The sequence below is a fragment of the Paenibacillus sp. MER 99-2 genome (assembly GCF_023714095.1).
Lineage (GTDB): Bacteria > Bacillota > Bacilli > Paenibacillales > Paenibacillaceae > Paenibacillus.
In genome coordinates this window covers 1-57,671 of the sequence record NZ_JAMAUZ010000013.1, presented here as the reverse complement: position 1 = coordinate 57,671, position 57,671 = coordinate 1, and the positions used below count along the sequence as shown (strand labels likewise).

55 protein-coding genes and 1 riboswitch (1 of these 56 running past the window's edge) are annotated in these 57,671 nt (G+C 46.1%); of the genes, 52 read left to right on the top strand and 3 right to left on the bottom strand.

Annotation, left to right across the window (positions count from 1 at the left end):
• A protein-coding gene (gene rsmI, locus M3636_RS27720; RefSeq protein WP_128099753.1) for a 16S rRNA (cytidine(1402)-2'-O)-methyltransferase crosses the window boundary here: on the top strand, nucleotides 1–306 show its 3' end. It extends 576 nt beyond the left edge of the window; only the last 306 of its 882 coding nucleotides appear in the window; its start codon lies beyond the left edge, outside the window; its stop codon occupies nucleotides 304–306.
• Between the two features lie 353 nt (nucleotides 307–659).
• On the opposite strand, the gene M3636_RS27715 is transcribed toward rsmI, so the two are convergent.
• Nucleotides 660–914, bottom strand: a complete 255-nt coding sequence (locus tag M3636_RS27715) for an AbrB/MazE/SpoVT family DNA-binding domain-containing protein (protein ID WP_024633700.1) — start codon at nucleotides 912–914, stop codon at nucleotides 660–662.
• Between the two features lie 321 nt (nucleotides 915–1,235).
• On the opposite strand from M3636_RS27715, the gene M3636_RS27710 reads away from it, so the two are divergent.
• The 13 genes from M3636_RS27710 (at nucleotide 1,236) to M3636_RS27650 (ending at nucleotide 14,618) form a co-directional block, all read left to right on the top strand.
• On the top strand, nucleotides 1,236–2,513 hold the full coding sequence (locus M3636_RS27710; protein ID WP_128099754.1) for an HD domain-containing protein: 1,278 nt from the start codon (nucleotides 1,236–1,238) through the stop codon (nucleotides 2,511–2,513).
• Nucleotides 2,514–2,880: 367 nt separating this feature from the next.
• Nucleotides 2,881–3,651, top strand: a complete 771-nt coding sequence (locus tag M3636_RS27705) for a TatD family hydrolase (RefSeq protein WP_186323602.1) — start codon at nucleotides 2,881–2,883, stop codon at nucleotides 3,649–3,651.
• Nucleotides 3,652–3,891: 240 nt separating this feature from the next.
• A riboswitch (cyclic di-AMP (ydaO/yuaA leader) is annotated at nucleotides 3,892–4,146 on the top strand.
• A gap of 272 nt (nucleotides 4,147–4,418) precedes the next feature.
• A complete protein-coding gene (locus tag M3636_RS27700; protein ID WP_145410351.1) occupies nucleotides 4,419–5,618 on the top strand; it encodes a resuscitation-promoting factor in 1,200 nt (399 codons plus the stop codon).
• Nucleotides 5,619–5,775: 157 nt separating this feature from the next.
• Entirely contained in the window at nucleotides 5,776–6,321 is a 546-nt protein-coding gene (rnmV, locus tag M3636_RS27695; RefSeq protein WP_128099756.1) for a ribonuclease M5, read from the top strand.
• A gap of 5 nt (nucleotides 6,322–6,326) precedes the next feature.
• Nucleotides 6,327–7,229, top strand: a complete 903-nt coding sequence (gene rsmA, locus M3636_RS27690) for a 16S rRNA (adenine(1518)-N(6)/adenine(1519)-N(6))-dimethyltransferase RsmA (RefSeq protein WP_128099757.1) — start codon at nucleotides 6,327–6,329, stop codon at nucleotides 7,227–7,229.
• Between the two features lie 146 nt (nucleotides 7,230–7,375).
• Entirely contained in the window at nucleotides 7,376–8,272 is an 897-nt protein-coding gene (gene yabG, locus M3636_RS27685; RefSeq protein ID WP_128099758.1) for a sporulation peptidase YabG, read from the top strand.
• A gap of 153 nt (nucleotides 8,273–8,425) precedes the next feature.
• A complete protein-coding gene (veg, locus tag M3636_RS27680; RefSeq protein WP_056697400.1) occupies nucleotides 8,426–8,701 on the top strand; it encodes a biofilm formation stimulator Veg in 276 nt (91 codons plus the stop codon).
• A gap of 238 nt (nucleotides 8,702–8,939) precedes the next feature.
• On the top strand, nucleotides 8,940–9,116 hold the full coding sequence (locus tag M3636_RS27675) for a small, acid-soluble spore protein, alpha/beta type (protein ID WP_056697402.1): 177 nt from the start codon (nucleotides 8,940–8,942) through the stop codon (nucleotides 9,114–9,116).
• Nucleotides 9,117–9,265: 149 nt separating this feature from the next.
• Entirely contained in the window at nucleotides 9,266–10,120 is an 855-nt protein-coding gene (gene ispE / locus M3636_RS27670; protein WP_128104245.1) for a 4-(cytidine 5'-diphospho)-2-C-methyl-D-erythritol kinase, read from the top strand.
• A gap of 361 nt (nucleotides 10,121–10,481) precedes the next feature.
• Nucleotides 10,482–11,309: a pur operon repressor gene (gene purR / locus M3636_RS27665; protein WP_128099759.1), complete on the top strand. Its 828-nt coding sequence runs from the start codon at nucleotides 10,482–10,484 to the stop codon at nucleotides 11,307–11,309.
• A 188-nt stretch (nucleotides 11,310–11,497) separates the two neighbouring features.
• Nucleotides 11,498–11,782, top strand: coding sequence for a septation regulator SpoVG (gene spoVG, locus M3636_RS27660; protein ID WP_017691372.1), 285 nt, complete (start codon nucleotides 11,498–11,500; stop codon nucleotides 11,780–11,782).
• A gap of 391 nt (nucleotides 11,783–12,173) precedes the next feature.
• Nucleotides 12,174–13,565, top strand: a complete 1,392-nt coding sequence (glmU, locus tag M3636_RS27655) for a bifunctional UDP-N-acetylglucosamine diphosphorylase/glucosamine-1-phosphate N-acetyltransferase GlmU (RefSeq protein WP_483311550.1) — start codon at nucleotides 12,174–12,176, stop codon at nucleotides 13,563–13,565.
• 99 nt (nucleotides 13,566–13,664) lie between these two features.
• On the top strand, nucleotides 13,665–14,618 hold the full coding sequence (locus M3636_RS27650; RefSeq protein WP_017691370.1) for a ribose-phosphate diphosphokinase: 954 nt from the start codon (nucleotides 13,665–13,667) through the stop codon (nucleotides 14,616–14,618).
• Nucleotides 14,619–14,754: 136 nt separating this feature from the next.
• Here M3636_RS27650 and M3636_RS27645 read toward each other — a convergent pair whose 3' ends face one another.
• Nucleotides 14,755–14,955 (bottom strand): hypothetical protein, encoded by a 201-nt coding sequence (locus tag M3636_RS27645; protein WP_056697408.1) that lies wholly within the window; start codon nucleotides 14,953–14,955, stop codon nucleotides 14,755–14,757.
• A 179-nt stretch (nucleotides 14,956–15,134) separates the two neighbouring features.
• On the opposite strand from M3636_RS27645, the gene pth reads away from it, so the two are divergent.
• The 37 genes from pth (at nucleotide 15,135) to M3636_RS27460 (ending at nucleotide 55,896) form a co-directional block, all read left to right on the top strand.
• A complete protein-coding gene (gene pth, locus M3636_RS27640; protein WP_128099761.1) occupies nucleotides 15,135–15,695 on the top strand; it encodes an aminoacyl-tRNA hydrolase in 561 nt (186 codons plus the stop codon).
• A gap of 101 nt (nucleotides 15,696–15,796) precedes the next feature.
• Nucleotides 15,797–16,027, top strand: coding sequence for an anti-sigma-F factor Fin (fin, locus tag M3636_RS27635; RefSeq protein ID WP_128099762.1), 231 nt, complete (start codon nucleotides 15,797–15,799; stop codon nucleotides 16,025–16,027).
• Nucleotides 16,028–16,305: 278 nt separating this feature from the next.
• On the top strand, nucleotides 16,306–19,833 hold the full coding sequence (gene mfd / locus M3636_RS27630) for a transcription-repair coupling factor (RefSeq protein ID WP_251384641.1): 3,528 nt from the start codon (nucleotides 16,306–16,308) through the stop codon (nucleotides 19,831–19,833).
• Nucleotides 19,817–20,971: a peptidylprolyl isomerase gene (locus tag M3636_RS27625; protein ID WP_128099764.1), complete on the top strand. Its 1,155-nt coding sequence runs from the start codon at nucleotides 19,817–19,819 to the stop codon at nucleotides 20,969–20,971. Before mfd ends, M3636_RS27625 begins: the two co-directional genes overlap by 17 nt.
• Nucleotides 20,972–21,252: 281 nt before the next feature.
• Nucleotides 21,253–21,795, top strand: coding sequence for a stage V sporulation protein T (gene spoVT / locus M3636_RS27620; RefSeq protein WP_128099765.1), 543 nt, complete (start codon nucleotides 21,253–21,255; stop codon nucleotides 21,793–21,795).
• A gap of 220 nt (nucleotides 21,796–22,015) precedes the next feature.
• On the top strand, nucleotides 22,016–23,791 hold the full coding sequence (locus M3636_RS27615) for a putative polysaccharide biosynthesis protein (protein WP_251384640.1): 1,776 nt from the start codon (nucleotides 22,016–22,018) through the stop codon (nucleotides 23,789–23,791).
• Between the two features lie 342 nt (nucleotides 23,792–24,133).
• Nucleotides 24,134–25,627, top strand: a complete 1,494-nt coding sequence (yabN, locus tag M3636_RS27610) for a bifunctional methyltransferase/pyrophosphohydrolase YabN (RefSeq protein ID WP_251384639.1) — start codon at nucleotides 24,134–24,136, stop codon at nucleotides 25,625–25,627.
• A 304-nt stretch (nucleotides 25,628–25,931) separates the two neighbouring features.
• Entirely contained in the window at nucleotides 25,932–26,204 is a 273-nt protein-coding gene (locus M3636_RS27605; protein WP_056697421.1) for an HU family DNA-binding protein, read from the top strand.
• Nucleotides 26,204–26,482 (top strand): RNA-binding S4 domain-containing protein, encoded by a 279-nt coding sequence (locus M3636_RS27600; RefSeq protein WP_056697423.1) that lies wholly within the window; start codon nucleotides 26,204–26,206, stop codon nucleotides 26,480–26,482. The genes M3636_RS27605 and M3636_RS27600 overlap by 1 nt, the downstream gene beginning before the upstream one ends.
• Before the next feature lie 176 nt (nucleotides 26,483–26,658).
• The gene (yabP, locus tag M3636_RS27595; protein WP_056697424.1) at nucleotides 26,659–26,943 is read left to right on the top strand and encodes a sporulation protein YabP; all 285 of its coding nucleotides are present in this window, start codon (nucleotides 26,659–26,661) and stop codon (nucleotides 26,941–26,943) included.
• Complete coding sequence (gene yabQ / locus M3636_RS29985; protein ID WP_128099767.1) at nucleotides 26,940–27,509, top strand: spore cortex biosynthesis protein YabQ; 570 nt, start codon at nucleotides 26,940–26,942, stop codon at nucleotides 27,507–27,509. The genes yabP and yabQ overlap by 4 nt, the downstream gene beginning before the upstream one ends.
• A 12-nt stretch (nucleotides 27,510–27,521) precedes the next feature.
• Nucleotides 27,522–27,857: an FtsB family cell division protein gene (locus tag M3636_RS27585; protein ID WP_128099768.1), complete on the top strand. Its 336-nt coding sequence runs from the start codon at nucleotides 27,522–27,524 to the stop codon at nucleotides 27,855–27,857.
• Nucleotides 27,858–28,056: 199 nt separating this feature from the next.
• Nucleotides 28,057–28,581: a S1 domain-containing RNA-binding protein gene (locus M3636_RS27580; RefSeq protein ID WP_056697430.1), complete on the top strand. Its 525-nt coding sequence runs from the start codon at nucleotides 28,057–28,059 to the stop codon at nucleotides 28,579–28,581.
• Between the two features lie 546 nt (nucleotides 28,582–29,127).
• Nucleotides 29,128–31,635, top strand: coding sequence for a stage II sporulation protein E (spoIIE, locus tag M3636_RS27575; RefSeq protein WP_251384638.1), 2,508 nt, complete (start codon nucleotides 29,128–29,130; stop codon nucleotides 31,633–31,635).
• An 82-nt stretch (nucleotides 31,636–31,717) separates the two neighbouring features.
• Nucleotides 31,718–32,470 (top strand): VWA domain-containing protein, encoded by a 753-nt coding sequence (locus M3636_RS27570; protein ID WP_128099769.1) that lies wholly within the window; start codon nucleotides 31,718–31,720, stop codon nucleotides 32,468–32,470.
• Entirely contained in the window at nucleotides 32,454–33,401 is a 948-nt protein-coding gene (locus M3636_RS27565) for a serine/threonine protein kinase (RefSeq protein WP_145410365.1), read from the top strand. The genes M3636_RS27570 and M3636_RS27565 overlap by 17 nt, the downstream gene beginning before the upstream one ends.
• 43 nt (nucleotides 33,402–33,444) lie before the next feature.
• Entirely contained in the window at nucleotides 33,445–34,884 is a 1,440-nt protein-coding gene (gene tilS / locus M3636_RS27560; RefSeq protein ID WP_251384637.1) for a tRNA lysidine(34) synthetase TilS, read from the top strand.
• A gap of 53 nt (nucleotides 34,885–34,937) precedes the next feature.
• Entirely contained in the window at nucleotides 34,938–35,477 is a 540-nt protein-coding gene (gene hpt / locus M3636_RS27555) for a hypoxanthine phosphoribosyltransferase (RefSeq protein ID WP_056697438.1), read from the top strand.
• A 100-nt stretch (nucleotides 35,478–35,577) separates the two neighbouring features.
• A complete protein-coding gene (gene ftsH, locus M3636_RS27550) occupies nucleotides 35,578–37,623 on the top strand; it encodes an ATP-dependent zinc metalloprotease FtsH (protein ID WP_145410369.1) in 2,046 nt (681 codons plus the stop codon).
• Between the two features lie 333 nt (nucleotides 37,624–37,956).
• On the top strand, nucleotides 37,957–38,895 hold the full coding sequence (gene nadA, locus M3636_RS27545; RefSeq protein WP_056697442.1) for a quinolinate synthase NadA: 939 nt from the start codon (nucleotides 37,957–37,959) through the stop codon (nucleotides 38,893–38,895).
• A gap of 35 nt (nucleotides 38,896–38,930) precedes the next feature.
• On the top strand, nucleotides 38,931–40,547 hold the full coding sequence (gene nadB, locus M3636_RS27540) for an L-aspartate oxidase (RefSeq protein ID WP_251384636.1): 1,617 nt from the start codon (nucleotides 38,931–38,933) through the stop codon (nucleotides 40,545–40,547).
• Nucleotides 40,544–41,410, top strand: a complete 867-nt coding sequence (nadC, locus tag M3636_RS27535) for a carboxylating nicotinate-nucleotide diphosphorylase (RefSeq protein WP_251384635.1) — start codon at nucleotides 40,544–40,546, stop codon at nucleotides 41,408–41,410. Before nadB ends, nadC begins: the two co-directional genes overlap by 4 nt.
• 6 nt (nucleotides 41,411–41,416) lie before the next feature.
• On the top strand, nucleotides 41,417–42,187 hold the full coding sequence (locus tag M3636_RS27530) for a type III pantothenate kinase (RefSeq protein WP_056697447.1): 771 nt from the start codon (nucleotides 41,417–41,419) through the stop codon (nucleotides 42,185–42,187).
• A gap of 121 nt (nucleotides 42,188–42,308) precedes the next feature.
• Complete coding sequence (hslO, locus tag M3636_RS27525; protein ID WP_285859245.1) at nucleotides 42,309–43,196, top strand: Hsp33 family molecular chaperone HslO; 888 nt, start codon at nucleotides 42,309–42,311, stop codon at nucleotides 43,194–43,196.
• A 23-nt stretch (nucleotides 43,197–43,219) separates the two neighbouring features.
• Nucleotides 43,220–44,170, top strand: coding sequence for a peptidyl-prolyl cis-trans isomerase (locus M3636_RS27520; RefSeq protein ID WP_251384634.1), 951 nt, complete (start codon nucleotides 43,220–43,222; stop codon nucleotides 44,168–44,170).
• 339 nt (nucleotides 44,171–44,509) lie between these two features.
• Nucleotides 44,510–45,448 (top strand): cysteine synthase A, encoded by a 939-nt coding sequence (gene cysK / locus M3636_RS27515; RefSeq protein WP_128099777.1) that lies wholly within the window; start codon nucleotides 44,510–44,512, stop codon nucleotides 45,446–45,448.
• Between the two features lie 142 nt (nucleotides 45,449–45,590).
• Nucleotides 45,591–47,183: an anthranilate synthase component I family protein gene (locus M3636_RS27510; RefSeq protein WP_251384646.1), complete on the top strand. Its 1,593-nt coding sequence runs from the start codon at nucleotides 45,591–45,593 to the stop codon at nucleotides 47,181–47,183.
• Between the two features lie 67 nt (nucleotides 47,184–47,250).
• Nucleotides 47,251–47,826, top strand: coding sequence for an aminodeoxychorismate/anthranilate synthase component II (gene pabA, locus M3636_RS27505; protein ID WP_056697455.1), 576 nt, complete (start codon nucleotides 47,251–47,253; stop codon nucleotides 47,824–47,826).
• 1 nt (nucleotide 47,827) lies between these two features.
• Complete coding sequence (locus tag M3636_RS27500) at nucleotides 47,828–48,712, top strand: aminotransferase class IV (protein ID WP_251384633.1); 885 nt, start codon at nucleotides 47,828–47,830, stop codon at nucleotides 48,710–48,712.
• Nucleotides 48,709–49,572, top strand: coding sequence for a dihydropteroate synthase (folP, locus tag M3636_RS27495; protein WP_251384632.1), 864 nt, complete (start codon nucleotides 48,709–48,711; stop codon nucleotides 49,570–49,572). The genes M3636_RS27500 and folP overlap by 4 nt, the downstream gene beginning before the upstream one ends.
• A gap of 61 nt (nucleotides 49,573–49,633) precedes the next feature.
• On the top strand, nucleotides 49,634–49,996 hold the full coding sequence (folB, locus tag M3636_RS27490) for a dihydroneopterin aldolase (RefSeq protein ID WP_128099780.1): 363 nt from the start codon (nucleotides 49,634–49,636) through the stop codon (nucleotides 49,994–49,996).
• A gap of 9 nt (nucleotides 49,997–50,005) precedes the next feature.
• Nucleotides 50,006–50,554, top strand: a complete 549-nt coding sequence (folK, locus tag M3636_RS27485; RefSeq protein WP_145410380.1) for a 2-amino-4-hydroxy-6-hydroxymethyldihydropteridine diphosphokinase — start codon at nucleotides 50,006–50,008, stop codon at nucleotides 50,552–50,554.
• A complete protein-coding gene (locus M3636_RS27480; RefSeq protein ID WP_056697464.1) occupies nucleotides 50,506–50,709 on the top strand; it encodes a helix-turn-helix domain-containing protein in 204 nt (67 codons plus the stop codon). Before folK ends, M3636_RS27480 begins: the two co-directional genes overlap by 49 nt.
• Nucleotides 50,710–50,909: 200 nt before the next feature.
• Entirely contained in the window at nucleotides 50,910–51,929 is a 1,020-nt protein-coding gene (gene dusB, locus M3636_RS27475; RefSeq protein WP_056697465.1) for a tRNA dihydrouridine synthase DusB, read from the top strand.
• A gap of 247 nt (nucleotides 51,930–52,176) precedes the next feature.
• Nucleotides 52,177–52,653, top strand: a complete 477-nt coding sequence (greA, locus tag M3636_RS27470) for a transcription elongation factor GreA (protein WP_056697486.1) — start codon at nucleotides 52,177–52,179, stop codon at nucleotides 52,651–52,653.
• Between the two features lie 120 nt (nucleotides 52,654–52,773).
• Nucleotides 52,774–54,285 carry a lysine--tRNA ligase gene (gene lysS / locus M3636_RS27465; RefSeq protein ID WP_251384631.1) on the top strand — a complete coding sequence of 504 codons (1,512 nt, stop codon included), beginning with the start codon at nucleotides 52,774–52,776 and terminating at the stop codon, nucleotides 54,283–54,285.
• A 231-nt stretch (nucleotides 54,286–54,516) separates the two neighbouring features.
• On the top strand, nucleotides 54,517–55,896 hold the full coding sequence (locus tag M3636_RS27460) for a TrkH family potassium uptake protein (RefSeq protein WP_128099784.1): 1,380 nt from the start codon (nucleotides 54,517–54,519) through the stop codon (nucleotides 55,894–55,896).
• A gap of 207 nt (nucleotides 55,897–56,103) precedes the next feature.
• Here the strand turns inward: M3636_RS27460 and M3636_RS27455 are convergent, their stop codons facing one another.
• On the bottom strand, nucleotides 56,104–56,706 hold the full coding sequence (locus tag M3636_RS27455; protein ID WP_145410384.1) for a TetR/AcrR family transcriptional regulator: 603 nt from the start codon (nucleotides 56,704–56,706) through the stop codon (nucleotides 56,104–56,106).
• 89 nt (nucleotides 56,707–56,795) lie between these two features.
• Here M3636_RS27455 and M3636_RS27450 point away from each other — a divergent pair, with 89 nt between their 5' ends.
• Entirely contained in the window at nucleotides 56,796–57,338 is a 543-nt protein-coding gene (locus M3636_RS27450) for a hypothetical protein (protein WP_251384629.1), read from the top strand.
• Nucleotides 57,339–57,671: the final 333 nt, after the last annotated feature.

Here is a 57,671-nt window from a genome sequence, read left to right as displayed (position 1 = left end):
GGTGATCGTCCTGTAGTTTTGGCTCGAGAATTGACTAAGCGCCATGAGGAGTTTGCAAGAGGTAGCATCCGAGAATGTATCGAATGGCTCGAAGAGCATCCACCACTTGGAGAGTACTGTCTTCTGGTTGATGGGATCAAGGAGCATGAACGGAAAGCAGAACGTGAAGCATGGTGGCAACAGCTTTCATTGGAAGAGCATGTAGCCCATTATGAGTCCGAGGGTCTAGGTCGTAAGGATGCGATGAAGAAAACGGGTACAGATCGAGGGTTAACGAAAAGAGACGTGTATAACGCTTTATTATAAATCCAGCCAAATATATGTATCGAGTGACATAAAAAAAACCTTAAAGCAACCTTAATTGGAAACTTAAAGAAATATTAAAACGGAGATGCGGTGGAAAAAAATTTTATAAATGAATCAATGGTATGAGTTATGAAATTGATTCAGGTATATGGCATCAATAGTTAATCTATGTGTTGTCATATTGAATCCACCGCTTACTTCGAATGTGCCTCAAGAGGCAAGACAAGTAGGCTTCTTTGGGTAAATAGACAAAAAAAGACCTTCCAGCGGTGGGGTTCACACCGGGAAGGCAATCAAGGAATATAAAAAGGTTAGAAATAACAATTGAATAAGTCCATTATACCTGATATTTCTTATTTTGTCACAGGTGCAGGGATCTCGGAAATACATTCGTTACAAACAATTTTACCTTTGAAGTAAGTTACGTTCTCAGCATTACCACAGAAGATACAAGCTGGCTCGTATTTTTTCAACATGATGCGCTCACCATCAACATAGATCTCAAGAGCATCCTTTTCACCAATACCCAGCGTACGGCGCAATTCGATTGGAATAACTACCCGTCCCAGTTCGTCGACTTTTCTTACAATACCTGTTGATTTCATCATTATAATCAGTGCTCCTCTCAGCTACTTATCATTGTCATTATTCGACATTATTTTATGTTTTATGATACCCATCATACCAACGATTCCCAAAACAGTCAACCTTAAAATTAGCTTAAAATTAAGGCTGTTTTTGATAAAATTAAGATGGGTAAGGGATTAGAAGCTATTTTTCACATTTAAACACGAAAGTGAGCTTTGTCGATTTGGAAAACATTATAACCCCTGTGTTCGACAACATTCGACAAAGTATGTCGAATCAATGTTGGATTTCGGGGCGGAAACGACAAAACAAAATAAAATAAACTAAAAGGAGTGACAATTATGGAACAGCGTTTAACGGAGGAAAAGGTATTCAAAGATCCCGTACATAATTATATCCATGTGCAAGACCCGATTATCTGGCAGTTGATTAATACCCCCGAGTTTCAACGCCTACGTCGGATTCGCCAACTAGGTACATCGTATCTGACTTTTCATGGAGCAGAACACAGCCGCTTTTCTCATTCGCTAGGTGTGTACGAGATTACACGTAAAATTATTTCACAATTTGAAAGAAGTCATTATTCGGATTGGCCGAAAGAGGAGAAGATTGTGGCTCTCTGTGCTGCCTTACTACATGATTTGGGACATGGCCCATTCTCTCACTCCATTGAAGAAGCATTTGATATGAATCATGAAGATTGGACTTGCCGCATCATTATGGGCGATACCGAGGTAGGGGCCATCTTAAGACGGTATGCGCCAGATTTTCCAGAGAAGGTTGCATCGGTGATACAAAAAACGTACGAAAAACCTATTGTGGTCAATTTGATTACAAGTCCACTTGATGCTGATCGCATGGATTACTTACTTCGCGATGCGTATTTCACAGGTGTTAACTATGGTACGATTGACCTTGATCGGATTTTGCGTATGCTCCGTCCCTACCACGGACGAATCGTGGTCAAGGAGTCGGGTATGCATGCTGTGGAGGATTACTTGATGTCTAGGTACCAGATGTATTGGCAGATCTACTTCCATCCAGTTACCCGCAGTTCTGAGATTATATTGCGTCAAATTTTTAAACGAGCTAAAACGCTGGTGAAGCAGGGATTTAATTTCCGTTTCATGATTGATCCTTTGCCCCAGTTGTTTGAAGGTGAACTTGCTGTTCATGAATATCTGCAACTGGACGAAGCATTGATCCAAACGGCATTCATGCAATGGCGCAAAGAAGACGATGCTGTTCTAAGTGAGCTCTGCGAACGATTTATGGATCGCAGATTATATAAGTATGTAGAGGTAGAACAGATCGATGTAGAGACGATTGAAGAGATGCGAGAAGCTTTCGCCAAGGCAGGATTAAATCCTGAGTATGATCTAGAAATTGATTTTCCGACCGATCTTCCGTATGATGTGTTTCGTCCGAATGAATCGACGGATAAGCAAATCTTGTTGCTTGATCGGCAGGACCAGCTGCACGAGCTATCAGAGGTTTCCGATATTGTCCGTTCAATCAGTGGCATTCATCGTGGAAAGCATCATCTATACTACCCACAGAACAAGGTTGATGCCATTCTTCATGAGTTGCCATCTCATTTGCGCCCCTACTTCTCATGATTTGGGTGGTGCGGCTTTATGCCAAAGTAGCTATGCTAAAAAGCATTTCTAACCTGAGATGTTCTCATGATACAGTAATCTGCTTTAATGGAGAGGATATGTAGATCGACATAATTTTGTAATCTTAGGTTTTTTTATAAAATTATATTTCCCTAAACAGATCTACATATAGAGTATGTTGTCGCTAATTCAATCCACATATTGTAGGTAGTTAGGGTCAAATCGTTTAAAAAAACCTTTATAAGCCCATTTTATCTAACTGAAAAATTCACTTTTTAAAAAAAATTTAATCAGATATGATTGCACGTGCATAAGCGTGAATAGACTATTCAATTTATTCTGATTCGACAGAAAGGGAGAACGAAACATGATGTTATTCGACACCCATACCCATCTAGATGCGCCCCAATTCGACGAGGATCGTGAAGCTATGATCAAGCGGGCTGTTGATGCAGGGATTAGCCGCATGATTAATGTCGGTTTTAACCGAGAAACAATTCCATCCACTATGAAATTAGCCGAGACATATGACTTTATTTACGCAGCTGTTGGGTGGCATCCGGTGGATGCAATCACGATGCAAGAAGGTGACTTGGAATGGATTGCATCTTTATGCAAGCATGAAAAAGTCGTGGCGATTGGCGAGATTGGTTTAGATTATCATTGGGATACGTCACCAAAGGATGTACAGCAGCGTGTGCTTCGACAGCAGATTGGACTAGCTCGTGAGTTGAACATGCCCATCGTCATTCATAATCGGGATGCACATGAGGACATTGTAAAAATTTTGCGAGAAGAAAAGGCTGGAGACGTTGGCGGAGTAATGCACTCCTTCTCAGGTAGCTGGGAAACCGCGAAACTATGTCTTGATCTAGGATTTCACCTCTCATTCGGAGGGCCAATTACGTTCAAAAATGCGAAGCAACCCAAAGAGGTACTGGAGAAGGTTCCGATGGATCGATTTTTCCTTGAAACAGATGCTCCTTATCTGACTCCACATCCATTTCGTGGTAAACGAAATGAGACAGCGCATGTACGTCTGGTTGCAGAAGCAGCTGCGGAAATTAAAGGCATTTCGCTAGAGGAAATTGCCGCAATAACCACCAAAAATGCCATGGAACGATTTGGTATTCGTTAAAAAATGGAGCAAATGGGATGAAAAAGTGAGCTAGACGGAGGTAATTTGCTTTTTGATCCAAATAAATCAAGAATATTACAATATTTTAACCAAATATTTAGAAAAACGTACTTGAACAACGCTTTACAACATGCATCGAAACAGGATATCATCTTTTCAGTGAATTGTTGTGCGGAAAATTGGACAGATGTTCGGGGGATGAACAAAGGGACACTTTCCGATGAACAACATTACTTTCATGAATCAATCTCGCTGAGTCTCCGTTATCGGAGAGCGGGGGAACCAATAGGGCTTAAACATCGGTGAATATAGCCGGTGCGCATCGTTCGCTGACCTAAAAGCAGCGGAATGATCTGCGAAGCCACTATTTGATTTCTTCTTTGGGTCTCGGGGTGAATTCAAGGGCGTCCGCCATGAGCGGGTGACCGGAGATAGGGCGGCTCTCTTTCGCCCGAACCCGACAGCTAACCTCGCAAGCGGAAAAAGAGAGGCAACCTCGTGCATGAATTTCCGATATTCAAAATCATTCGGAAGCCACGAAAGAGTCCTCTTACACTCTTTCTTTGGCTTTTTTTGTTTTTGAATAAAAGAAATACTGTCATCATACGGTAAGTATTCAGGAGGATGACATCATGTTGCGAAGATTGATTCATGGTGCAGAACCGGCTAGGTTGGTCTAACCCGTGTTCTGTAGAAAATCAGGTATAGTCGCGTCAAAGACATCATGCATTACTCTAGACGGCGAGGCTATGAAGGAGGACGGAGAAGTGGGCACATTCCAAACAGAAGAGACCCATGAGTCACGATCATCCAGTAAGTCTTTCGCGTTACGGTGGAAGCATGAGAACATGCGTCAAATGGCATTGATCGCGATATTCTCAATTGCGCTTACAATCATGATCTTGTTAGTCGTTTATGGTCAGGCCGGGAAACAAATTTCGCTGGTTATCGATGGCAAAGCTCAGGCGGTAGAGACTCGTACAGGAATGCTTCAAGAATTGTTAGAGGAGCAGTCAATCACAGTCAGCCCTCACGATCAGGTATCCATGCCCTTGAATGGGGCGATTGCAGATGGAGACCGCATCGTTATTGAGCGGGCCGTTCCAGTAAATATTACGGCAGACGGAGACACCAAGACTCTGTATACAACCGATGCATCGGTAGAAGAGGTAATTCAAAAGTCGGGTATTGAAATTGCAAGCGATGATAAAGTTTACCCTGCACTTGGAACTTCAATCAAAGAGGATATGAAAATCCGTGTAGTGCGTGTAACAAAGCGTACAGTTGATGTGGAGCAGCCCATCGCATTCAAAGTCATCAAAACGGCTGACCCTAGCTTGTACAAAGGTGACAACCGCGTCATCGTGAGTGGTAAAGAAGGTACACTCGTACAACATATTGAGAAAGTGTTCCAAGATGGAGAATTAGTCTCCAAGAAAATGGTAGGCAAGTCGGTATCGACCAATCGCGTAGATAAGGTCATCGCTGTCGGAACCAAAGCTAAACCTGCACCTGTCGTGAAGGAGCCTGAGATCCAGACGGTATCGGCTAGCACTTCGAAGACAAAAACAGCAACAAAAACGGCATCATCGAACTCGGATAAATCTTCTGCCTCGGGCAGCAAAGTTATTACCGTTTCAGGTACTTCTTTTAAGTATTCTAAAGTCCTCAAAAATGTGTCTATGACGGCATATTCTTCTGAAGAGCCTGGCATTGGCACCAAAACAGCCTCCGGTACTCGGGTAACAGAAGGTCGCACTATTGCGGTGGATCCGAAAGTCATTCCCATCGGATGGTGGGTATACATTGAAGGTCTTGGCTTCCGTCGTGCCGAAGATACGGGCGGAGCTATTAAAGGTAATAAGATTGACGTATATTATGACAGTGTGAAGCATGCCATTAACTTCGGACGTAAAAAAGGTAAAACGGTCTATGTGATCGGTCCGGTGAAGCCGGAAGCAAACTAAAATCGTTTTACTTTGAAATGGGAATGCTATAAAATATAAGGCATGAATGATTCATGCGGAATATGCGGCGGGAGGGTCTGAATTCAGTCTCGCCCGCCGTTTGCCAGAGAAGAGGGATATTCCTCTTCTTTTTGCGTTAGAAAGGAAGAATTGGAACATGATAAAAGAAGTGATCGTGGTTGAAGGACGTGACGATACGGTGGCGATAAGGCGCGCCGTTCAGGCGGATACCATTGAAACAGGCGGCTCAGCCATTAATCAGCGGATTCTAAAGCGCATTGCACTTGCTCAGGAGCGAAGAGGTGTCATTGTCCTGACCGATCCAGATCATGCTGGCGAGCGGATACGGAAAATTATTGCCAATAAGGTACCAGGTTGTAAGCACGCCTTCATTCCTGAGGCTGACGCAACGCGCAAAGGAGATATCGGGGTCGAGAACGCTTCGCCAGAAGCTATTCGCCATGCCTTAGCACGTGTGCATACGTCCTATGAAGGAGCACCGAGTCTGATTGATTGGGAGGATCTGATCGCTGCTGGACTCATTGTGCATCCCCAGGCTGCCGCACGTCGCATGGAGATGGGGAATATACTCGGCATCGGATATTGTAACGGGAAGCAGTTTCACAAGCGGCTAAGTGTGTTTCAGATCACCCGAGAAGAATTCTCTGCCGCATTATCGCAAATCGAATGTGAAGGATTGTGAAGTAAATGAAGGGTATGGAAGAGACGTTGGAGATTGCAACACCCAAGCGAACCAAAGAGATTATCCAGAAGCATGGATTTTCATTTAAGAAGAGTCTAGGACAGAACTTCTTAATTGATCAAAATATATTGAACAAGATTGTTAACGCTGCAGATTTGGACGAGTCCAAAGGTGCACTTGAGATAGGGCCAGGAATCGGAGCACTAACGGAGCGGCTTGCTAGGGTTGCAGGTCCTGTAACGGCAGTAGAGATTGATCAGCGGCTCTTGCCGATCTTAGGTGAAGTGATGGAGCCTTATCCCAATGTACGGGTTCATCATGGCGATGTATTGAAGCTGGATCTGGAGGAGTTATTCCGAACGGATTTTGGTCAAGTGGACAAAGTCAGCGTTGTTGCGAACTTGCCTTACTATGTGACAACGCCGATCATGATGAAGCTACTGGAAGAAAAGCTGCCCGTGGACAGCATCGTGGTCATGATTCAGAAGGAAGTAGCTGAACGTATGGCTTCTGCACCTGGTTCCAAGGACTATGGCAGTCTGAGTATTGCCGTACAATACTACAGTGTGCCTGAACTTGTCTGTGTTGTTCCACCAACAGTATTCATCCCACAGCCTAATGTGGAATCCGCGGTTATTAAACTTAAGGTTCGGGAACAGCCTCCAGTGCAGGTGCCAGATGAAGCACACTTCTTCGAGGTGGTACAGGCTTCTTTTGCACAGCGGAGAAAAACCATTTCCAACAACCTAAAATCTCGCTTTTTTACGAAGGATAACCGGGAGCAGGCTGACCAATTATTGGAGCAGGCAGGTATCCAGCCATCTAGACGTGGCGAGACCCTCAGCTTGGAGGAGTATGCAACGTTAAGCACGGTGATGTGGGAAGCTGGAGTTCGTGCAGCGCTATAGGCATTTCAGTACAGGCGACTCCTTATAAACAGGTCTTCTTATGGAATTTGATCTGTAGAATTGTAGGTTTGCTATGTAATGTATTTAAATTCGGATGAACCAATCCGGGTTCTAGCCCATACGATGGGGTAGAGGTGATTATGTTGATGAATATCGGAGACTTGGTCGTTCGAAAGTCATACGGTGGAGATGTGACTTTTCGGGTGGAAGGCCTTCAGGTGGACAGTGCCGTCATTAAAGGTACCGAGTTCCGACTGCTTGCCGATTCCCCAGTGGATGATTTAATACAGGTTCCATATGAACCGCAGAGCGCTAAGACCCGACAGGCGCATGTCAAGGCTCATCAGACGCTTTCTCGTCTGCAGCAAAACCGGATGGAACAGGCAGAGCGTAATCGAGAAGGATTGGTTCAGGAATGGACTCAGCAGCAAGAGCCTGCTTATTTCGAGATGCCTGGCAAAGTACTTCATCTGGACGGAGATCCAAACTATTTGAAAAAAAGCATGAATCTCTACGAGCAGCTTCGCGTTCCTGCAGAGGGACAGTATGTACACGAGTCTGCTATGGCCGATACGTTGTATCATCTTTTACCTAAGGTTCGGCCGGACATTGTGGTTATTACAGGACATGATGGCGTGCTGAAGACTCGCCAGCCTTACGATCTGTATAGTCTGGGAAGCTACAAGAACTCTCAGAACTTTGTGGCAGCAATCCAGGTTGCTCGGCAGTACGAACGTCACCTGGATGCGCTCACGATCGTTGCAGGGGCGTGTCAGTCTCATTTTGAGGCTCTGCTGCGGGCAGGGGCGAACTTCGCCAGTTCACCAGGCAGAATTCTGATTCATGCGCTTGATCCGGTATATGTGGCGGCCAAAGCCTCCTTTACTTCAGTCAGAGATACGGTGAATATGAATGACATTCTGCATAATACCATTAGCGGAAGCCAAGGCGTGGGTGGTGTAGAAACGCGTGGCAGTTACCGTGTCGGGTTACCTGGATTGAACGATTTGTCCACGTTAAAAGTGAACCCATCTGCGGTTTAAGGTTGTGCGAAGAAAGTCCCAGTTTGGGGCTTTTTTTATTTGCAAAAAAATTCATTGACAGGAACTTTTCCATGCTGATATAATAATTGGTTTTGATTTGACATAGACTGTAAATTAAGGTATAATGGACAAGAAAAGAGGTGGTCGTCGACAATGGCTAAAAATACGCTGTTGGATATCAAACGCAATCTCGACGCTCATATAGGTCAGAAAATTATGTTGCGGGCTAATGGTGGCCGCCGTAAGACTATCGAGCGTACGGGTGTATTGGAAGAAACGTACCCTTCTGTTTTTATTGTTAAGCTTGATGAGGAACAAGAAACCTTCAAGCGAGTATCTTATAGTTATGCAGATATACTTACGGAGTCGGTGGAAGTCATGGTATTTGATCCAGGCAGCCAGACGCATAGTTCTTATATGGAGCCGTAAGCATCGTTTTACAGGCGATTCGCCCCACAAGGCGGATCGCTTTTTTATTTTCATAAATGAGGAATTCCATCTCCCCATCTTATTAGGAATGAGGTTTAAGCAGTTACGACATACTACATAGACAGGTTCAAGTGATCCTTAGGATTGTTTCTCCACAATCTTGAGCCTGCTCGTCCGTCATTTCTGCCAATTAACGAACTGGACTAATTGATGAGCTTAATCTAAGGGGGATGGTTGTATGAGCCGCAGAAGAAGAAGTGTAATGTCAGAGGAGCTTAAATACGAACTGGCGAAAGACCTCGGTTTCTACGATACTGTCCAGCAAGAAGGCTGGGGCGGTATCAAGGCCAAAGATGCGGGCAACATGGTGAAGCGAGCGATCCAACTCGCCGAGCAGGCAGCACGCAAATCCTAAATTGAATTCATCTGGTTTGGAGAGCGGGGCAATCCATCAGGATCACCTCGCTTTTTCCCCATAGATGCGGAATAGAAATGACTTGACAGCCCTATTTTGATATAATATGTTAAGTTGTCTTAGGGAAAAGGTGAGGACGGGTGAACGTCTTGAAAATTTACGAAAAAGCGCCTGCTAAAATTAATTTAATGCTTGATGTTTTACATAAAAGAAATGATGGATTCCATGAAGTTGAAATGATTATGACCATGGTCGATTTGGCTGATCGGTTAGAATTCTCCGAGCTTCCTCGGGATACGATCTTTATCTCCAGTCAGGCTGGATATATTCCGCTGGATGAGAAGAACTTGGCTTTTCAGGCAGCTAGGCTGATCAAAGAGCGTTATGATGTTCGATCAGGAGTGCATATTCATCTGGATAAGAAGATTCCAGTCGCTGCCGGTCTTGCAGGCGGCAGTAGTGATGCAGCAGCAACGCTGCGCGGCTTGAATCGTCTCTGGCGTCTAAATATTCCCGATCATGAGCTACAGGAGCTTGGAGCCGAGCTTGGATCAGATGTACCATTTTGCATTACTGGAGGTACCGCTTTAGCAACAGGTCGAGGGGAGAAGCTGACGCCGATCCCCAATCCGCCGCAATGTTGGGTCATACTGGCCAAGCCGCCTATTAATGTATCTACGGCAGATGTGTACGGTCGTTTCCGCAGTGACAAGATTGTTCGCCATCCAAGTGCTGTCAAAATGGAACAAGCGATTCGCAATCAGTCGTTTGCTGAAGTATGTGGACAGATGGGGAATGTGCTTGAAGATGTAACCCTGAAGTTATATCCGGAGGTACAGCATCTGAAGGATGCAATGATCAAATTGGGAGCAGATGGCGTATTAATGTCAGGAAGTGGCCCAACTGTGTTTGGATTAGTGTCGAAGGAGTCCAAGGTAGCACGGATCTATAATGGGCTTCGTGGCTTCTGTAAAGAAGTATACGCTGTGCGAATGCTGACATAGCATTCGCTTTTAGTGGTTGTTCAAAAAGTCCGCTTTTGATTACGAAGGATGCTTGACAGCATCTCAGCATTGAAGATGGGATTCAGCCGAAATAAGCGGGATGCTTACGAAGCTTGTTTCCTTCGGAAACATGTAGTTGCTCACGTAGTTCTGCCTACGCTCCGCTACTCCATTTCTACCTTCATCCCATCTTCTTGGTACTGAAAACCGCCCTTTTTGAACACGAACTTTTAGTGGTTGTTCAAAACAAATTTGCTGTGGAACACCTACTTTTATGATGTACAAACACGTATAAAGGTGATATATTTTTATATAATTATTCGGATTTGGATGTTTTCCGTGATCGTGAGGATGGATCTCTGTGAAGAAATTAAAACGAAGCGCAAGGCTGGTTGAAATGACGCAGTACTTATTGTCTAGACCGCATACGGTGATTCCGCTCACCACATTTGCCGAACGTTATGGAGCTGCGAAGTCGTCAATCAGTGAAGATTTGGCGATTATCAAGGAAGTGTTCGAAGAAGGTGGGTCAGGAGAGCTGCAAACGTTGGCCGGAGCAGCCGGGGGAGTGAAGTGGATTCCTAAGGTGTCCAGAGAACTGGCACTTGCTTTTGCTGAGCGACTCAGTACCCAATTGGAGCAGCCGGATCGGATCTTGCCTGGTGGATACCTCTACATGTCTGATTTGCTTGGTCAACCTGCATTAATGAATGAAGCAGGCAAAATTTTTGCCACTGCATTTGGTAATATGGGCATTGATGTAGTGATGACGGTAGAGACTAAAGGCATACCACTCGCATATGCGACGGGTGCCCAGCTCAACCTGCCTGTTGTGCTCGTACGCAGGGACCATCAGGCTACGGAAGGATCGGCCGTAAGTATCAATTATGTATCGGGTTCACATAAAAGCTTGCATACGATGTCCCTATCGCGCCGGGCGATGCGTGAGCATTCGCGGGTACTTATCGTGGATGATTTCATGAAAGCCGGGGGCACGGTTCAGGGAATGATTGATCTACTCGCTGAGTTTAATGCGACTGTAGCCGGTGTTGGGGTCTTGGTGGAATCTGGTTCTATCGATTCAGAAGAACGCCTGTTGACCGATTATGTATCCTTGGCGAAGTTAACAGCAGTAGATGCGAAGAGCAGACACATTTCCGTCAAGCCTGGCAACTATTTTGATGTGTAGAAAGATGGCGAATAGCATGTCGGGAAAGCTTCTTTTCCATCGACCTGGCACTAACGTTGTCGAATTGTGTATTAAATAAAAAAATTCCTGAAATTAGGACATTTTTATGGTTATAAAAAGAAGGAGTTCGTATAGGCTGTGTGGAATTATACACCAAGTTCTGATGGAAAAAGGTGGTGAACACACACATGCAAATTACGGATGTCAGACTCCGCCGCGTTAACTCGGAGGGGAGAATGAAGGCTATCGCATCCATTACCATCGATAACGAATTCGTCGTTCATGACATTCGTGTCATTGATGGTAACAACGGAATGTTTGTTGCTATGCCGAGCAAGCGGACTCCTGACGGAGAGTTCCGTGATATCGCCCACCCGATCTCTTCCGGTACTCGTGAGAAGATTCAGGCGGCTGTATTGACTGAATATGATCGCGCTGCTACTGAGGAAGAAGTCATTGAAGAAGGTGCCTGAGAACATTATTGGGGTTCGAAGGAAAAGAGAGCCATGTCTTATGGCTCTCTTTTCTTTTTGACCGGAATAAGATATATTCAGTATTGAGTTTATTCGCAGAGTAGTGTTTCATAACAATTCGTTATGAATGTTGGAAGAACAAAAAAGCGCAGCGTGCGCTTGGTGACAGGGCGGCATCTTAGGAATCATGGGATTCGGTTAAGCTCGCAGGTACACGGCGTATACATATAGGTCACGATTGTTGGTGTCCGCGTTGTTACGCGTGAATACAGGACAGCAAGCGATGAACAAGACCGGCGTAGAACCGGCTGAACGATACTCATTGAAAAGGGAGTTATAACCCTAGATTGATGAGATTTTCAGAAACAGGAGGTCGTGAATTTTGAAACGAATGGCTATTGTTCTTGCCGCAGGGCAAGGAAAACGGATGAAATCCAAATTGTACAAAGTACTGCATCCCGTATGTGGTAAACCGATGGTGGGTCATGTGCTTGATGCGGCTCTACGCGCAGGCGTAGAACGCAGTGTAGTCGTGGTAGGCCATGGTGCCGAAGCGGTGCAGTCATTTTTGGGTTCAAGAGCAGAATACGCTCTTCAGGCAGAACAACTGGGAACAGGTCATGCCGTTCAACAGGTGAAGGCTCTGCTTGGTAATGAAGCCGGATCGACGATTGTAGTCTGCGGTGACACTCCGCTTGTAACGAGTGAAACGCTGGAAGGTCTAATGAAGCTTCATGAGAGTCGCGGTGCAGCAGCTACCGTGCTTACAGCTGAATTGGACAATCCCAAAGGATACGGACGCGTTATTCGCGGAGAAGATGGTTCTGTGCAACGAATTGTGGAGCAGAAGGATTGTAATGAACAGGAAGATGCTGTGAAGGAGATTAACACAGGCACTTACTGCTTCGATAATGCAAAACTGTTCGCAGCTTTGGAGAAAGTAACGAATCAGAATGCCCAAGGAGAGTACTATCTTACTGATGTTGTTGGCATTTTTAAGAGCGGTGGAGAAGTGGTCGAAGCCTACATGTCAGATGATATTGCAGAATCGATCGGGGTAAATGACAGACTTGCTCTTTCACAAGCCGAAGCATTCATGCGTGAACGTCTAGCCGTTAAACATATGTTGAACGGTGTTACAATCATCGATCCGTCATCGACATATATCGGAGCGGATGTTACGATTGGATCAGACACAGTGCTGTACCCAGGAACCATTCTTAAGGGCACGACTTCCATTGGTGAAGCTTGTCATATTGGTCCGCATGCAGATATCGAAGACAGCAGTATTCAGGATGGAGTTACAATTAAACATTCTGTGCTGTTGAAAGCTGAGGTTGGTGCCGAAGCTTCTGTAGGTCCATTTGCTAACTTGCGTCCAGGAACTAAATTGGGCCGCAGTGTAAAAATTGGTGACTTTGTTGAAGTGAAAAATGCTACAATTGATGAAGGCTCCAAAGTGTCTCACCTTAGTTATATTGGGGATGCTCAAGTAGGGAAAAACGTAAATGTTGGTTGTGGTGCAATAACGGTCAATTATGATGGTTATAATAAGGCTGTGACAACCATTGAAGATGATGCCTTTGTAGGCAGCAACGTCAATTTGATTGCACCCATTACGGTAGGAAAAGGCGCTTATGTCGTTGCAGGCTCTACCGTTACCCATTCCGTTCCCGAAAATGATCTCGCCATTGCTCGTCCACGCCAGGAGAACAAACCGGGTTATGCGGAGAAGATCCGTGGACGTGCCAAAGCCAAGAAACAAAACGCCAAACCCGAATAAGGGTTTTGATAACAACATTGCCTCCCGATTTTTGGGAGGTGCCGACATGTCGCAGACGCTTATAGATTCCAATGAACCAGCACGGAGGGTTTTTATTTTATGACTTATTTTGATTCGAAATTAAAAATATTTACTTGCAATTCTAACCCAAAGCTTGCCCATCAAATTGCTGATTATATCGGAATTCCTATGGGTGAATCTCACACAACCAGCTTCAGTGATGGTGAGATCCAAGTGAAGCTCTCCGAGAGCGTACGGGGTTGTCACGTTTATATCGTGCAGTCAACCTGTTTGCCAGTTAACGACAACTTGATGGAAATGCTCGTCATGATTGATGCACTTAAACGTGCTTCTGCCAAAACAATTAACGTTGTAATTCCTTATTATGGCTACGCTAGACAAGATCGCAAAGCACGTTCCCGTGATCCTATTACAGCGAAGCTGGTAGCTAATCTGATTGAAAAAGCAGGCGCAACGCGTGTAATCGCGATGGATCTTCACGCTATGCAAATTCAAGGATTCTTCGATATTCCAGTTGATCATCTGCTTGGTGTACCGATTCTGGCACAATACTTCCGGTCGAAACAGATCGAAAACCCAGTTGTCGTATCACCTGACCATGGTGGCGTAGTCCGTGCACGGAAACTCGCTGACTTCCTGAACGCACCGCTGGCTATTATTGACAAACGTCGTCCTGAGCCGAATGTCAGTGAGGTCATGAACATCATTGGTAACATTGAAGGTAAGACGGCAATCCTGATCGATGATATCATCGATACAGCAGGAACGATTGTATTGGGGGCAAATGCTTTGATGGAAGGCGGCGTAAAGGAAGTATACGCATGCTGTACTCACCCAGTATTGTCTGGCCCTGCTATGGAACGTCTGGAGAATGCACCATTGAAGGAAGTTATCGTAACGGATACGATTCCGATTACGCATGCTAACCCGACAAGCAAACTCAAAGTGTTGTCTGTAGCGCCTTTACTCGGAGAAGCAATTATCCGGGTTCATGAGGAATTATCAATCAGCAAGCTGTTTGAAATTGAATAAGGATGTCTGCATAAAGTAGTAGAGGGGTTACGTTTTCCGGTTCAACCGGAAAATGTAACCCCTGTCGGCGTGCCGTATGATAAAAGTGAAAACCGCCCTGTTATCTTCTATATATGTTTGAACTAAACTTATATATCTAATAACCGGGGCGGGAAATGAAACGGAATCGGCGCCGATGGAAAAGCGTGTCGGCAATTTCGACAAATTGATTATCGAAGCGTGTAATTAATCCAATCTCAATATGAGTGTCGCGGTCGTATACCTGTACAGGTACGTGATATTCAAGATGATAGATAAAATCGCTATGTTGAGTCAGTTGTCCAGTGTCTTCGCGCAAAACCCGCTCACCTTCCTGGGTTAATAAAATATATGATGTATACACGTATATAAGATCAATTAAACATGCGGCATTTGAAATTATATATCGCAAAACGGAACTTCACTTTCTAGATATTATATGAAATATCACAAATGAAGTCTATGCTACAGCTCAAGTGATGCCAAGGAGGAAACGAGATGAAGTGGATTGTTGGCCTCGGAAACCCGGGCTCTAACTACGCCAAAACCCGTCATAATATTGGCTTTATGGCGCTCGATCGACTGGCAGATCGTCATAATATCTCCATTACCCAGAGTAAATGCAAAGCGTTGATTGGAGAGGGCAACATTGGCGGTGTCAAGACGGTATTGATTAAACCAATGACATTCATGAATTTGTCCGGTGAGTCGGTACGAGCCTATATGGATTTTTATAAAGTAAGTCTGGAAGACCTGATCGTGGTGTACGATGACATGGACACGGAAATTGGTAAAGTGAGATTGCGGTATCAAGGTAGTGCTGGTGGACATAACGGAATTAAGTCTATTATTCAGCACACAGGTACTCAGCAGTTTAACCGGGTACGCATGGGAATATCCCGTCCAGAACCTGGACACGCCATTGTAGACTATGTTCTTTCGACATTCATGAAGAAGGAAAAGGAAGCACTCGAACAGACGATTGAACAGACCTGTGATGCACTTGAACATAGCCTGAGTCATACGTTTGAGCAAACGATGGCTAAATTCAACGGATAGTTGTTGATTCTAGCATTATTGGCAAAAATGATCATAAACCGGGTTCGATTCGGCCTTAATGGGCATACTGGACGTATAAACTAGGTTCAGGAGGCATAAACATGTCAGTGAATTATGTATGTAGGCATTGCCGTACCTTTATAGGACAAATCGATTCTACCCGTATAACGGAAGCGCAATTAGGCTTTCATTTCTTGACCCCCGACGAGCGTAGGGATATAATAGCGTATAATTCGGGTGGAGATATCACCGTTCGGATTACATGTGACTATTGCAAAGAAGCACTGGAACTTAATCCTGAGCTGAGTCTGCTCGCTAGTCCTCTTCAATAGAGTGACGTGGTAGCGACAATACGTAATGACAGATGATGGAGGTAGCGGAATACCGCTCCACCTTTATAGCCTTGGCAGCCTGCTGAGGCTTCTTTTCAGTTGAACTGGAATCGTATTTCGGTTGATCAACGTCACGGTATATCAAGCCGATGTGGCAAAACAGCAAATAATCCTTTATGATGAAACAGGGTAAAAAGGGATTTGTATCCAATTTTAAGAATGTTGTATTGCGCTTAGTGCGCTAGATAACCAAGTAAGTTATAAGAGAGGTGCCCCTTTTGTTACAAGCACTTATACAAGCTTTTTCCAAAGATCCTGACTTCGGATCCATTACCGCCGGTATTACATCAGGGATGAAAGAGCAGTTGGTGTCCGGGCTTTCCGGATCAGCACGTCAAATCATGCTGGCTGCCTTACATCAAGAGATGAACCGGCCTTTGCTCGTCGTTACGCACAATATGTTTGCTGCACAAAAAATTGCAGAAGATTTACAGGAAGCGCTTTCACCCGATCGAGTGTTACTCTATCCTGCCAATGAACTTGTCGCCGCTGAAGCTGCTGTTTCCAGTCCGGAAACACTAGGTCAGCGTATTGATGTGTTGGTTCGCTGCGCCCAAGGTTTTCGGGGCGTTGTTGTTATTCCTTTTTCCGGAGTACAGCGATATCTTCCACTTCCAGAAGTCATGGCAAACGCCCAAATCACAGTTAAACAAGGAAGCACGCTAGAGCTGGATACTTTCCTGCTGGAGATGGTGAAGCTGGGATATGAGCGCGTAGAACGTGTAGAATCCCGTGGTGAAATGAGTGTACGTGGTGGAATCATTGACTTCTATCCAGTTACATCACCGATTGCTTACCGGGTGGAGTTATTTGACGATGAGATTGATTCGATTCGAACCTTTGACCCTACGGATCAGCGCTCTATTGAGCGGATAGAAGAAGTCGTTGTATTGCCGTGCAAAGAGTTGATCGCAGATCGTGAACGCATGGAGAAGGCTGCGGATGCGGCCGTTATTTTGCTGGAACAACAGCTTGAGAAGATGACAGATCGGCAGGCGAAGCTGCGTCTTCGTGAGGAGATTCATCGCGAAATTGAGATGCTCCGTCAGCATGTTTACTTCTCCGAGATGTATAAATATATCTCACCACTCTATCCGGAACACCAGACCATTTACGACTACATGCCTGAGGATACGTTACTTGTACTTGATGAGCCTGCAAGACTTGCCGAGACGTCTAAACAGTTGGATCGGGATGAATCCGAATGGAACCTGCATTTGATGCAAAATGGAAAGACACTGCCTGACCTGCATCTATCGGCTGATGGGGATGAGCTGCTGTATGAGCGTCCATTCCAGACGATATTTATGTCCATCTTCTTACGTCAGGTTCCACACACGCAGCCTCAGAACATTCTGAACTTTATCAGCCGGGGGATGCAGGATTTCCATGGTCAGATGAATGTACTTAAGGCAGAGATGGAGCGCTGGCAGAAAGCTGGAGTTCATGTATTGATGCTGGCGAGTGGCGAGGAAAGGCTCGACCGTATGCGCCGTGTATTGTTGGATTATGACATACCAGAACCTGAGATGCTCATTGGTAATTTGCAGACAGGATTCGAGATGCCATCCATTCAACTGGCGGTTGTTACGGAAGGGGAGATGTTCTCCCAGAAGCAGCGGAAAGCACGGAAACCGATTCGAAATGTGGACAATGCGGAGCGAATTAAATCATATAGTGAGCTAAAAGTGGGCGATTATGTCGTTCACCAAAATCACGGTATTGGTAAATACATGGGGATTGGTACCCTTGAGGTAGCCGGGATCCATAAGGACTACATGCATATTTTGTATGCAGGTGGAGACAAACTGTCTGTACCGATCGAGCAGATTGATCTGATTCAGAAATATGTGGGCTCAGAAGAGAAGGAGCCTAAGATTTACAAGCTCGGTGGTAACGAATGGACACGGGTAAAAAACAAAGTTCGTTCATCGGTTCAGGATATTGCTGACGATCTAATCAAACTTTATGCGGAGCGGCAAACGTCCAAGGGATACGGCTTCGAGAAGGACTCTGCAGAACAGCAGGAGTTCGAGGACATGTTCCCGTATGATGAGACGCGTGACCAGATGCGTGCAATTGAGGAAATTAAGAAAGACATGGAACAAAACCGCCCAATGGATCGTTTATTGTGTGGGGATGTCGGATACGGTAAAACCGAGGTTGCGATCCGTGCAGCCTTTAAAGCAGCGATTGAAGGGAAACAGGTGGCTGTGCTCGTGCCTACCACAATCTTGGCACAACAGCACTATGAGACATTCCGTGAACGCTTCTCAGGTTACCCGTTCAATATTAACGTGCTTAGCCGCTTCCGTTCGCGCAAAGAACAAAATGAGACAGCCAAGGGCATCAAGCAGGGTACGGTTGACATTGTTATCGGCACACATCGCTTGTTATCACAGGACCTTGTGTTCAAGGATCTGGGATTGCTCATCGTGGATGAGGAGCAGCGCTTTGGTGTAACGCATAAGGAAAAATTAAAAAAACTTAAAACAAACGTGGATGTGTTGACCCTTACGGCAACGCCGATTCCACGTACATTACACATGTCTATGCTTGGAGTCCGTGATCTGTCTGTCATCGAGACACCCCCAGAGAACCGGTTCCCTGTGCAGACCTATGTGGTTGAACACAGTCAAGCGCTGGTTAGAGAAGCGATCGAGCGCGAGCTGGCTCGTGGCGGTCAGGTTTATTACCTGTACAACCGTGTTCAAGGCATCCAAGAAATGGCCGCTGAAATTTCTGAGTTGGTTCCAGAAGCCAAGGTTGGTGTGGGACATGGTCAGATGTCTGAAACGGAGCTGGAGAAGACGATTCTCGACTTCTTGGATGGCGAGTATGATGTGCTGGTCAGCACCAGTATCATTGAGACAGGTGTCGATATTCCAAACGTTAATACGTTAATCGTTCATGACGCGGACAAAATGGGGCTCTCCCAGTTGTATCAGTTGCGTGGACGTGTGGGTCGGTCTAACCGGATTGCGTATGCGTACTTTACGTACCAACGGGATAAGGTACTGACTGAAGTGGCAGAGAAACGGATGCAATCCATTAAGGAATTCACCGAGCTGGGCTCTGGATTCAAAATTGCAATGCGTGACTTGTCGATTCGAGGTGCAGGTAACCTGCTTGGAGCAGAGCAGCATGGCTTCATTGCTTCCGTGGGATTCGATCTGTATTCTCAGATGCTTGCTGAGGAAATTAATAAACGGAAAGTGACAATGCTGGGTGAAGAGCCTGTACCTTCCGACCAATGGAATACAACGCTTGATCTTAGTATTGATGCATATTTGCCGTCGGATTATATCTATGACAGCATCCAGAAGATTGAGATTTACAAAAAGGTGGCCGTCATCTCTTCCTTCGACGATGCAATGGAGCTGGAAGATGAGTTAGTGGATCGTTTCGGTGATCTGCCAGAAGCCGTTATTAACCTAATGGCTGTAGCAAGGCTCAAAGTCTACGGCAAAATCTATGGAATAGAATCGATCACACAGCGTGGAGATGACCTTACTGTGAAGTTTTATGAAGGTCGTGAGCATGCATTCGAGCTCTCCAATATTGCACACATTGGAAATCAGTTCGAAAGACGTGTACAATTTGAACAAGGACCCCATATGCTTATTCATGTCAAAGGCAAGGGGCTTGGGGACAAGCAACTCATGGAGCTGGTGGAGAAATTCCTAGAATCCATGAAAAGTGCTTTTAAATCAAAGGGGGAACTAAAAGATGTTACAAAAGTATAAAACAGTGAGGAAAGTACTGTCCGTGGGTATGATTGCAGTGCTGTCCGTATCACTGCTAGCAGCATGCGGTAAGAAGGAAGAAGCACAAACACCGGAACCAACAGACACAAGTGCAGTTGTAGCAACGTATGATGGCGGCACAATCACAGCCAATGAATTCGACATGGAACAGCGTGTAATGAAATTCTTGTACCCAGAGTATGCACAAATGATGGACATGGATGACTTCAAGGATTACTTGGTTCGCCAAGAAATTGCATACAAATATCTGAGTGAAAATGCGAGCGACGAAGCGAAAGCAGAAGGTGCCAAAGTGGCTACTGAGCAATTCGACAAAATGAAAGCTCAAGTTCCAGAAGAACAATGGCCGGAAATGCTGAAGGCGCAGAACCTGACGGATGATAACATCAAGGATTATATGACTCGGATCATGACCGTGATTAAGGATAAAGAGACTGGCGTCACAGAAGACGACATGAAAGCCGAGTTCGATAAAAATAAAGAGCAGTACACGACAGCTTCCGTTCGTCACGTACTGATCAACTTCACAGATCCAAAAACACAAAAAGAGCGCAAAAAAGAAGATGCGCTTAAAATTGCCAAAGAAGTGAAAGCTAAACTGGATGGGGGAGCAGATTTCGCAGAAATCGCGAAGGAGTACTCCGAAGATCCAGGCTCTGCAGACAAAGGCGGTTTGTATGAAAATGCTGCAGTGTCTCAATGGGTAGAAGCATTTAAACAAGCGGCAATCACATTGCCTTTGAATAAAATTAGTGATCCTGTGGAAACCGAGTATGGTTACCATGTCATGAAAGTAGAAGCACGTACAGATGCTTATGACAAAATGACAGCAGAGCAAAAAGATAGCATTAAGAGCTCTATTGCGGCTGCCAAAATTGATACATTCATGACAGGTGGCGAATTGGATAAACTCGTAAAAGAAGTGAACCTGCCAAAAACAGACAAAGCTGAAGAAGGCAGCACTGAAGGTACGGATGGAACAGGTACAGACACACAAACAGGAACCGAAGGTGAATCCAAAACGGATGACACTAAAGGTACAGATACCAAAACAGATGCAGGTACAACAGATAAAGATGCAACAACAAATGAAGGAACAGATTCAAGCAGCAAGTAAGGGATTAAACGTTGCATAAGCTGCCATCTGGACAAGCATGATAAGGAGTAAGGGGGACTTATAGCCTCCCTTGCTCCTTTTTGTATTTAATCTCAGAGCGCCTAGGTAGATGGTCACCTTCTTGCAAAAGAACACAACTATATTCTGCAAACCATGTATAAGGAAATGGGAACAGATGAATACTATGGTCAAGATATCACACTAAACGTTCTGGGACTTTCCTCTACCCATTAAGGAACAGTAGTTGAAAAATCTTCTCGAGAAAGTGGGGCAACATGTAAATGAAAGCTACTGGTATTGTCCGTCGTATAGATGACCTCGGTCGTGTGGTCATTCCAAAAGAAATTCGTCGTACGTTACGTATTCGTGAAGGAGATCCGCTTGAGATTTTTGTGGATCGAGATGGAGAAGTTATTCTCAAAAAATATTCACCTATTGGTGAGCTTGGTGATTTTGCTAAGGAATATGCTGAGTCGTTGTATGAAAGCACAAATCATGTCACGTTAATCTCTGACCGGGATACCATCATCACGGTGGCAGGTGGCTCTAAGAAGGAATATTTGGACAAGCAGGTAGGTCAGTTGGTTGAGAACTGCATGGAGAACCGTAAAACCATTATCGAGACCAATAATGGATCTTATGAAATTAGCAAAGATCATGACGAGACGTTATCTTCCTTTGTTATTGCGCCAATCATATCCGGTGGAGATCCAATCGGAACCGTCGTTCTGTTCAATAAGGATGAGTCGGTGAAGATGTCACAGATGGAAGTCAAAATGGCAGAGACTGCTGCTGGTTTCCTCGGTAAACAGATGGAACAATAAGTTCAGACAACTCCTGGTGCCTATAGGCAGACAGGAGTTTTTAATTTTTGAGAATTTATTCCTCAAGCTCACACACAAATACAAGTGCGTGTTCAAAAAGGTCGGACTTTTTGAACAACCTCTACAAACAGTAAAACGGAATTCGTTTACGCAGCCCCAGCCAGTTATAATAACAAGAGATTGTTATTGATCCAGATGTATGGATACGCAGGAGGGACTTATGAAAAAGCCATCAACAGGATCAAGGCTGCTGCAAGGCGCATTTGTGTTAGGGCTTGCCGCTATTATCTCCAAAATTATTGGTGCCTTTCAGAAAATTCCACTACAGAACCTAGGCGGAGACGGCGTCTTCGGTATATATAACACGGTGTATCCGTTCTATATGATGGTGATTACCATTGGGGCTGCTGGGCTACCTGTGGCCATATCTAAATTCGTGGCTGAACAGCATGTACTCGGTAGACCGGAAGAGGGAAGGCGAATCATACGAATATCGTCTATGCTGCTAGGTGGGATCGGTTTGGTATTAGCAGTCTTGATGTATTCAGGGGCTCCACTGATCGGAAAATGGATCGGTAATGGTCATGTTATTCCATCGATTCGTGCAGCAGCACTAGCTCTACTCGTCGTGCCGTTGATGACGGGGCTGCGTGGGTATTTTCAGGGGATGCAGCAGATGGTACCTACAGCCGTATCACAGGTCGTAGAACAGATCATTCGTGTCACAGTGATGATTGTGCTGCTATTGTGGCTCATGGCACGCGAGGCTTCGCTAGATACGATTGCTGCTGGGGCAATGCTGGGTTCATTTGCGGGTGGTGTAGCTGGGCTACTAGCCATGCTTGTGTATGGATATCGCCACCGGAAGCGGGGTCAAGAAAAGAGTCAGCAAGATGATAGCGGTAGTGAGGTTGATATGAAATCTGCGCTAGCTACCATGGATCATTCGGAGCGCACTGCTTCAACAGTGACAATAGAAAGTAACGTATTGAGCCCAGAAGTTGTTGGTGTGAATGCAGAAGCGCGAGTGGTTGGAGCTGCTGAGCCTCAGCGTTCCAATCGAGAGTGGATTCGAACCTTGCTTGTGTATGCAATCCCGGTCTGCCTTGGATCACTGGCTGTGCCTTTGATGAATCTGGTGGACACGTTCACCGTACCGCGGTTGTTACAAAAAGAGGGATTAAACGAGCTACAGTCTATGGTCTCGTTCGGCATATATAACCGTGGATTGCCGCTCGTGCAGATGGTGACGATGTTAGCGATGTCACTGTCCGTGCTCTTTATTCCGGCGATGGCTGAAGCAAAGCTTCGTGGCGGGCCAGAAGCCGTGAAACAGCAAGCGAGCCTGGCGCTGCGCTGGTTCTGGTTGATCGGCTTGGCAGCATCCGCAGGACTCGTGGTGCTGGCGGAGCCGATTAACCGCATGCTGTACGGGGATGCCGCAGGCACCGAAGCACTGCGGTATATGGCGCTGACGGCAGCGGGCAGCACCGTCAGCATCATTGCAGCAGCGCTGCTGCAAGGCCTTGGCAGCGTGCGCGCACCCGCGTTCAGCATGCTGGCCGCCGCAGGCGTCAAGGTGCTGCTGAACGTCTGGCTTGTGCCGACGCTAGGCATCGTCGGCGCGGCCATGGCTGGGGCGGCCGCCTATATGCTGGCGGCTGCCCTGAATGTGGCGCTACTGGCGCGATACAGCGCCCTGCGCCTAGCCCCTAGCGCCGTCCTGGCGAAGCCGGCGCTGGTGATCGCCGCCATGAGCTTGGCGGCGGCAGGTATGGCCTGGGCCACCGAAGCGCTGCTCGGTGGCATGGGGATCGCGGCTGACCGCAGGATCGCCGCGGGAGGCGTCAGCCTGCTTGGCGTAGCCGCAGGCGCAGCCGTGTTTGTGCTGGCGGCCGCGCGCACAGGCTTGCTCACCGCAGCAGAGCTGGTGGCTATGCCCAAGCTGGGGCCACGCCTAGCCAAAGTTTTACGCAGCCTGCGGGTGCTGCGCTAAACGGCCGCACGGCAGGCCAGCATGATGTGCCAATCTCATTACACCGTCTCTACAGCAGCTACAACGAGCCATTCAACCTTCACCGGTTCGAATGCGGCTTATTTAAAAATGAATGCGGTGTATCCATACTCAACAGATTGAGATTTTAAAGAAATACATCAGTAGAATCGCAAATTATAGGATATCGCCTGATTCTGGTATAATACGTTTAATTATAGAGCGCTGCCCTGCGTAAAGTTTTTTATGCATGTCCCATTTCGTACTCCGCAGCTCAGTTATGAAATGGGTTGCTTATCAAGCAATTCGCAAAAGGCAGGTTGGTTCGGATGGAGGACTGGAACGATGAGTGCAGCTTTAACCGTAGTGGGTCTCGGATCAGGAGATGCAGATCAACTAACTGTAGGTATTATCAAGAAAATGAAACAAGCGGCCATATTGTATGTCCGCACATTGGATCATCCCGTATTGAATGATCTGAAACAGGAAGGATTGGAGATGACATCGTTTGATGCCATCTACGAGGCGAAGGACTCCTTCCCTGAGGTGTACGACGAGATTGCAAATCGCCTAATTGAAGCGGCTCGTCAAGGCGAGCCTGGAACAGAGATCGTCTATGCTGTACCAGGTCATCCTATGGTGGCAGAGGCGAGTGTGCGCCTGTTGAAAGAACGCTGTCCTCAGATGGATATTTCGCTTCGAGTGATGGGCGGGGAGAGTTTCCTCGACGAGGCATTTATAAGGCTGGGCTTTGACCCGATTGAGGGGTTTCAGCTTCTCGACGCTAGTAGCTTAAACACGGAGCTAGTGCAGCCGCAACTGCATACGCTCATTGGACAAGTCTATGATGTATTCACTGCGTCAGATGTGAAGCTGTGCTTGATGGACGTGTATCCGGACGATTATCCTGTATTTGTTGGACATGCCCTGGGGGTTCAGGGTCAAGAGGTCATTCACAAGATACCGCTCCACGATCTGGATCGCATCGAGGGTTACGGTAACCTTTCACTCATCTATGTGCCGAAAAATACAGATGATGCATTACGTCGGCGCTCATTTGCCCGTTTGCATGAGATTGTCAACATTCTGCGTAGCCCAGGCGGTTGCCCTTGGGATCAGGAGCAGACGCACCAGTCTATTCGCAAAAACCTGATTGAAGAAACCTACGAGGTCATTGAAACCATCGACGAAGATGATCCCGACCATATGAAGGAAGAGCTGGGTGATCTGCTACTTCAGATTCTGCTTCACTCCCAGATGGAGGAAGAGGTAGGTACATTTAATGTGTACGACGTTATTGAAGGATTGAATGATAAGCTCATTTTCCGTCATCCGCATGTGTTTGGTGAGAATCAGGCAGAAGATGCGAATGAAGCTCTGCAAAACTGGGAACAGATGAAGGCAGAGGAGAAAAAGCGCAAGGGGCTGGATCAACAGCATGTTTCCATTTTGGATGGAATACCGCGTGACTTGCCTGCTCTGATGAAGGGGTATAAGTTACAGAAAAAAGCAGCGAAGGTCGGCTTTGATTGGGACGACGTTGATGGTGTATTCGCCAAGATTGAAGAAGAGCTGGCTGAGCTGAAAGAAGCTGTACAGCAGAATCAAACGGCAGAGGAACAGAAGCTGGAGCTAGGCGATTTGTTATTTGCTGCTGCCAACGTGGCGCGATTCATTCATACCGATCCAGAAGAGGCACTTGCAGCGACAAACCGCAAATTCACTCAACGCTTCCAATACATCGAGGCACAATTGCGTGAACAGGGTCGTACCCTTGCAGATAGCAATGTAGACGAGATGGAGCAATACTGGCAGGCTGCTAAGAAAGCAGGGCTATAGCAAACTTTTGTTTTGGATCATATTGGGAAAACGTATTCCAAGATTGCAGCTAGTGTGTTATGATACGAACAAGTGTTTTCTTTGAATAGGTAGACATACATGATTAAACCTTGGCTGTTTTGGGTACTGGACTTAGACTGCTATTGGACAAGTAACTGCACGAAAGAAAAAAAGTCGTGGACCAAGGCAGGAATTCAGTTACCAAGCCAGAATACATGTGTAGTAACCATACGCGGGTCAACAGCAACGATACGTTGCCAAGGCATCGCAGATACTTTTTTTTCAATTTGGGAGGCTTTTAAAAATGAACAAAACAGATCTGATTAACAACATTTCCACCAAAAGCGGTTTGACTAAAAAGGACGTTGAATCCGTATTGAACGGCTTTTTGGGAGAAATTACAGATGCACTTGCTAGCGGAGACAAAGTACAATTGATCGGCTTTGGCACTTTTGAGACCCGCAAACGTTCCGGTCGTACTGGCCGTAACCCACAAACAGGGAATGAGATCGTGATTCCTGAGTCCATCGTTCCTGCATTCAAAGCAGGTAACAAACTTAAAGAAGCCGTAAAATAATGCGTCTTGATAAATTCCTGAAGGTCTCCCGGCTGATTAAACGCCGCACTGTAGCCAAAGATGTCTCTGAACAGGGACGTGTTCTGGTGAACGGACGTGAAGCGAAACCTAGCGCCGCTGTCAAAGTAGGCGATGAGCTTACCGTTCAGTTTGGTCAGAAGTTAGTTACGGTGAAGGTGGAACGTCTAGCGGAGAGCACCAAGAAGGATGAGGCAAGCAGCCTCTATACCTTGGTTAAGGAAGAGCCGATTGCCAAGGACAACGGGCTGGACTGGTAACAGTACTGCCTGGCATACCCTTTTACAAATGAATAACCTTTGAATAGAAACGTCTTTCCCGTATCGGGGAAGGCGTTTTTGTATTGTTTCATAGGTAATGCTGTTATTCACAATCGTTTGGTTCTATTCCATACCTTTGCTCCATAAGCTAGGTGTATGAAGGAGGGGTACATGCTATGGTTGAGCACGGGAAGGCGAAACAGCATCATTTGAGCATGCAAAATCGGAAACTGTTAGATCTGACAGGCGTCTCCAATGTGGAGAGCTTCGACAGTGAAGAATTTTTGCTTCAGACTGAACTTGGGCATCTGACCATCCGGGGGCACAATTTACATATCAAAAACCTGAGCCTGGAGGAAGGTCTACTGTCCATTGAGGGCACGGTGAGCTCGCTGCAATATCTTGATCCCGGTTCTCAGAGTAAGAACAGTAAAGGCTTGTTTGGCAAGATGTTCCGATGAGTCCAGACACGCAATGGATCACACTGATGTGGATGCTGCTTTCGGGAGCCGTAATGGGAGTGGCCTATGACAGTTACCGGGTGCTGTCCGGTCAACTTCGGTTTCCAAGATGGAGCATCCACACGCTCGATCTTTTATATTGGGTTGCCTCCGCGCTGTTCGTTTTTCGGATGCTATACGCCGGGAACCACGGACAACTGCGGTTTTATGTCTTTTTGGGGCTGATTTTAGGGGTTTGCTTCTATTTTTGGCTTTTAAGTGTTACAACCCAGCGTTTTGTGGTAATGTTAATTAAACTCGCAAGAACGCTGATTCATTGGTGTGGACATATCCTTAACATCCTGATCGTTATGCCAGCTAAAGGAGTGTACAAGTTAGTACGTGTGCTGTTAGGTTTTTTGCTCGCGATACTGCTATTCCTCGGCAAGTTGGTATTGCAATGTTTGGTACCATTCGGTAAGTTGTTCCGCTGGATGTTTAGGCCGCTCCTGAAGTATTGGGTAACGCCACGCTTTTTGATCCGTGCGGGTGCAAGTATTGCAGCGATATGGAGACGCTTGTTTTAAGGAGGTCCGATAATGGGTAAAACGCCTGTGGGTAGATCCACGGTTCCAACAGGTCAAGTTAAATCTGCCGGTGCACGAAGACGTCTAATGCTATGGATGACATTTGTGATTGTTTTTGTCATTTGGGCAGGGTACACCTTCCTTGTTCAGGGTGCGCAGATTTCGGACAAGAGCTCACATCTAGCTACACAGCAGGCTTCTAAGGAAGACACGTTGAAAAGGCTGGATCAGTTGAAGTATGAGGTCAGTCGGTTGAAAGACCCTGAATACATAGGACAACTGGCGCGCAAAAAAGGTTACTATTTACCTGAAGAGACACCAATCAAGGTGGAAGAGTCAGGTAACTGATGGAATTAGGCTCATTACGGAGCAAGGATCATAACTCATATATCTGAAGACGTTAAACCGGAAAAAATAGGCTCCCTTATAGGGTAGTGCTCAGTTGACCTTGGTTTGCGGCATAAGGTATAATTAAACCAGCACAGCATTGATTTTGGCATTCAAAAAAATCGGGTTGTATATTTTTAAGGGAGGATCATTTTATTCTATGGCAATTGAAGTGGGCACCAAGTTAGAGGGCAAGGTGACAGGAATCACGCATTTTGGAGCATTTGTGGATCTGTCAGGAGGTGTCACGGGTCTCGTTCACATCTCGGAAATCGCCGACAATTACGTCAAAGATGTCAACGACCACCTGAAGCTGAATGACCAAGTTACAGTAAAGGTTATCAACGTTGACAAGGACGGCAAGATCGGACTTTCCATTAAGCAAGCTGTTGACAAACCGGTTGAGCAACAAACACAATCCAGACCTCCGAGAGCTCCTAGACCGGAACGCAGTGGAGGAGATCGCGAACGATTCAGCGGCGGCGGTCCAAGTGGTGGCCAAGGTCGTGGCGGCGGTGGCGGATTCAACCGTGATCGCGGAGGCCGTTCTTTCAAGCCCGCAGCAGGCAAACCTTCATTTGAGGATAAAATGTCACGCTTCCTGAAAGATAGTGAAGAGCGGATTTCTTCGCTCAAGAAAAACACAGAAGGCAAACGCGGAGGCCGTGGAGCTAAGCGCGTATAGTCTGTCTCAACCTGATATCTCATATAAGAAAAGCCGTTGTCCCTTGGGGCAGCGGCTTTTTTGCGTTCTCTGTTATTCGGAAAGGTAAAGGCTATGTGCACGATACAGCAACATTCTTACACATTTTGAGGTTTCCCGTCGTCCTTGTACGACAGACGGGATTGGTCGTCTTTTTTGTAAACTTATGCTTGGTCTCACCGATTTTCTGCACTCGGTTGAACAAGATATAAGAACATTTGTCGTCTACCATTTTTTACCGACATGTTTCCATGGCATTCCGCAGGTATCCCGGTTAATACGAGCTTATGCTGGACACATGGCCACTCATAATCAGACATATTGGCTTTCGCTTCAGAACGCCCGAAAGGGAGAAATGACAGTAAGGCCGGGGGATTGAATCCTCCGCGCCAGTCGTGTTTCTTTTGTCGTAAACTTTTTGAGCCCCGCTCACCTATTATGACAAACTACGTCTCTCAATCTATTTATAATCAGAACCATCGAGAACGAAACACGAAAATAACAATTATGCGAATGGGGTGCCTTGGGATGATGGAAAAGTGGAATGTCATTCAATTTCCGGGAATGAAAGCTGGTAAAGGGAGTGCGGAAGCTCGGGAGGAGCTGTCGGTGCGGCTCAAACAGTGGATAAGTTCCCGCAAGGCCGTCCAGGTGGTGGCTACACGCAAATGGGTAATCCTGCTCACATTTATGGGTTTCCTGCTCGGCAAGGCAATGATCCTGAATGAATTGTCACCGTTCGCTATTGCTTACTTTGCAGTTATTGCGTTCATGCGTAGAGATTACATTATTCCTGTTGGTGCTGCATTGTTAGCCGGAAGTCTCTTTGCCCCATTCCCAGTCCCACTCATCGTTGCTACAGAGATTGCGATCTTCTACCTCTTTTTTAAAGGTTTAGAGTCTTATGACCGTGCTGAATTATCTTATGCGCCAGCGATGGTGTTTACGACTACTTTTATGGTCAAGTTGTTCGCCGTTGTCATTGGGCCATCGTTCAGCTGGTACGCCATGCTGATGCTTACGATGGACTCCGTACTCAGCTTCGTGCTGACATTGGTGTTTATCCAGGCAATACCGATTTTTACTTATCGCAAAAAAAAGTTCAACCTAAAGAACGAGGAGATCCTCTGCCTCATCATCCTACTAGCTTCTGTAATGACAGGAGCCGTTGGATGGACGATTCAGTCTTTATCTGTCGAGCATATGCTCTCCCGATATCTGATTCTAATCTTTGCGCTAGTGGGCGGAGCCCCCCTTGGTGCATCAGTGGGCGTTATTACAGGGCTTATCCTGAGCCTGGCTGATATGACAGCCATATATCAGATGAGCTTGCTCGCATTTGCAGGGATGCTGGCAGGAATGCTACGAGAGGGGAAACGAGCAGGGGTAGCGTTAGGGATGCTGCTTGGATCATCGATTCTGGCAATATACTTGGGCGGACCAGGTGATGTCATGAATTCATTATGGGAGACTTGTGCGGCTATAGTGTTATTTATGTTAACGCCTAAAAGCATGATGACGGCTATATCCAAATATGTGCCGGGTACCCAAGATCATACCAAGTCGCAGCACGAATATGCGAAGAGAATCCGTGATGTAACCGCGGAGCGAGTAACTCGTTTTTCGCAAGTGTTTCGGCAATTGTCACGTAGCTTTGATCAGATGTCTGGCACAGGAGAAGTGGCACAGAATGAAGGCGGAATGGAGCATTTCATGAATGCTGTAGCCGAGGGATCGTGTGCTAACTGCTTCAAACGCGCTCAGTGCTGGGATGCAAAATTTATTCAGACATACAAATATATGACCGATGTCATGAGCTCCATTGAAGCCAATCCTGAAATGTCTGGCAAGCAGATTCCAGCTGAGTGGAACCGGGTTTGTGCCAAGCCTGAGGAGGTTCTTGAGGTAATGAGAGCCCAATATGGGCTGTATCAGCATAACATGCAGTGGAAGCGTCAGATCGTCGACAGTCGGCAGCTCGTTGCAGAGCAACTATCCGGGGTTTCCCAAGTCATGGAGGATTTAGCGAAGGAAATTCAACGGGAAAGTGAGGAGATGGTTCAGCAGGAGGAGCAGATCCGAGATGCACTTGAATCACTGGGGCTATCTATCCATTCTATTGAAATTATTAATCTGGAAGCAGGTAATGTAGAAATTGAAATTGTACATGCTTATACGCGTGGGTTCGATGAGTGCCGCAAAATGATTGCGCCATTAATATCAGATGTATTAGACGAGCACATCGCGGTGCTGCATGAAACGATGATGGATGCCCGGCAAGGCTTAGCGACGGTAACCTTCGGGTCGGCTAAGACATTTGAGATCAGCACAGGGGTAGCTGCGGCTGCCAAAGGAGGAGATCTGTTATCAGGGGATAGCTTCAGCACGGTTGAACTGGGCAATGGTACGTTTGCAGTGGCGCTAAGCGATGGCATGGGCAATGGGGAACGTGCACGCATGGAGAGCAGTGCGGCGCTAAATATTCTGGAACAATTACTTCAATCGGGAATGGATGAGAAACTGGCAATTAAGTCAGTAAATTCTGTACTCATGCTTCGGTCACCTGAAGAGATGTATGCCACAGTAGACATGGCTTTGATTGATGAATATACGGCAGAGACCACATTTATGAAAATTGGTTCGACACCAAGCTTTATTAAACGAGGGCAGGAGGTTATTCAGGTATCAGCTAGTAATTTGCCTATTGGCATTATCAAGGATATAGAGGTCGATCTGGTAACCGTACAGCTTCAGCCTGGAGATATTTTGATCATGATGACCGATGGCATCTATGATGCACCTGGCTATGCTGTTAATAAAGAACTATGGATGAAGCGACTTATTCAAGAGATTGACAGTGAGGATCCGCAAGATGTGGCAGACTGCTTGCTTGAAAGTGTTATTCGATATCAGCAACATGAGATTTATGATGACATGACTGTGGTCGTAGGCAAAGTAGAGCATTATCGCCCGGAGTGGGCTACGCTTCGCGTGCCTGGCATTAATCGAATGGAACGACCAAGAACGGTGAGTTAATTCTCTCGACTCTGTTTGAACTCTCTCCAATCTGGCAATGCTATTCATAGAGTTGGAGAGTTATGAAGCGGAGGGATATCGAATGAAGCAAATTTTGTTGATAACCGACGGTTGTTCAAATGTAGGTACAAGCCCTGTACTCGCTGCTTCTGAGGCGAACGAGGAAGGGATTACGGTCAATGTTGTTGGCGTTATAGATTATGGCACAATAGGTGAACTAGGAAGCCGGGAAATAGAAGAGATTGCGAAGGCTGGGGGTGGGATCAGTCAGATTGTGGGGACGAGGCAGCTTGCTCACACCATGCAGATGATGACGAGAAAAACCGTGGTTCAGACAATTCAGCAGGCGGTTAATAGAGAGTTAACACAAATTTTGGGAGATCAAAATCCCAAAACAGTGACTGATCTTGACCCAGAACGGCGTTCTCAGGTTGTGGAAGTGATGGATAATATGGCGGAGACAGCCCCACTGCAGGTCATTCTGTTAATCGATGTAAGTGCGAGCATGAAGCCTAAGCTCGCAGCTGTAGAAGAGGGAATTCGAGATTTGATGTTAAGTCTCCAAGCACGTGCTGGATCAAGCCGACTTTCGGTATTTCATTTTCCTGGACGTCACAGTGGTGAAGAGGCGGTTATGGATATCAACTGGACAAGCGATCCGGGGAGTATCCGGTCGTTGTTCGGACGTTTGCAGATGAGGGGGGCGACGCCTACAGGTCCTGCGATTCAGAAGGTGATTGATTTTTACCGATATGGTACACTGGAGGAACAGCAGGAAATAGAAGGGAAATATCGCATTGAAAGAGAAGGGATGCTCGGTGACAACGTTGTCTGACGCCTCTTTCCCGCCAGGAACAGTAATTACCGGGAAATGGAATCGCAGCCGTTATACGATTCGAAAGTTGCTGGGCAAAGGAGCCAACGGCATCGTCTTTCTTGTCCAGCGAGGTGAAAATGGCAAGCACTATGCACTTAAAATGGGGTTTGATCCCGTAGATTTGCAATCAGAGATCAATGTGCTCAAATCTTTTCAATTACAGCGCAATCATGAGGCCCTTCGGCAGAGCGGCATTCCCTCCTATCTCAAAGATGTGGATGATTATGCCGTTCGTGGCCGTGATATTCCTTTTTACGTGATGCGTTATGTTCGAGGTGAGGCTCTACATCACTTCATTCGACGTCAGGGTACGGAATGGACACTGTTGGTTGGACTCAGGCTTCTGCAAAAACTGGCACAACTGCATCAGGCGGGATGGGTATTTGGTGATCTTAAACCGCAGAATGTACTTGTATCGGATTATGGTCATGTGGAACTGATCGATTATGGTGGAGTTACATCGATTGGCCGTAGTGTCAAGCAGTTTACAGAGTGGTATGACCGAGGATTCTGGAATGCCGGAAGTCGAACTGCTGATAGTACCTATGATGTATTTGCTTTTGCGATGCTGATGATTCATGTATTGGAGGCAGACGCGCTCAAGGCACTTGCTGCTGAAGGGTTACCACAATTGCGGAGTGTGAACCAACTGGTGAGCCTGGTGGAGCGGAGTGAACGACTTAGGCCGTTTCGTCATTGGATGATCCAGGCGTTGCGAGGTCAATTTCGGGATGCCGAACATGCGACCAAGGGTTGGAAGGAGCTCATGGCTCGGCCGATTCCTTCGAGACGTCGTTCTCAGCATTCAACGCCAAGATGGCTCAAAAATGCATTTGCTATATCTGTTATATTACTTATTGGAGTTCTGATCTATGCACTTCGGTTCTAGTGTACATGGTGCATATACATAACGTAAGGAATGAGGAAAAGGTATGGAAGCTTTACGCTGGGACAAGCTGGTGAGACATGTTTTGGATGCAGCGGAAGAGCATCAATTATGGGTTCCTGAGGATCGGATTGTCGTCGCTGTGTCGGGCGGACCGGACTCGGTGGCTTTTTTGCATATCATGCACGATATAAGCTCAAACCATGTACCGTTAGAATTGATCTGTGCTCATGTACATCATGGATTTCGAAGTGAATCCGATCAAGAAGCGGAAATGGTGGAGGCACTGGCAACCCGTTTGGGATTGCCGTTCGAGTGGATACGAGCAGATATTCCTTCTTATATGAAGATGACAGGTCAAGGATCTCAAGAGGCTGCACGTGATCGACGGTATGCATTTTTGCATGAGGTGGCGAGTAAATACGATGCAGCAAGCATCGCACTTGCTCATCATGCCGACGATCAGGCGGAGACGGTCATGCTTCATTTGCTGCGTGGCAGCGGCCTATCTGGACTGAGTGGAATGAAGTTTAAACGGCGTGAAAAAAATGTGGAACTTATTCGTCCATGTCTTCGTATAAACAAGACAGACCTTGTAGAAGCTTGTAATACCAGGGGATTTCCGTACTTTACGGATGAGAGCAACGCTCTGCGTAAATATCGGCGTAATGCCATTCGTTTGGATGTCCTTCCTTTTTTGGGGCAGTATAATGGACAGTTAACGCCGTCATTGAATCGACTCGCTGAAATAGTAAGCGATGAAGACGATTTCATGGAACAAGGTGCATATGACGCATACAGGTGTCTAGTGCAGGAGAACGGCGGAAGGCTAACCTTTGAGGTGCCTTCCTTTTTGAAGTTACATGTCGCTTTACAACGAAGGTTGATTAAACTAATATTGAATTATCTGCCTTTGGACAGTGATTTTGTCGACTTTACCCGTATCGAAACCATTCGTCGGAAGGTAATAGAGCCCTCTGTGACGACCTGGAGCCTGGATATCGGACAGACACTTGTCTGTACCCGGGAGTATGATTTGATCTCCTTTGGCATACGGAATGACGTACAGGATCAAACCTACGAGTATCGTCTAACGAATTGGAGTGAAACGCATGAGTTTCCTCTCTCCGAAATCAACCGATTTCTTCGCTTGACGACCGTAATCCCCGAGGACTATCTTGCACCGGAATCAGCGAACCAAGCCGCATTTGATGCGGATCAACTGGTTATGCCGCTGATTGTGCGTTCACGGTTACCTGGAGATACCATGAAAGTCATGGGATTAAACGGAAGCAAAAAGGTGAAAAATATTTTCATCGATGAAAAAATCCCACCCTCTGTCCGTCCACGAATTCCAGTGGTATGTGACGGAGCGGGCAACATTATTTGGTTGCCTGGTGTTCGTCGCTCGAACGTTGCACCGGTTCAAGAGGATACTTCCGCAATTTTATACATGACTGTAGGCGATTCAGCGATTCAGGGGTAGTGGTTATGGTTCAGGTAAGGCTTTCATAGTATAACTTTAGGAGGTTCGCACAGTTGCAGAACGATATTCAAGAAGTATTGATTAGCGAAGAAGAGATTCAGAGTAAGGTTAAGGAACTAGGCGCAACATTAAGTGCCGAGTATGAAGGTCGCAACCCTTTGGTCATTTGTGTGCTCAAAGGTGCGTTTATATTTATGGCTGATTTGGTTAAGAACATAACGGTACCTGTTGAAATGGACTTTATGGCAGTATCGAGTTATGGCGCTTCCACCAAATCGTCAGGGGTTGTCAAAATCATTAAGGATCTGGATGTTTCGGTTGAAGGTCGCGAGGTTCTGATTGTCGAAGACATTATTGATAGTGGACTCACACTCAGTTATCTGATTGATCTACTTGAAAACCGTGGCTCCAAGTCTGTGCGTGTAGTTACGCTGTTTGATAAGCCATCAGGCCGCAAGGTCGAGCTTGAAGCTCATTACACAGGCTTTGACATTCCTGACGCGTTCATCGTTGGATACGGTTTGGATTACGCTGAGCAGTACCGGAATCTCCCTTATATCGGGATTTTGAAGCCGGAAGTCTACACCAGCTAATATCATCCTGGACCCAAGCCTTGAGAGTTTCCTGGCTTCTGTTGAGAAGCCGTGTCGGGCTATGTTAAAATAATTAAAGTGTCTCGAGAGGAGGTAGGGGATGAATCGGTTCATCCGGAATTCTGCTTTTTATTTAATTCTTTTTTTAGTTGTGGTGGGCATAGTCCAATTCGTCAGCAATGGCGGCGAAGCCACCGATAATCCTAGATATGATCAGTTGCGCGCAGCAGTTAAGGCCAACAATGTCTCTGAATTGACGGTTCAATTCGACGGTCAGTCGTTTCTGGTAACCGGTCAATACAAAGAGAAGCCTGCAGAAGCCAAATCAGAAAACTTCTCAACGTATATTCCTCCTACGGATGAAGCGATTAGTGAGCTTGTAGCGGCAAGTGAAACTAATAATTTTCAGTTTAATCAGGAGCCAATGAGACGTGACAGCATCTGGCTGACACTGTTGACCTCTTTTATTCCTTTGATCATTATGTTCCTGTTGTTCTTCTTCCTGTTTAATCAGGCGCAAGGCGGCGGCGGTAAAGTAATGAACTTTGGTAAAAGTCGGGCTCGTCTCTATAACGAAGAGAAAAAACGGGTTACGTTTGAAGACGTTGCTGGTGCTGATGAAGAGAAGCAGGAACTTGTTGAGGTCGTTGACTTCCTCAAAGATCCTCGTAAATTTGCAGCAGTAGGTGCACGTATTCCTAAGGGCGTATTGCTCGTAGGTCCTCCGGGTACTGGTAAAACATTGCTCGCACGTGCCGTAGCCGGTGAAGCGGGTGTACCGTTCTTCAGTATTTCCGGTTCTGACTTCGTCGAAATGTTCGTCGGTGTCGGTGCATCACGTGTACGTGATTTGTTCGAAAATGCGAAGAAAAATGCCCCATGTATCATCTTTATTGATGAGATTGATGCTGTAGGTCGTCAGCGTGGAGCTGGCCTTGGCGGTGGACACGATGAACGTGAACAGACGCTCAACCAGTTGCTCGTTGAAATGGACGGATTCGGCGCTAACGAAGGTATCATCATCGTAGCTGCAACGAACCGTGCAGATATTCTTGACCCTGCCTTGCTGCGTCCAGGACGTTTTGACCGTCAAATTACGGTTGACCGCCCAGATGTTAAAGGCCGTGAAGCTGTCTTGAAAGTACACTCTCGTAACAAACCTCTGACCAAAGATGTGAAGATGGATGTTATCGCGAAGCGTACAACGGGCTTCTCTGGTGCTGATCTAGAGAATCTCTTGAACGAAGCAGCATTGCTTGCAGCACGTCGTAATCGTAGAGATATCTCCATGAAAGAAGTTGACGAGGCGATTGACCGTGTCATTGTTGGTACGGAGAAGAAGAGCCGTGTTATCAGTGACCGTGAGAAGCGGATTGTTGCTTATCACGAAGCAGGTCACACCATCGTTGGTTATTTCTTGGAACATGCCGATATGGTACATAAAGTTACTATCATTCCGCGCGGACGTGCGGGTGGATATGTAATCATGTTGCCAAAAGAAGATCGTATGCTTGTCACCAAGCAAGAGCTGCTCGACAAAGTAACAGGACTCCTTGGAGGCCGTGTTGCAGAAGAATTGTTCATCGGCGAAATTGGTACTGGTGCATACAGCGACTTCCAACAAGCGACAGGTATTGTTCGTAGCATGGTTATGGAATATGGTATGAGTGAAAAATTGGGTCCAATGCAATTCGGAAGTTCACAAGGACAAGTGTTCCTTGGTCGTGATATTGGACATGAACAGAATTACTCGGATTCCATTGCATATGAGATTGATCAGGAAATGCAACGCTTTATTAACGAATGTTACGAGAAATGTAAGGACTTGCTCGTAAAACATACGAGAGAGATGCATCTGATCGCAGAAACATTGCTTGAAGTGGAGACTTTGGAAATGGATCAGATCAAGCAATTGATCGAGACAGGTTCTCTGACTCCGGTAGCTGAGAGCAACAATGATGATGAAGGTACGCCGAGCGAAAGCGGAGAGCCAATCGTTGATAACATCGGCGATGTGCGTGTCCGTATCCAAGGCAAGGATGAAACACCTGGAACACCATCGGGTGATATTCCTAACGAAACTCCGAATCTGGATAAACCTAACGGCAATGATCCAGATGATGGTGGAACGAAACCAACATCATAATTCAAATTAATGATCTGTCTAATGGCAGATACACAGAGGAGAGCCCAAGGGCTCTCCTTTTTTATGTCATAAGAATCAATTCAGGGATAATGATACGCATGCCGATTATTTTAAATTATATATAACGATAATGATGAGATTGAGGAAGAACCATGCAGAAAATGGGGGGTTATCAGGGAGTTCTGCAGCCTTTTCATTTATTGACAGAGTCGTGAACGTTGTGTACATTAGGTGTTAAACCGCTTGTGATTCGTTTCTCAAGCGAAAAATGATGACGTAGACAGTCATACGAAACAGTGAATAACGCTGTCCCGATAAAGGAGAGGATCACAGGTGGAAGCTCTGGCTTTAGAGCGCAAGGCTGAGATGAACCGTGAGCTGCGTGAGCGGCTGATGGAGTTGAAAAAGGAACGTAATGCTATTATTCTTGCTCATTATTACCAGCGTGATGAAGTACAGGAAGTTGCCGATTTTCGAGGAGATTCATTTCTGTTAGCTCAAAAAGCTGCAGAGACCGATGCAGATGTAATCGTATTCTGTGGAGTTCATTTTATGGGTGAAAGCGCTAAAATTTTGGCACCAAACAAAACGGTTATTATTCCGGATGAACGTGCAGGTTGCCCGATGGCTGATATGGTCAACGTTGAAGGGCTCCGTAAGTTAAAAGCACAACATCCAAATGCCAAAGTGGTTACGTATATCAATTCCTCGGCAGAGATCAAAGCAGAAACGGATATCTGTTGTACCTCAGCAAATGCAGTTAAAGTGATCCAATCTGTTGATTCCGATGAAATTATCTGGGTACCTGATAAAAATCTAGGTCATTATGTGCAACAACATACGGACAAGAAGATGATTATCTGGGAAGGGTATTGTAATACCCACGATATGCTTACGGTTAAAGACGTTGTTGAGATGAGAGCGAAATATCCGAATGCTGAATTTGTTGTCCATCCTGAATGTCGCCCAGAAGTAGTGGAGATGGGTGATTTCGTAGGCAGCACTACAGCGATTCTTGAATACTGCAAGAAGTCTACAACGAAAGAGTTCATCGTAGGTACGGAAGATGGCACAGGGTATCAGCTTCGTCTGGATAGCCCAGACAAACAGTTTCATTTTGCCACCAAGTTTCTCGTTTGCCCTAACATGAAGGTGAATAACCTGAAGAAACTGGTGAAGTGTCTGGAAACGATGAAGCCGCAAATTTACGTACCACCAGCTGTTGCTGACAAAGCTAGAGAATCACTAGAGCGCATGTTACTGGTGAAGTAACGAGCGTTACTCTTGCTCCAAGACGGGTGAATAAAATGATACCTTCATACTTAGTTGATTTTGATCTGTCCTCACTGCCTGTAGTTGAGACGGATGTGCTAGTGATTGGTTCAGGCATTGCGGGATTGTTCACTGCCATCAAAGCCGGTGAAGAGCGCCGTGTGTTGATGATCACGAAGAAATCGTTATTGGAAAGTAACACACGGTATGCCCAAGGAGGAATTGCCGCTGTCATTGCAGAGGATGATTCCCCCGCATACCATTTGCAGGATACCTTAATCGCTGGAGCAGGCTTATGCCGCTCCGCAGCGGTTGAGGCGTTGGTGAATGAAGGCCCAGACGGTGTTAAGGAATTAATCAGACTGGGAACAGCATTCGATGAGGAGAACGGCGTGCTGGCGTTGACGCAGGAAGGAGCGCATAGCCACCGCCGTATTTTGCATGCAAATGGAGATGCAACAGGGTATGAAATTGTGCGAGCGCTGGCTGTGGAAGTGAGTGAGCACCCAGGCATTGAAGTATGGGATGAACATTTTGTTATTGATTTGATCACGGATCATGGTGAATGTATAGGAGCCCTTGTCCAAAAGGCAGATGGCTCACAGGTGTTTGTAAAAGCTCAAGCAACAGTTCTATGCTCTGGCGGTGCAGGGCAGTTGTATCGATATACTACGAATCCAGAGGTCGCAACGGCTGACGGGGTAGCTATGGCTTATCGTGCCGGAGCTGTCATTCGGGACATGGAGTTCATTCAATTCCATCCGACCTCCTTATGTTACCCGGGAGCCCCACGTTTCCTCATATCGGAGGCGGTACGGGGTGAAGGTGCTGTTTTGCGTAACGTGAAGGGCGAACGCTTCATGGAACGCTATCATGAACAGCTTGAGCTGGCTCCTCGAGATATTGTAGCTAGAGCGATTGTCAGTGAAATGGAAGCCACCAACAGTACCTTTGTCTACTTAGACATTACGCATGAATCAACAGAACTAATCAAGCATCGCTTCCCCACAATTTATGAAACCTGCATGCGGTACGGACTTGATATGACCACAGACTGGATTCCAGTTGCACCTGCAGCCCATTACATGATGGGGGGGGTGAAGACAGATCTTAGCGGCGAGAGCAGTATTGGCAGGTTGTTCGCATGTGGTGAGGTTTCATCTACAGGGGTACACGGGGCGAATCGCCTGGCGAGCAACTCCTTGTCCGAAGCCATCGTGTTTGGGCGAAGAATAGTGGAGCGAGTTCTTTCGCTTCCTCCTCTAGCTCCAATCCGTTATGAGCATTTTGCTGGAGGTATCGGAAGAAAAGTCGTGGCAGAGCAAAGACCTGTATCTGAACGACGTCTACGACTACAGAAAATGATGGTTCGTTCTGTTGGTCTGCGCCGTAACGGGGTTAATCTGCAAGGAGCTATAGAACAGCTTCAGCATGAATTGCACTATTTTGACCAGATGCTTACACAAAGGGAAGAGATGGAGTATGCCAACCTTTTGACATGTGCATGGCTAGTGACTACAGGTGCGTTACATCGGCAGGAAAGCCGAGGGGCACACTATCGGGAAGATTTCCCGCAGCGTGATGATGTAGTCTGGCAGAAGCATAGTCTGCAGCAGCGAGAACAAGCGATTGTGGAGGAATTGATGTCATGATATTGAACGGATATAATGAAGAACTCATCGAAAGAATTAAAAGCTGGCTTCGTGAGGATGTTGGTGCAGGCGATGTGACCTCTAGTGTAACGATTCCGGCAGGCCATCAATCCAAGGCGGTTATTCATGCCAAAGACAAGGGTATTATTGCAGGTATCACTGTAGCTGAACTGGTGTTTCAAGTGGTAGACCCTACGCTAGTGTTTAAACCGATGGTTCAAGATGGCGACTTGGTTACAAAGGGCACCATTTTGGCTGAGGTAGAGGGAAGCACACACCGTTTGTTAACGGGTGAACGGCTGGCTCTGAACCTGCTGCAACGGATGTCGGGTATTGCCACGCGTACACGTTCTTATGTTGATGCACTTGAAGGCCTAGCGACGAAGCTGGTAGATACACGCAAGACTACACCGGGTCATCGATTACTTGAGAAGTACGCCGTGCGTGTGGGTGGTGGATCGAATCATCGCTTTGGTTTATATGATGCGGTTATGATCAAAGATAATCATATCAAGGGTGCAGGTGGCATTACAGCCGCAGTTGAGCGTGCTAGAGAAGCTATCCCGCATACCATGACCATTGAAGTGGAGACGGAAAACCTGGATCAGGTACGAGAGGCATTGCAAGCTGGGGCAGATATCATTATGCTGGATAACATGCATCCGGATCGCATGCGTGAGGCAGTTGCATTGATCCACGAGCAGTCTCCGCATGTAAAAGTTGAGGCTTCAGGTAACGTCTCTTTGAAAACCATTCGTGGCATTGCAGAGAGCGGTGTGGATGTAATCTCAGTTGGCAGGTTAACCTACTCTTTTGAGAGCCTGGATATTAGCCTTGATTTAAACGAAAAGAAAGAGGGGTGAACCTCTTTGATTCTTGTAGTAGACGTGGGCAACAGCAATATCGTTCTTGGTGTATATCAAGGCCGAACGTTGCTCCACCATTTTCGCCTGAGCACATCTCGTCAGTCCACAGTGGATGAATATGGCGTATTGATTTATAATTTATTTCATATGTCCGGTATCTCTACACGTGACATTGAAGGAGTTATCATTTCATCTGTCGTTCCACCACTGGTGAATGTGATTGAAACGATGTGTGCTAAGTATGTTGGCAAAAAGCCAATGCTTGTTGGACCTGGAATTAAGACAGGACTTAATCTGCGTTACGAGAACCCTCGTGAAGTAGGTGCAGATCGGATCGTTAATGCAGTAGCAGCCGTTCATAAATATGGGGGGCCGCTTGTTGTTGTTGATTTCGGAACAGCGACGACATTTGACTGTATTGACGAGAAGGGCAATTATCTAGGGGGTGCCATCGTACCAGGCATTCATATTGCCACAGAAGCACTGTACGAGCGGGCGTCGAAGTTACCCCGTATTGAGCTAGAGAAACCCAAGAAGGTCATAGGCCGTAATACGGTTCATGCCATGCAAGCGGGTATTATCTATGGTTATGCAGGGCAAGTAGACGGGATTGTGGAACGCATTCGCGAGGAGCTAGGAGCGAAACCAAAGGTCATCGCGACAGGTGGACTTGCTGCCTTGATTGCAGAGGAAACCCGCAGCATCGAAGAAGTTGATCCGCTGCTTACGCTTGAAGGGCTGCGTATCATTTATGAGCGGAACCGGGAAAGGTAAGAACAAAGGGCGCAGACAGCGGGCTGATTAGACAGTCTTACGTGTTGTGCCGTTTTTTTTTCTTCTACATTAGATGGATACACAATAATACATGGCAAAACGCCAAAGGAGGCTGAATGACTTGGAAAACAAAAAACAAGATCGATTAATTCGAGGTACAGCAATGGATGGACGGGTTAGAGCATTTGCTGTCCAAACGACAGAATTGGTTGAGGAGCTGCGCAGAAGACACGATACGTTTCCCACGGCTACAGCTGCCATGGGGCGTACCCTTACAGCTGCGGCTATCATGGGTGCTATGCTTAAGGGAGAAGAGAAGCTCACCATCCAGGTAAAGGGCGATGGCCCAATTGGCCAAATTGTAGCAGATGCTAATGCGAAAGGCGAAGTGCGTGGCTATGTCTCCAATCCACACGTGCACTTGCCTAGCAATAGTATGGGCAAGCTTGACGTTAGGGGTGCAGTAGGAACGGAAGGCTTCGTCAATGTAACGAAAGACCTTGGACTGAAAGAGCCTTACCGTGGTAGTGTCCCAATTATTTCTGGTGAACTGGGTGAAGATTTCACGTACTATTTTGCTAAGTCAGAGCAAACGCCGTCTGCTGTAGGTGTAGGTGTTCTGGTTGATACGGATAATTCAGTGATCGTGGCAGGTGGATTTATTGTACAGCTCCTTCCGGGATTGTCCGATGATGAGATTACAGTTATTGAAAAGTCCATCGGTACACTGCCGCCAGTTACAACTTTGCTGGATCAAGGACTTGAGCTTGAACAATTGTTGACTCGAATCCTCCCTGATGTACAAGTACTAGATGAAATGGATATTCGATTCCGTTGTGAGTGTTCGCGGGAACGCGTAGAGCAAACGCTCATTAGCTTAGGCCAATCCGAGATGGAGCAATTGATTGAAGAAGAAGGTCAAGCTGAAGTGGTATGTCAATTCTGTAATGAAGCGTATGATTTCAACAAGGAACAACTTGAGACCATTCTGGAGCAAGCCAAGAACTGATTCTAGCGGGGACGGGATACGGAATGACAAGGCAAGAAAAAGGATTGTGGACGGCTGTCATTGTCTTGACGCTTGGTATGCTTGTGATGGGTTCAGTCATGGTGGTGCAGGGTCTCAGAACAGGTCGTGAAGAGGGGGAACTGCCCCATGATTCTGGTCAAGAAGAAGGTAGCGCTGTAGCCACCATTAATGGAGAGGTAATTACGGATAAGGAATGGACAGATGCTTTGAAGAAGCGCTATGGCAGTGAACTACTGCTTCAGATGCTCAACCGCAAAGCAGTATACGCCGAAGCCGTTGCCCGTAATCTAACGGTATCACCTAAAGAAATTGCGAAGGAACTTCACAATGCCATGGATGGATATGATTCGGAACAATCGTATTATGACGAGATGCAGTCTCAGCTTGGTTTATCTAGGCAGGATCTTGAACTGGAGGCGGGGTATAGGCTTCTATTGGAGAAGATTGCAACGAGCAGCATTCAGATTAAGGATTCAGATATCGAGCGTTACTGGAATGAGCATCGGGAAGATTACGTTTCTCCGGAGAAGTATGATCTGTCCATGATCGTGGTGAAGGATGAAAGAGAAGCGGATTCCTTATTGGAAGCTCTGGAAAACGGGGCGGACTTCGAGCAGATCGCACGTGTCGAATCGATCGACAGCTTCTCTCGTGATTTGGGTGGAAAACTAGGTTGGATTGAGCAGAATGATCCATTTCAACCTGAAGAAGTATTGAATCTTGCAGGTCAATTGGAGATTGGTGATATTGCAGGACCTGTAGATATTCAAGAAGGGTACGCCATCATCAAATTGAACGATATTCAGGAACGTCAGGAGCAATCGGCAGAAGAGGCTCACGAAGAAATTCGGATGCAACTGGCATTAAGTCAAGCAGACCCGCTTCCCCAGGTGGAAGAAAGACTTCGAGACAAGTATGAAGCGGTGGTCGTGTCCGATATTCCGGCGTCATAATTTATGAATAGATCTTGCGAATTAACTTCATCGTGATAAAAATACTCTGTCTACAGGCCTAAGGCCCGGGGCAGAGTATTTTTTTTAAGTACTCATATTGACAATAGGGCGTAAGGTTGATAAGATGAAAATAATCAAATACCTACTCGTTTACTCGGAATAAAAAATAAAAACTAAAAAGAAACCTACGGAATCCCCATACTGGTTAGAGAATATGGCTGGCAGCATGGACGTTAACGGATTTCCGCAGTTCTTCTATAACAACCAGAGGCTGCTTCAGCCGTACATGTATAGGTAACCGCACCAAGTATTATTCATCCAACTAAGGAGGGCATTCATATGGCTAAAGTAGTAAATAACGTAACAGAACTCATCGGAGGTACTCCGCTTGTTCGTCTGAACCGTATCGTACCAGAAGGCAGTGCTGAAATATTCGTGAAGCTGGAGTATCAGAATCCAGGGTCAAGCGTTAAAGACCGTATTGCAGTTAGCATTGTAGAAGAAGCGGAAAAAGAAGGCAAGTTGAAACCAGGTGATACCATTATTGAAGCAACAAGTGGTAACACAGGAATCGGTCTCGCGATGGTGGCTGCAGCTAAAGGCTATAAGTCCGTTATTGTTATGCCTGAAACAATGAGCTTGGAGCGCCGCAACTTGCTTCGTGCTTATGGTGCTGAGCTTGTGCTTACGCCTGGAGCTGAAGGTATGAATGGTGCTGTCAAAAAAGCGGAAGAACTCCTGAAGGAGAATCCGACCTATTTCATGGCTGAGCAATTTAAAAATAAAGCGAACGTGAAGATCCACCGTGAAACGACTGGCCCTGAGATTGTTGAAGCGATTCAATCCGTGGGTGGTACGTTGGATGCTTTCGTTGCAGGGATTGGTACAGGCGGTACAATTACAGGAACAGGTGAAGTGCTGAAAGAAGCGTTCCCTTCTGTAAAAGTTATTGCTGTAGAGCCAGCGGCTTCGCCAATTTTGGCTGGCGGTAAGCCAGGACCCCACAAAATCCAAGGAATTGGAGCCAACTTCATTCCTGAAATTTTGGATCAAGAAATCTATGATGAGATCATTCACATTGAGAATGATGATGCATTCGAAACAGCTCGCCTGGTAGCCAAAGAAGAAGGTATCCTGTCTGGTATCTCTTCTGGTGCAGCGATTCGCGCAGGTTTGCAAGTCGCTAAACAATTGGGTGAAGGCAAGCGTGTAGTAGTTATTGTACCAAGTAACGGCGAACGTTATTTGAGCACACCGCTATACAATTTCGAAGCTTAATTCTGTACCGAATATACATTCAATCCTCCTTGCCCATATGAAGGGCGAGGAGGATTTTTTGCTGAACGCTTTTAAAAGGAGCGGTGCTTTAGTATACTATCAGACAATAGAACTAGCGACAGATGGAGGGCGGTACACCGCAATGACACACGTGATGACAACATACGCCGACTGGACAGAGTGGGCCAAACAAGGCTGGACCATGCTGCCATATATGATGAAGTCGGATGATGAGCCGAATCATGGCGGTTTACCGTTAACCTGGGAAGAGGCTTGGCAGCAGGCCTCACCTTATGCAATGGTGTTAGAGAATGGAAAGGGCGGAAGATACACATTTCTTGGACTACATCCCGTTTCCGTTATCTCTGGCAAGGGCAGCGAAGCAATCATCTATGACCTCGAAAAAGGAGATACAACCACGGAGAGCGGCAAGCCGCTTGATGTGTTGAAACGATGGTCAGCAGCCTACCGCGCTCCGAAGGTAGAAGGAGCACCAGATTTCGGGGGTGGTTGTGCTGGATATCTCAGCTATGATATAGCTCGATCTTTAGAGAAGTTGCCAACGATTGCTGAGGATAATCCAGAGCTACCGGACTACTGGTGGATGCGCTTTGAGGAAATCTGGGCGTATGATCATGAGCTGCAGGCTTTGTTCTGTATGGTTCATATGGCAATGCCGGAAGATCGAAGTGAACAAGCGTTATCTACGTTGTACGTTAAGGCAGAGCAGCGTGCAGTCTTGATGCAAGAGCGTTGGTTGAACATATGGACAGCTGCACAAGGTGAGCATCAATTGCAAGTCTCAACGGAGCGGAAGCAGCGACTGCTCATGTCACATAAGGAAGACGTATCGGATCTGGAAACGGAAGGGTGGAAGACAGCATTTCCCCAGCACCAGTTCGAACAAGCTGTGCATCAGGTGCAGGAATATATTCGGCAGGGAGATGTATTTCAGGTGAACCTGTCATTGCGACAGGAAAAGCAGCTGAATACCAAGGCAGAGCATATCTATGAATGGCTACGTCTCGTAAACCCATCCCCATACATGGGGATGTTACGCAGTCCTGAGTTTCAACTGGTCAGTGGTTCTCCGGAGCTGCTCGTTAAGGTGGACAATGGCAAAGTCAGCGCACGTCCCATAGCCGGTACTCGCAGACGTGGACGGGACGAGGCTGAGGATGAGCTGATGGCTTCCGAGTTGCTGAACAGCGACAAGGAACGGGCTGAGCATATTATGCTGGTTGACCTGGAGCGCAATGATATAGGGAGAATTGCAGCCTATGGATCGGTGCATGTTCCAGAGCTGATGACGATTGAGAAATACTCCCATGTGATGCATCTGGTGTCTCAGGTTGAGGGGACGCTGGCAACGGGTTTATCTGCTTTTGATGTCATTTCGGCTACATTCCCAGGTGGGACGATTACCGGAGCGCCTAAGGTACGTACGATGGAGATTATTGAGGAGCTGGAGCCAGTACGTCGTGGGCCATACACAGGTTCGATCGGATGGATGGATTACAGTGGCAATATGGAATTGAACATTGTTATTCGTACACTGGCGATCAAAGACAACGTAGGATACGTACAGGCAGGAGCAGGCATTGTTATTGATTCAGATCCATATCGCGAGTACAAGGAATGCCGTAATAAGGCGAGAGCGATGATGAGAGCTGTGCAGTATAGTGAGGAATCCTTACAGGTAGAGAAGTCGCTAGAAATAACGGAATCGGTCTAATTGGTTTTAAACTAAAAAATTGAAGCAACCGTCACCGCGTTGACGGATGAATAGGAGGAGCAGGCATATGATACTGGTTATCGATAATTACGATTCCTTCACGTACAACCTGGTTCAATATCTTGGTGAACTAGGTGAGACTGTAGAAGTACGTCGCAACGATGAAATTGATCTGGCAGGTATTGAGGCCTTGGCACCTGATCATATTCTGATCTCTCCAGGCCCGTGCACTCCAACTGAAGCAGGGATCAGCTTGGCTGTTATTGATCACTTCAAGGGTAGCATTCCGATCTTTGGCGTATGTCTGGGACATCAATCCATTGGACAGGCCTTCGGCGGTAATGTGATTCGAGCAGATCGCATGATGCATGGTAAGACATCCGAGATGCATCATAACGGTACATCCGTCTTTGCTGGATTACCGTCACCTTTTACAGCTACACGTTACCATTCCTTGATTGTTGAGCGCAGCAGCTTACCAGACTGCTTAGAGATCACAGCAGAAACTGCTGAAGGTGAGATTATGGGATTGCGCCATAAAGAGTATGCGATAGAAGGCGTTCAGTTCCATCCAGAATCGATTATTACAGATCACGGTCATCAGATGTTACGTAACTTCTTGTCCGGGCGGGTGACCGTATAACATGAACTATGCCGCGATCAACGGAGACGTAATCCATATGGCGGCAGCCGTGATTCCGGTAACGGATCACGGCTTTTTATATGGACTTGGTTTGTTCGAGACATTTCGGACGTATCGTGGCGTGCCGTTTCTGCTGGAGCAGCATTTAGAGCGAATGGCTGCTGGATGTCACGAACTAGGTATTCCTTTTACGGTAACGCCGGCAGAGGTAACAGATTGGATTCAGCGTTTGTTACAAGCAAATGAGTTAGAGGATGCTTATGTGCGTTATACCATCTCAGCGGGTGAAGCTCCTCTTGGATTACCATCAGGAGATTATATTCAGCCCAATCATATCTTGCTGGCCAAAGAGTTACCTCCCCTATCTCCCTCTCTCTATGAGCAGGGCAAGATGCTTCAATGTTTGACGACACCTCGCAATACGCCTGAAGGGCATGTTCGCTTCAAGTCGTTACATTATATGAACAGCATTCTTGCCAAACGGGAGTTGAATGGATATGGTGCACCAACTCAGGGCGCAGAAGGGCTGCAATTAACACGTAGCGGCTATGTGGCTGAGGGGATCGTAAGCAACGTATTTTGGATGATGCAGGGTGTGCTGTACACACCAGCGATTGAGACGGGTATTTTACCAGGTATCACTCGTGCTGTTGTGTTGCAGTTAGCATTACAGCAAGGTATTCCTTGTAAAGAAGGATTATTTCGCTGGGATGAGCTGCTGCAAGCAGACGAGGTTTTCCTGACAGGGTCAGTAACGGAGCTTGTGCCTGTCACGGCTTTGCGTGATCAACATGGAACGGAAACCATCATTAGCAATGGACAAATAGGCTCAGTTACATCCTTACTTCTGGGTATGTATCGAGAGAAAGCGGGGTATACTTCATGACACTTACGCCAGTTATATATGAACGAACTTATTCCTTTGGCCCAGCGGAATTAAAACTTGGAGACCGGACATTAATTATGGGCATCTTGAACGTCACGCCTGATTCATTCTCCGACGGTGGGCGTTACAATCATGTTGATCTCGCTGTGGCTCATGCCATACAGATGATAGAGGACGGCGCCGATCTGATCGATATCGGTGGGGAATCCACGAGACCAGGATCACAGGTTGTGAGCTCCGAGGAGGAATTAAGCCGGATTATTCCGGTAATTGAAGCGTTGCATCAGCAAGCTCCGCATATTCCGATATCCGTGGATACTTACAAGGCGGATGTAGCTCGACAGGCTATCCTGGCAGGAGCACATATCATCAATGATGTGTGGGGAGCCAAAGCTGACCCGGCTATGGCACAAACAGCAGCGGAACTTGGTTGCCCTCTGATGTTGATGCACAATCGACAAGAACGAGACTACTCCAATTATTTGCAAGATGTTGTACAGGATATCGAGGAAAGTGTGCAGATTGCCCTGAAAGCAGGTGTCCATCAGGATCAGATTATCATTGATCCGGGAATCGGCTTTGTAAAGGATCTGAAGGAGAATCTCACCTTGATGTCTTCATTAGCCATGCTGAACGAGCTAGGTTATCCTGTTCTACTAGCAACCTCACGTAAGAGGTTCATCCAGAACACCTTGGGGGTTAAGGCCGATGATGCAGTAGAGGGCACAGCTGCAACTGTAGCTTTTGGCATTGCACAAGGCTGTCAGATGGTACGTGTCCATGATGTAAAATCAATTCGTCGGACGGTAGATATGTGTGATGCCATGTTATATGCATCTCCAGGTTTGCGAAGAAAATAAGCCAGCTAGCTATGTAGCAAGGGATTGTGTTTTTTATTATACAAGGATAGGCGGTTATATAATGGATAGAATGGTGCTGCACCGGATGGAGTATTACGGATATCACGGGGTATTTGAGGAAGAGCGGAAGCTTGGACAGCGTTATTATATTGATCTGGAGATCGATATGGATTTGGGCGAGGCTGGACGTAATGATGACTTAACCAAAACAATCAATTATGCAGAGATTCATGAATTAGTGAAGCATGATGTCGAAAATACATCATTCCAGTTAATTGAAGCTTTAGGTGAGCATATTGCATCTTCTTTACTAGACACTTATACTATTATCAATGCATTGACAGTCAAAGTGACGAAGCCACACCCACCATTTGACATTCATTTTGGGGGCGTAACGGTAGAGCTTCGCCGCACAAGAAAGTGAGAACCGATCATGATTGCACATTCGACCTCTGATTCTTCAGAGGCTTATATTGCTTTAGGGGCCAATTTGGGCGACCGCGAGCAGACGTTGCTTGAAGCGTTAACGCTCCTGGATGCACATCCGCATATATCTGTCCTGCGCTGTTCTGCGCTGTATGAGACGGATCCTGTAGGGTATGTGAACCAGCCTGCGTTTCTTAATATGGCTATAGCTGTAACGACACAATTAACACCGGAGCAATTGCTCACGGAATTATTAGATGTTGAGAACCGGCTTGGACGTGTTCGTGATATTCGTTGGGGTCCTCGTACCGTTGATCTGGACCTACTCTGGGTCGCTGGAGAGACACGGGAGACTGAAGTGCTTGAACTGCCTCACCCACGCATGGGTGAACGGGCATTTGTGTTAGTTCCTTTATCAGACGTTGTCATGAAGAATGAGCCCTCAGGCTTGTTTGACTTTGTACATGCATCGTTGTCTGTTCTCGATGGAAAGGATGGAATACAGCTTTGGAAAACGTGCAATTGGCCAATCGAATCCGGGCATTCCGGAAGCTGAAAGGTTTGACACAACAAGAGCTCGCCTCGAAGACACGCATCTCACTGGCGACGCTTGGAACCATTGAACGTGGTAATCGCAAAGTATCCGAACAGGAGCTGAATCGGATTGCAGAGATGCTGGGGATCAGTGTATCGGAGATAAGAGGCGAGTAAGTCATCACTACTTGTGCCTTTGAGGGCATAACCATACAGGACTATGAATTATCGTTGATTTTATAGAGCACTTTTGATTCGTATAGATCACTTATGATCAAACACCATGTGCACGAAATACAACCGAAGTACAAATAACTACAACATTACGGGGACCCAAGTAAGAGTCCTACGGTTTGATGAGGAGTGTAACGACTAACATGCTGAAAATTGGTGGCATTGAAATGAAAAACCAGGTCGTACTTGCGCCGATGGCTGGTGTATGTAATCCGGCTTTTCGTTTGATTGCAAAGGAATTCGGAACAGGCCTCGTATGTGCGGAGATGGTGAGTGGTAAAGCCATTGTGCATGGCAATCAGCGTACACGTGAGATGCTGTTTGTTGATGAACGGGAGAAACCGCTGAGCCTGCAAATTTTTGGAGGCGATCGGGATTCGCTTATCGAAGCAGCCAAAATCGTGGACAAAGAAACAAATGCAGATATTATCGACATTAATATGGGATGTCCTGTGCCTAAAGTGACGAAGTGTGATGCAGGTGCAAGATGGTTGCTTGATCCAAATAAAATTTATGAGATGGTCTCCGCTGTTGTGGATGCTGTTGAGAAGCCAGTGACGGTTAAAATGCGGATCGGCTGGGATAGTGAACATATCTTTGCGGTTGAAAATGCACTTGCGATTGAACGTGCTGGTGGACAAGCGGTAAGTGTACACGGAAGAACAAGGGAGCAGCTCTATACAGGTACCGCGGATTGGTCACACATTAAGGATGTAAAAGAGGCTGTCTCGATCCCGGTCATTGGGAACGGAGATGTATCTTCACCGGAGGATGCCCGCCGTATGTTAGATGAAACGGGATGTGACGGCGTGATGATTGGTCGTGCTGCCCTGGGTAATCCATGGATGTTATATCGTACGATTCAATACTTAAGCACAGGTGAATTGCTTCCTGACCCGAATGGTGAGGAGAAGATTCGTGTTGCCATCCTGCACATGGATCGCCTGATCGCATTGAAGAATGAGACGGTTGCTGTACGTGAGATGCGTAAACATCTAGCTTGGTATCTGAAAGGACTGAAAGGTTCCGCTAGGATCAAGGATATCATTATGGAAGGTACCAAACGTGATGAGATGGTGCAGATTTTGGAGGATTTTGTAGGTAGACTGAAGTTGGAGGGTAACCTAGAAACTGAACCCGTCGCAGCAGGCAATGCATCCTAAACTAGGATTGTAAAACGTTTACAGATACAAGGGGCTTAACATTGACTTTTCGAGACCGTTCCCCTATAATTTCACAGTATAAATTCGCCATGTGCGTCATAAGGTTAGTGCATCAGGAGGACGTTCTGTTTCTCCGGAGAACTTCATATAGTTTCTAAGATGTATGTGGGCGGAGCTCTGTGAACAAACGGCATGGATTCCGTTGCCATGCAATCAAATTATTCCCATGACAGGAGAATCGGTTGAGATGAGCGATAAGGAAGTTATCCTTACACCAGAAGGACTCAAGAAGCTGGAAGAAGAACTGGAAACACTAAAATCAGTGAAGCGCCGTGAAGTGGCTGAACGGATCAAAGTAGCCATCGGTTATGGAGATATCAGTGAAAACTCCGAATATGAAGATGCCAAGAATGAACAGGCTTTTATCGAAGGTCGTATCATTACATTGGAGAAATTGCTCCGTAACGCTCGAATCATTAACAGCGATGAGATTGACACAGATGCTGTAAGTATCGGTGCAACCGTTACTGTAGAAGATCTCGAGTTCGGTGATATCACAGAATATACTATTGTAGGTACTGCGGAATCTAATCCGCTTCAGAACAAAATTTCGAACGAAAGCCCTGTTGGTAAAGCAATTTTGGGTAAGAAAAAAGGTACAGTTGTTGATGTGAGTGTACCTGCTGGCGTAATTCAATATAAAATTGTAGATATTAAAAAGTAATCATAGCAATGAAGCAGTAGGACACGAAAGACAAAAGCTTCCTTAGGGAAGCTTTTTCATCATATGAGGGTGACACCTCTGAGAATGTCTGCAATGTAAATAAGGAGATGAATACAGATCATGACGGATGAAGTCTTGAATCAGGAAACCGAACTTAGCGAGCTTTTGCAAATTCGCCGCGACAAATTGGACGAGCTCCGCAAATTGGGAATTGATCCTTTTGGCCAAAAATACGTGCGTACCGAAGAAGCCGGTTCTATTTTGAAGAAGTATGAAGAACTGACTAAGGAAGAGCTGGAAGAGAAGCAGATCGAAGTCAGTATTGCCGGACGGATTATGGCGAAGCGGGGAATGGGTAAGGCAAGCTTTGCGCATATTCAGGACCTGAGCGGCAGAATCCAGATCTATGTTCGTCAGGATACCGTGGCAGAGGACAAATACGCCGCATTCAGCCTGCTGGATCTCGGTGATATTGTTGGGGTTAGCGGTGTGATCTTCAAAACGAAAACGGGCGAAACTTCCGTTAAAGTGAAAGATCTAGAAGTGCTCTCCAAATCCCTCTATCCGCTACCGGACAAATTCCATGGCCTCACTGATGTAGAGCTGCGTTATCGTCAGCGCTATGTTGATCTAATTATGAGCCCGGATGTGCAACAGACGTTCATTTTACGTTCCAAAATCATTCAGTCCATGCGTCGTTATTTGGACTCTCTGGGATATCTGGAAGTGGAAACACCGACCTTGCATACGATCGCAGGTGGTGCTGCGGCTCGTCCGTTTATCACGCATCACAATGCGCTGGATATGGAATTGTACATGCGGATCGCAATTGAGCTTCACCTGAAACGCCTGATTGTTGGCGGATTGGAGAAAGTGTATGAGATTGGCCGTGTATACCGTAATGAAGGGATGTCGACACGTCACAATCCGGAATTCACGATGATTGAATTGTATGAAGCATATGCTGACTACAAAGATATCATGCATTTGACAGAGAATTTGGTTGCACATATTGCTCAGGAAGTATTGGGTACGCAAGTAATTCAGTATGGAGATCATGAAGTGAATCTTAAGCCAGAATGGCGCCGGGTTACGATGGTAGATGCGGTTAAAGAAGTGGTGGGTGTTGACTTCTCCGTGCATATGACGGATGAGGAAGCACACAGCTTGGCGAAGGAGCATAACGTTCCGGTGGAGAAGCATATGACATTTGGTCATATTCTGAACGCTTTCTTCGAGCAGTTTGTAGAAGAAACGTTGATTCAGCCAACTTTCATTATGGGACATCCGCTTGAAATTTCGCCACTGGCGAAGAAAAGCGATGTAGATCCACGCTTTACGGATCGCTTCGAGTTGTTCATTGTTGGACGTGAGCATGCGAATGCCTTCACTGAGTTGAATGATCCGATTGACCAGCGTCAGCGTTTTGAAGCACAGATGCTTGAGAAGGAACACGGGAATGATGAGGCACATGAGATGGATGATGACTTCATTCGTGCGCTCGAATATGGTATGCCACCGACAGGTGGACTGGGCATCGGGATTGACCGACTGATCATGTTGCTCACAAACTCACCATCTATTCGGGATGTACTGCTCTTCCCTCATATGCGTCCACGTACACAAGATTAATAGAGGTTGTTCAAAAAGTCTCACCTTCTCGGTACTGAAAACCGCCCTTTTTGAACACACACTAATAAGGAACGTTCTATGCGTTCATAATAGAAGAGGAACCTGCCGTTCAGTTTAAGCTGAGGCAAGTTCCTCTTTAGGTTTACATAGAAGGATCGTTAGAGCGAAGGAAACATCATGATATTTTCTTAGCCTTCATATGAAGATGAAGCTAGCTCTAGCAGGACTTTTATCGCTCAGCATGCTTGTATTTTGTTAAAAGAGGTGCCCTTCATGAAGTTCAGGCTTCACTTCCCTAAATTTCTATCCCCTCCGTTGATTCTGGTTGGTGGTTTTATACTTATCATCTCCATCGGAACAATTTTGCTAATGCTTCCGATCTCTAATCAGAGCGGCGAGCACCTGGCATTCATTGATGCGTTGTTTACGGCTACCTCTGCGGCATGTGTGACCGGACTGGTTGTTGTAGATGTAGGGACAACCTTCAATTTATTTGGTCAGATTATTATTATGGTGCTTATGCAGCTCGGCGGACTGGGCTTTATGACCATTGCTACATTGTTTGCATTGGTTATGGGTAAGCGTATTTCACTTCGGGATAGGTTACTGCTCAAAGAGGCCATTAACGCGGATAGTATGGAAGGTATCGTACGTATCATTCGTAAAGTGCTGATCTTTTCTTTTACCATTGAGGGAGTGGCGGCAGTTATACTGGCACTACGTTGGGCAACAGAGATGCCTGTGATGCAGGCTGTATATTATGGCGTATTTCACTCTGTTTCGTTGTTTAATAATGGTGGGTTTGATCTCTTTGGTAATAGCTTTCAGTATTATACGGGAGACTGGTTGTTCAACCTAACGGCTTCTATTCTTGTTGTCTCGGGTGGACTCGGCTTCGTGGTTCTGAATGATCTATTCGAATATCGCAAACGTCGTCGTTTATCGCTACAGTCGAAGTTGGTGCTATCTGTATCCGGTGCATTGATCGGAATCGGAGCTATCGTCCTATTTATCTTTGAATTCACTAATGGACATACTCTGGCACCGCTGAGTTGGAGCGAGAAGGTATATGCGGCCATATTCCAGTCGGTTTCGACCCGTTCATCTGGCACAAGCACCATTGATATTACAGAGATGAGACAGGCGACTCAGTTCTTCTTCATCCTATTGATGTTTATTGGGGCTTCACCAGGATCAACTGGTGGTGGGATCAAAACGACAACATTTTTAATTATGATCGGTGCCGTATATGCCATGATTCGTGGAAATAAAGATATCGTGTTCTTCCGTCAACGTGTTCCGAAGGAACTGCTTATGCGGGCATTGACCATTATTATGGTTTCCTTAATCATCTTCATGGTCGTTGTCATGCTGTTATTGACGACAGAGGATGCGCCGTTTCTCGCGCTTATGTTTGAGGCTGCCTCGGCAATTGGGACGGTTGGACTTACAGTGGGTGTTACTCATGAGTTAACCGATTGGGGCAAAATCATTATTACATTTACCATGTTTGTTGGCCGTATTGGGCCGTTAACGATTGCTTATGCGCTCCGTCCGCGCAAAGAGAAGAAATTGTACCGTCATCCAGAAGGACGAATCATTATCGGATAATGAAAGAAACCGTCAGACAAGTGGTCTAGCCGTTATTAGGGATAACATGGCTTGTACCAATATGTCTGACGGTATTTTTGGTTTACATGGCAGAATGTATTGAATCATATGATGGTGTGGGAGCATGATTGTTTGATAACACGGGATACAAGGTGCAAGACATAAAAACGAAAGGGCTAAACAAAGTAAGAGCTTGTGAATGGTAACTTACGGCTCTTGTGACCCGCATAAGGAGGCAAGATGCAATGTGAGGACGTCATCCATAACCTTCGCATTCATCGATTCAGGTCTGAGGATGGCGTGAATGCCTAATCCATCGACTAGTGCATACAATCGTTCGATCTCAAGCTCTACGTTTAGGTCTGGGTTTGTTAACCCAAGCTCCATCAGATGAGTAATGACATAAGTAACCATCCGCCGGAGTTCGTTATAGACATTATCCGCAAGCGACTTGAGCGCCGGATCTGTTTTGGATTTTACAGTAAAAGCGAACCATACCTCCATCTCTGCAAACTTCTCGTCTGTATTAGGCAAAAGTTCTAATAATATCTTCTTCATATCCTCCAGTGGAGGACCGGTGAGTGACATCTGATGATATCGGTGCGTAACTCGTTCAGATACCAAATTCATAGCATATAGGAGCAAATCGGATTGCGTAGAGAAATAATGACGCATTGAACCTGTAGATAGGTTAGCTTCTTTTGCAATATTACGAACAGAGGTGTGCTCCATACCATCCCTGCGTATGACGCGCCATGCTGCTTCGGCAACAAGTAAACGTTGTTTATCGTGATCAACTATTTTAGGCATGTCCTAAGTATATCATTGTTGCTTATTATAATACAATCGTGTTAAATTGTTTTTAGTACAACAGTGATAAAAAAAGGGGCGGTGAAACCTTGATTGCTTATTTTATTATAGGGTGTGAGATTGCCTTCTGGGTGTTTGTGGCTGCGGGCTTGAGTGTCCGATATCTACTTGGGATGAAAAGAACGGGAATTGCTCTTCTCGTGGCAACACCTATAGTAGATGTATTGTTATTGGTGGCAACGGTCATGGATCTTCAACGTGGAGCAACGGCCAGTATAATTCATGGTATTGCAGCAATCTATATAGGCGTGAGTATAGTGTATGGGCATCGCATGATCGCTTGGGCGGATCGGTACTTTCTCTATTGGTTCAGAGGCGGGGAGAATCCACGAGGTCAGAAGGTCTATGGCAGGGAGCATGCCAACCGTGAGATTCAGGGATGGTTCAGACATTTAGCCGCTTGGTGTATTGGGTGTTTGTTTCTATATATTATGATTCTGTGGATTGGTGATGCAGATCGCACGGAAGCATTCTCAGGTCTTATAAAAATCTGGGGAATGATATTAGGGATCGACTTTATTATTAGCTTCAGCTATAAGTTATGGCCACGCAAGATACCTCTTGAGAAATGAAGTAACATTTATGATGTGATCTAAAGAGAGGTTCGATAAGCGATTAACCTTATAGAAGACAGATAAATCTTCGAACCTCAATACATTTAATACACGTGAAGCTAACTTTGAAAAACAACTGATGTATATTTCTGAGGATAGAGCGGGAGTATAATATCTGTGTTTGTAGAGGGCGTTTTAGAGTGGTATGTCTTATTTTTTTAAACTTTCTTCAAAAAAAGCTTGCGTTCCAGATCTGTACATGGTATATTCTAATTCCGGCCAAGAAAACACGAGAAACACGGTGCGGCAAGCGAATCAAATAAGCTTCGAAAGAAACTTGAAAAAAAGAGC

What these genes read in the sequence shown, in the direction of transcription:
- M3636_RS27715 (WP_024633700.1), bottom strand. Translation starts at nt 914, where the DNA reads ATGATGAAATCAACAGGTATTGTAAGAAAAGTCGACGAACTGGGACGG.
- M3636_RS27710 (WP_128099754.1), top strand. Translation starts at nt 1,236, where the DNA reads ATGGAACAGCGTTTAACGGAGGAAAAGGTATTCAAAGATCCCGTACAT.
- M3636_RS27705 (WP_186323602.1), top strand. Translation starts at nt 2,881, where the DNA reads ATGATGTTATTCGACACCCATACCCATCTAGATGCGCCCCAATTCGAC.
- rnmV (WP_128099756.1), top strand. Translation starts at nt 5,776, where the DNA reads ATGATAAAAGAAGTGATCGTGGTTGAAGGACGTGACGATACGGTGGCG.
- rsmA (WP_128099757.1), top strand. Translation starts at nt 6,327, where the DNA reads ATGAAGGGTATGGAAGAGACGTTGGAGATTGCAACACCCAAGCGAACC.
- yabG (WP_128099758.1), top strand. Translation starts at nt 7,376, where the DNA reads ATGAATATCGGAGACTTGGTCGTTCGAAAGTCATACGGTGGAGATGTG.
- veg (WP_056697400.1), top strand. Translation starts at nt 8,426, where the DNA reads ATGGCTAAAAATACGCTGTTGGATATCAAACGCAATCTCGACGCTCAT.
- M3636_RS27675 (WP_056697402.1), top strand. Translation starts at nt 8,940, where the DNA reads ATGAGCCGCAGAAGAAGAAGTGTAATGTCAGAGGAGCTTAAATACGAA.
- spoVG (WP_017691372.1), top strand. Translation starts at nt 11,498, where the DNA reads ATGCAAATTACGGATGTCAGACTCCGCCGCGTTAACTCGGAGGGGAGA.
- glmU (WP_483311550.1), top strand. Translation starts at nt 12,174, where the DNA reads ATGGCTATTGTTCTTGCCGCAGGGCAAGGAAAACGGATGAAATCCAAA.
- M3636_RS27650 (WP_017691370.1), top strand. Translation starts at nt 13,665, where the DNA reads ATGACTTATTTTGATTCGAAATTAAAAATATTTACTTGCAATTCTAAC.
- pth (WP_128099761.1), top strand. Translation starts at nt 15,135, where the DNA reads ATGAAGTGGATTGTTGGCCTCGGAAACCCGGGCTCTAACTACGCCAAA.
- fin (WP_128099762.1), top strand. Translation starts at nt 15,797, where the DNA reads ATGTCAGTGAATTATGTATGTAGGCATTGCCGTACCTTTATAGGACAA.
- M3636_RS27625 (WP_128099764.1), top strand. Translation starts at nt 19,817, where the DNA reads ATGTTACAAAAGTATAAAACAGTGAGGAAAGTACTGTCCGTGGGTATG.
- spoVT (WP_128099765.1), top strand. Translation starts at nt 21,253, where the DNA reads ATGAAAGCTACTGGTATTGTCCGTCGTATAGATGACCTCGGTCGTGTG.
- M3636_RS27615 (WP_251384640.1), top strand. Translation starts at nt 22,016, where the DNA reads ATGAAAAAGCCATCAACAGGATCAAGGCTGCTGCAAGGCGCATTTGTG.
- yabN (WP_251384639.1), top strand. Translation starts at nt 24,134, where the DNA reads ATGAGTGCAGCTTTAACCGTAGTGGGTCTCGGATCAGGAGATGCAGAT.
- M3636_RS27605 (WP_056697421.1), top strand. Translation starts at nt 25,932, where the DNA reads ATGAACAAAACAGATCTGATTAACAACATTTCCACCAAAAGCGGTTTG.
- M3636_RS27600 (WP_056697423.1), top strand. Translation starts at nt 26,204, where the DNA reads ATGCGTCTTGATAAATTCCTGAAGGTCTCCCGGCTGATTAAACGCCGC.
- yabP (WP_056697424.1), top strand. Translation starts at nt 26,659, where the DNA reads ATGGTTGAGCACGGGAAGGCGAAACAGCATCATTTGAGCATGCAAAAT.
- yabQ (WP_128099767.1), top strand. Translation starts at nt 26,940, where the DNA reads ATGAGTCCAGACACGCAATGGATCACACTGATGTGGATGCTGCTTTCG.
- M3636_RS27585 (WP_128099768.1), top strand. Translation starts at nt 27,522, where the DNA reads ATGGGTAAAACGCCTGTGGGTAGATCCACGGTTCCAACAGGTCAAGTT.
- M3636_RS27580 (WP_056697430.1), top strand. Translation starts at nt 28,057, where the DNA reads ATGGCAATTGAAGTGGGCACCAAGTTAGAGGGCAAGGTGACAGGAATC.
- spoIIE (WP_251384638.1), top strand. Translation starts at nt 29,128, where the DNA reads ATGATGGAAAAGTGGAATGTCATTCAATTTCCGGGAATGAAAGCTGGT.
- M3636_RS27570 (WP_128099769.1), top strand. Translation starts at nt 31,718, where the DNA reads ATGAAGCAAATTTTGTTGATAACCGACGGTTGTTCAAATGTAGGTACA.
- tilS (WP_251384637.1), top strand. Translation starts at nt 33,445, where the DNA reads ATGGAAGCTTTACGCTGGGACAAGCTGGTGAGACATGTTTTGGATGCA.
- ftsH (WP_145410369.1), top strand. Translation starts at nt 35,578, where the DNA reads ATGAATCGGTTCATCCGGAATTCTGCTTTTTATTTAATTCTTTTTTTA.
- nadB (WP_251384636.1), top strand. Translation starts at nt 38,931, where the DNA reads ATGATACCTTCATACTTAGTTGATTTTGATCTGTCCTCACTGCCTGTA.
- nadC (WP_251384635.1), top strand. Translation starts at nt 40,544, where the DNA reads ATGATATTGAACGGATATAATGAAGAACTCATCGAAAGAATTAAAAGC.
- M3636_RS27520 (WP_251384634.1), top strand. Translation starts at nt 43,220, where the DNA reads ATGACAAGGCAAGAAAAAGGATTGTGGACGGCTGTCATTGTCTTGACG.
- cysK (WP_128099777.1), top strand. Translation starts at nt 44,510, where the DNA reads ATGGCTAAAGTAGTAAATAACGTAACAGAACTCATCGGAGGTACTCCG.
- M3636_RS27510 (WP_251384646.1), top strand. Translation starts at nt 45,591, where the DNA reads ATGACACACGTGATGACAACATACGCCGACTGGACAGAGTGGGCCAAA.
- pabA (WP_056697455.1), top strand. Translation starts at nt 47,251, where the DNA reads ATGATACTGGTTATCGATAATTACGATTCCTTCACGTACAACCTGGTT.
- M3636_RS27500 (WP_251384633.1), top strand. Translation starts at nt 47,828, where the DNA reads ATGAACTATGCCGCGATCAACGGAGACGTAATCCATATGGCGGCAGCC.
- folP (WP_251384632.1), top strand. Translation starts at nt 48,709, where the DNA reads ATGACACTTACGCCAGTTATATATGAACGAACTTATTCCTTTGGCCCA.
- folB (WP_128099780.1), top strand. Translation starts at nt 49,634, where the DNA reads ATGGATAGAATGGTGCTGCACCGGATGGAGTATTACGGATATCACGGG.
- folK (WP_145410380.1), top strand. Translation starts at nt 50,006, where the DNA reads ATGATTGCACATTCGACCTCTGATTCTTCAGAGGCTTATATTGCTTTA.
- dusB (WP_056697465.1), top strand. Translation starts at nt 50,910, where the DNA reads ATGCTGAAAATTGGTGGCATTGAAATGAAAAACCAGGTCGTACTTGCG.
- greA (WP_056697486.1), top strand. Translation starts at nt 52,177, where the DNA reads ATGAGCGATAAGGAAGTTATCCTTACACCAGAAGGACTCAAGAAGCTG.
- lysS (WP_251384631.1), top strand. Translation starts at nt 52,774, where the DNA reads ATGACGGATGAAGTCTTGAATCAGGAAACCGAACTTAGCGAGCTTTTG.
- M3636_RS27455 (WP_145410384.1), bottom strand. Translation starts at nt 56,706, where the DNA reads ATGCCTAAAATAGTTGATCACGATAAACAACGTTTACTTGTTGCCGAA.